Source organism: Georgenia sp. Z1344, assembly GCF_049856295.1.
Lineage (GTDB): Bacteria > Actinomycetota > Actinomycetes > Actinomycetales > Actinomycetaceae > JB111.
This window is the reverse complement of the sequence record NZ_JBNDMZ010000013.1, coordinates 57,672-113,092: the sequence shown is the minus strand read 5'-3', so window position 1 is coordinate 113,092 and position 55,421 is coordinate 57,672. Positions and strand designations below refer to the sequence as shown.

The window sequence follows — 55,421 nt, the reverse complement described above, 5'->3', positions numbered from 1 at the left end:
CCGAGGGAGAGTTCGTCGAGGAGGTCGCGCTCGCCGAGCGGGTGGGCACCTCCCGCACGCCGGTGCGCGAGGCCCTCCAGCGGCTCCAGGCCGAGCGGTACGTCGACCTCGTCCCCCGCCGTGGCGCACAGGTGCGGACGGTCAACTCGCGCGAGATGGGCGAGATCTACCAGGCGCGGTTCGTCGTCGAGTCCCACGTGGTGGCCCGCATCTGCGAGCTGAGACTCGGGGCGCCGCCCGACCTTTCGGCCATCGCGGACGAGATGGACGCGGCGGCGGAGGAGCTGAGGTGGAACGACTCCGCCAGGCTCGACCAGCGCTTCCACGAGCGGCTCGTGCAGTGGAACGGCAACGACGTCCTCACGCAGATGTACGAGTCGCTGCGCTCACGACAGATCCGCCTGGCGCTGCGCACGATCACCACCGCGCCGCAGCGCTACGAGACGATCGCCCGCGAGCACCGGGAGATCGTCACCGCCCTCGAGGAGCACGATGCCGAGCGCGCCGCCCGCACCGTGGCCACGCACCTGCGCGAGGTGCCCGAGCTCGTCCAGGCCTTCGGCAGCTGATCCTGCAGCCCGCACGTCACGGCGGCTCAGTCAGGGCTGCGACCATCGCAGCAGGGCGTCCGAGATCTCGTCGATCGTCGCGGACCTGTCGGCGACGGCGACCACCAGGTCGTAGGCCTCGTCGTCGGGGGCCTCGATCCAGATTCCGTTCACGTCGAGGAAGACGATCATCGCCAGCCACCCGAGACGCTTGTTGCCGTCGAGAAGGGCGTGGTTGTTGACCAGCGAGTCGTGCAGCGCGGCGGCCTTGAGGACGACGGTCGGGTAGACATCCGTGCCCCACAGCACGGTCGTCGGCCGGTGGGCGGCCGACCCCAGCAGCCCCAGGTCCCTGACCGGCCCGACGCCGAGGTCGTCGACCAGCGCGAGCAGATCCTCGGTGGTCAGGTAGACGGTCAACGCCCCAGCCGCTCGAGCACCTCTGCGTAGCGGCTCCGCGCGCGCGCCGACGCCTCGGACACCGCCTTCACGTGCCCGCGGCGCTCCGCCACCTCGTGGATCGCACGGATGGTCGCCTCCTGCTTGCTCACCCCGTCGGCCTCGGCCAGGGCGGCAAGCGCCCGCTCGTCGTTCTCGTTCAGACGCAACGTCATCGCCATGACCGAACGATACCAGCGTGGTATCACGCAGATGCGGCCGGCCGTGCGCCCCGGGCGGGCAGACCTGATACGGACCTAGCTCCGCGCACGAACCGCCACGCGCACCAACGACGAGAGGCCCCGGACCGTTGCGGGTCCGGGGCCTCTCGGCCTCACAGGGATGAGTGGAGATGGCGGGAATCGAACCCGCGTCCGACGGCGTGAGAACAGGACTTCTCCGGGTGCAGTCCGCTGGTAGATTTTCTCGGCCCCAGCAGTCACGCGAACAAGCTGCTGACGGGCCCAGTCAACTGAGTGTTCCCGCAGCCCCGCTGACGAGGGCTACGAGCAGTGGCTCTCTAGATGACGCCAGGATCCGGGACGAGAGCAGGCCCGGGCTGACGGACTTCGAGGCTCGCTCAGGCGGCGAGGGCGAAGTCGGTGCGCTTGGAATCGGCACCTATTGGTTTGCAGAGGGCGTTAAAGAGATAACTCTGCATCCTCTACCCGCTTCTCCTGGAAGCACGACCATCGTCGAAACCGATCATCCCCTGTTGAGTTGTTCCGCCCCGCGGTCCGGACGAGCCGGGTTGCCGCGGTGCGACTGTCCATCATACGTGCCCAACGTAGCGGCGGGCGAGGACATTCCCGGCGACCCACGCCACCGTGCGGCCGCTGAGCCGCACTCTCGACCGGTCGGGGGCCGGACCACGCGCCCCTGACCCGCACCCTCGACCAGATGTGGTGGGTGTCAGCCGTGGTTGCGCAGGCTCATCATCCGCCGCGCCTCCATGTCGTCCTGCCGCTCGCGCAGGGTCTGACGCTTGTCGTACTCCTGCTTGCCGCGGGCGAGCGCGATGGAGACCTTCGCCCGGCCGCCGATGAAGTACAGCTCGAGCGGGATGACGGTGTGCCCCTTCTCGCGCGAGGCCACGGCCCACTTGGCGATCTGCTCCTTGTGCAGGAGCAGCTTGCGCTTCCGCCGCGGGGCGTGGTTGGTCCACGTGCCCTGCGCGTACTCGGGGATGTGGACGTCCCGCAGCCAGGCCTCGCCGCGATCGAACTCGACCCAGCCGTCCACGAGGGACGCGCGGCCGGCGCGCATCGCCTTGACCTCGGTCCCCCACAGGGAGATGCCGGCCTCGAGGATCTCGTCGAGGTGGTAGTCGTGGCGCGCCTTCTTGTTGCGGGCGACGATCTTCTTGGCGTCCGCCTCCGCCTTGGCCTTCTCCGCGGCGGTCGGCTTGGCCGCCCTGCTCATCCTGCTCATGACCGACCTCCGTCCGTCCGATGGTTCCGGGACCGCGCCGGGTGCGCGGTCGTTCGCCCGCGCCCCGTGCAGGGGCGACCTCTGGGCCGAGGATCGAGTCTACCGAGCCGTGTCCAGCCCATTCCACCGGACGCCCGACGACGCCGGACGCACCGGCCCCTCCCCCTCACGAGCCCCGCGGGAGCCGAGGGTCAGAGGACGTTCATCGGGTCGGTCATCTGGCCGTCGAGCCACAGCTCGAGGTGCACGTGGCAGCCGGTGACCATGCCGGTCTGGCCGGTGGAGCCGATGGACTGGCCCTGCGACACCGTCTGGCCGGGCGAGACGGCGAACGACGAGAGGTGGTTGTAGATCGACACCGTGGAGCGGCCGTCGATGATCCCGTGGTTGATGATCACCTGGTTGCCGCTCGTGCCGGTGGTGCCCGACGGGTTGGTCGCGGACACCGTCCCTGAGGCGATCGCCCCCTGGGTGTTGCCGCAGGCGCTGCGGAAGTCGACGCCCGGGTGGATCGACCAGGCCCCGGTGATCGGGTAGATCCGCGGCCCGTACGGCGAGGTGATGATGAGCGGCCGCGGGACGGGCGGGACGAAGGTCGCGCTCGGCGCCGGCGCGGGGTCGGGCGCGGGCGCCGGGTCGGGTTCCGGTGCGGGCGCCGGTGCCGGTGCGGGCGGGGGTGGCGCGGCCGGGGCGGCCTCCCGCTCGGCCTGCTCGCGTCGGAGCCGCTCGGCGCGCTCCTGGGCGGCCCGCTCCTGCTCGGCCTGCTCGCGTGCCTCCCGCTCGCGCTGCTCCCGCTCGAGGCGCTCGCGCTCGAGGCGGCGGTTCTCCTCGTCGATCGCGGCGATCTGCTCCTGCGTGGAGAGGCTGGACAGGCCGATCGCGTTGATGTCGGAGTTGAGCTCCTCCTCGCGGTCCTCGAGGTCCGCGACGAGCTCCTCCTGCAGCGCCTCGAGGTCCTCGACCTCGGCGAGCGCCTCCTCCTGCCGGACGCGCAGCTCGTCCGCGGTCTCCACGGCCTCGACGGCCTCGTCGTTGAGGTCGTCGACCCGCTGGGTGAGGGTGTCCTGGCGCAGCCTCTGGTTGCGGTTGGTCGCGTTCTCCTCGGCCACCCGGTCGAGCAGCCCGGTCTGCGTGCGCACGGCGGTGCTCACCACCGAGTAGGAGCCGATGAAGTCGTCGGCCGAGGAGGACTCGGTGATGAGGGCGAGGGTCGAGGGCGCGGTGTCGCCGCGGTAGGTCGACCGGGCGAGCTCCCCGAGCGCGTCCTGGGTCTCCTCGGAGGCCTCCTCGCCCTCGGCGATCTCGTCCTCGAGGGCCGCGAGGTCGGACTCGGCCACCCCGAGGCGCCCCTCGACCTGCTCCTGGTGCCGCTCGGCGGCCGCCAGGTCGTCCTCGGCGACCTGCAGCGCCTCCTGGGCCACCGGGATCTGCTCGCGCGTGAGCTGGAGGTCGACCAGCGAGCTCGCGAGGTCGGCGGAGACGCCCTCGAGGTCGTGCTCGAGCTCCTCGCGCCGCTCGGCGTTGTCCGCGAGCCGCTCGACGAGCTCCTCCCGGGTGGGTTCGTCGTCGTCGTCGGCCACGGCTCCCGGCCCGACCAGGGTCGCGGCGAGCGCGAGGGTCGCCGCGAGTGCGGCCCGCTCGCGCAGACGGACGAGCCACGTGCGCGCGGGCGCGGGGTGGGAGGAGGACGTCGACATCAGTGACCTAGACCTTCGTGTAACGGGCGAGCGAGACGACCGAGGACACGCCTGCCACCAGGACGGCGGCGAGGACGAGAAGTGGGGCCACCCGCCACACGTCCGCGGTCGTCACGAAGGCGACCCAGGGTGCGGAGGGCGCGAGCCACCCTTCGACTCCGTACCGTACCGCCGCGAGCAGCCCCGCGACGGACAGGACGGACCCGAGCAGCGCGGCGATCGCGCCCTCGAGCATGAAGGGGGCCTGGATGACCCAGTTCGAGGCGCCGACGAGGCGCATGATGCCCGTCTCCCGCCTGCGCGAGAGCGCGGAGAGCCGGATCGTCGTCGTGATGAGGAGGACGGCGGCGACGGCCATGACGCCGGCGAGCCCGAGCGCGACGGCGGTGGAGCGGTTGAGGATGACGAACAGGGGCTCGAGCTGCTCGCGCTGGTCGACGACCACGTCGACGCCGGCGCGGCCCTCGAGCTCGTCGGCGACGATCCGGAACTGCTCGGGGTCCTCGAGCCGGATCCGGTAGGAGACCTGCATCTGGTCCGCCGTGACCTGCCGGGACCAGGCGGAGTCCTCGAGCCGCTCCCGGAAGTTCTCGTAGGCCTCCTCCTTGGTCTCGAGGAAGACCTCCGCGACGTAAGGCTCGAGGTCGGAGGACTGAAGGAGGTTCCCGACGGCGTCGATCTCCTGCTCGGTCGCCTCCCCCGCCGCGCACGCCGGGTTCTCCGACGCCGTGGGGCACATGAAGACGGCGACCTCGACGCGGTCGTACCAGTCGTCCTTGAGCCGGTCGACCTGGGTCTGCAGGAGCAGGCCGGCGCCGACGAAGACGAGGGACACGAACGTCACGAGCACGACGGCGACGGTCATGGCGACGTTGCGGCGGATCCCCTGGGAGACCTGGCCGAGGATGAACCGGAGCCTCACCGCGCGACCTCCGCGGCCTCGTCGCGGCCGCCTGCCGCCCGGCGCGCGGCCGCGACCACGGCGAGGTAGGAGCCGCCGGCCTCGTCGCGCACCACGCGGCCGTCGACGAGCTCGACCACGCGGCGGCGTGCGCGGTCGACGAGGTCGTCGTCGTGCGTCGCCATGACCACCGTGGTCCCGGTGGAGTTGATGCGGGTGAGGAGCTCCATGATCCCCTCGGACGTGTCCGGGTCGAGGTTGCCCGTGGGCTCGTCCGCGAGGAGGACCTGGGGGCGGTTGACCATGGCGCGGGCGATCGTCACGCGCTGCTGCTCGCCGCCGGAGAGCTCGTGCGGGAGCCGCTTCTCCTTGCCGGTGAGCCCGACGAGCTCGAGGGTCTGCGGCACCACGGTGAGGATCTGGTGCCGCGGGCGGCCCGTGACCTGCATGGTGATGGCCACGTTGTCGAACACCGACTTGCCCGGCAGGAGCCGGTAGTCCTGGAAGACCATCCCGATCTGCCGGCGGTGGCGCGGCATGCGGAAGCGCGAGAGGCGCGCGAGGTCGTGGCCGAGCCCGAACACGGTGCCGGAGGTGGCGCGCTCCTCGCGCAGCACGAGCCGAAGGAAGGTCGACTTGCCGGATCCGGAGGCGCCGACGAGGAAGACGAACTCGCCCCGCTCGATCTCGAGGGTCACCTCGTCCAGCGCGGGCCTGGCGCCCCGCTTGTAGACCTTGGAGACGTTGTCGAATCGGATCACAGCAGCGGCGGCCAGTCTCGGGGGCGGGGAAGGTGGAACCTGGCCGGTTGGATGCTACGTCCCGGCACGCCGCCGGTCCCGGACGCCACGCCGCCCCGACACCGGACCGTTGCCGTCCTCGTCAGGTCGCCGTGACCGGGGGTGGGTCAGTCCTCGGAGTCGCCCGAGCGGCGCCAGCGGATCCCGGCGTCGATGAAATCGTCGATCTCGCCGTCGAACACGCCGGACGGGTTGCCGGACTCGTGCTCGGTGCGCAGGTCCTTGACCATCTGGTACGGCTGGAGGACGTAGGAGCGCATCTGGTCGCCCCAGCTCGCCTTGACGTCCCCGGACAGGGCCTTCTTCTCGGCGGCCTCCTCCTCCTGGCGCTGGAGCAGCAGCCGGGACTGGAGCACGCGCAGGGCGGCCGCACGGTTCTGGATCTGGGACTTCTCGTTCTGCATCGACACGACGATGCCGGTGGGGATGTGCGTCATCCGCACGGCCGAGTCGGTCGTGTTGACGGACTGCCCGCCCGGTCCGGAGGACCGGAAGACGTCCACCTTGATCTCGGACTCGGGGATCTCCACGTGGTCGGTCTGCTCGATGAGCGGGATGACCTCGACAGCGGCGAAGGAGGTCTGACGACGCCCCTGGTTGTCGAACGGGGAGATCCGCACGAGCCGGTGGGTGCCGGCCTCGACGGAGAGCGTGCCGAAGGCGTACGGCGCGTTGACCTCGAAGGTCGCCGACTTCAGCCCCGCCTCCTCGGCGTAGGAGGTGTCCATCACCGACGTCGGGTAGCCGTGGCGCTCGGCCCAGCGCAGGTACATGCGCATGAGCATCTCGGCGAAGTCCGCGGCGTCGACGCCGCCGGCGCCGGCGCGGATCGTGACGACGGCGGCGCGCTGGTCGTACTCGCCCGAGAGCAGCGTGCGGACCTCGAGGTCGGCGAGGACCTTGCGGACGGCAGCGAGCTCGGACTGCACCTCGGCGTCGAGGTCGTCGTCCTCCTCCTCGGAGAGCTCGACGAGCGCCTCGAGGTCGTCGATCTTCTCCCCCACGCGCTCGAGCCGCTCGAGGTCGTGCTGCGCGTGCGAGAGCTTCGTCGTCACCACCTGGGCCGCCTCGGGGTCGTCCCACAGGTCCGGCGCGGCCGACTCCTCTGTGAGCTCGGCGATCCGCGCACGCAGGGCGTCCGGGTCGGTCACGGCCGAGATGGTCGCGTAGGTGCTGCGCAGGTCCGCGATCTCGGAGGAGAAGTCTGTAGCCACGAGGGCCGACTCTACTAGCCGCCCGCCCCGGGGTCCGAGGAGGGGCCGCTGCCCGCGTCCGCGGCGGGATCCTCGTCGAGGAGCGAGCCGTCGAACCACTCGGTGTCGCTGGTCGTCGTCACGGCGCAGAGGATCGTGCGGTCGCCGTCCGCGAAGGTCTCGGCCGTCGGCGGAAGCGCCACCACGTCGACCTCACCGACGTCAGCGAGCCCCGGAGGCGCCTCGGAGTCGACGATCCGGGAGCACGTCTCGGCCGACTGCCGCAGGATCGCGGTCTCGCCCGGCCAGGTGTCGCCCGCGAGGGTCGTCTCGCCGACGACCTGCACCTGGAAGGGCTCGTCGCACGGGACCACCACGGTCATCCCGGACCGGTCGGCGAGCGCCGCGGCCGTCAGACAGTCGCCGACCTCGAGGTCGCCGGAACTCCCGAGCCGCTCGGGCCTGCTCTCGGGGCGCAGCTCCATGCCGCCGCCGCGCCGGATGCCCGGCGGGGCGTACGGATCTCCCGGCGCCCGGGTGGGCTCGTCCTCGGTCCCGCCGTCGGCATCCGCATCGCTGTCCACACCGCTGTCGGCGTCGCTGTCCGCGCCGCCGAGCTCCGTCTCCTCCTCGGCATCCTCCTCCGACTCCTCCTCGGCCGGGGCGGGAGCCGCGCCGTCCGGCTCGGAGTCGGCGGCGCCGGGGGCCTCGGGGGCCGCCGGGGCCTCGGTGGCCTCGGGGGCCGCCGGCGCCTGCCCGAGGTTGCTCGAGAGGTCGTCGCCGCTGCCGAGGGAGGCGAAGGTCGTCCACCCCACGGCGGCCACGACGACGAAGGCGGCGGCGGCCGCGAGCAGGCGCGTCGTCCGGCGCCGCCGGCCCGGTGAGCCCGGACGGGCGCGGCCCGATGGCGGCGCCCCCGGAGGCGGGGCGTCCCGCCAGGCGTGCGCGCCGCCGGTGGCGGTCCGCGCTGGGGCGTCGTCGGACATGCGGGGCAGACCCACGGCCGCGCCCGCCCCGCCGCGCGCGTCGTCCGCGCGGGCCGCGCTCTCGCCGGGACCGTCGATCTCGACGGAGGTGGGCACCGCGCTGGGGCTGGCCTGGTCGGGACGCGCGCGCGAGGTGCGGGGCTGGAGCCCGTGGAAGACGGTGCGCGGGAGCGCGCGGCGCGCGGTCGGTCCGGTGTGGGTCGACTGCGGGTCCTCGTCCGGCGCCGCGGGGCGGTCGGCGAGGCTGCGCAGCTCGTCCGCTGCGGACGGGGTGCGGGCGCCGCGCGGGGCCGGGCGCGCGGTCCCGGGCAGGGGCGCCGGGCGGGCGCCGGAGCCTCGACGCGAGGCGACGCCCGGCGGCGCCGACGGCGGGGAGTCCGCCGTGGGCGCGAAACGGGACCTGGTGGACGCGTCGCCCGGTGCGTCGTCGGTGGCTGCGGCGGCTCCCGCTCGCGGGTCGGCGTCGACGTGCGGACGCCCCGCCGCAGGGTCGACCGTGCCGCCCTGCGGCCCGTCCGCGGCGCCCCCGCCGGCGGCAGGGACGGTACGAAGGGCCGGCCAGCCGGCGCCCGGCGGCAGGGGCACCTGGGCGCGCTCGACGGGCAGGTCGTCGTCGGGCGGGTTCTCGTCCGTCGGGCTGTCGTTCGCCGCGGTGCCGACCGACGCGGCGCCGTTCGTCGCCGATCCGCCCCGGATCGGCTCGTCCGGCGCCGACGCGTGGGGGCTCGCCTCGTCCGGCGTCTGCGCGTCGCCCGGACGGCCCTCGCCGCGCGGGGCGGGATCGGGGTGCGCGTCGGCCCGGCCGGTCCGCGCGGGCGCGGTCCGACCGTCGCGGAGGCGCGCGGAGCCGGGAGTCACGGAGCGACGATAGATAACGCGGCGAACGATCGGCAGCGCGGGTGATGGGTTGCGCTCCCCATGCCTGCCGCCACCGCCGGCACGACGGGTGGCGCACTGCCGCCCGCGCGCGGCGCGCTCACGAGGTGAGGACGGCCGAACCGTCCTGGAAGTTGCCCTGGAGCGAGTCGGTCTCGTCGACGGTCCGGGCCACGCACAGCACCTCGCGGTCGCCGTTGTCCCAGGTCCTCTGGGACGGGGCGAGGGTCGACAGCTCGACGCGGGCGAGGTCGAGTGAGGGCTCCGGCAGGGCGTCCCACGCGACCCGGCACCCCTCCTGCGCCTCGGCGTGGATGCCGTCCACGCCCGGGAACTCCTCCCGGTCCGGGACGTCGAACACGTGGTAGAACTCCATGAAATGGGGCTCCGCGCACGGCGTGAGGACGAGGTCGTTCGAGAGTGCGGTGTAGTCGGAGTAGAGGGCGCAGTTGCCGACGTCGATGTCGAACACGGTCGTCGCCCCCGACTCCTCGACCCCGGGCGGTGCGGTCGGCGCCGGCGGCTCGGTCGTCTGCGGGGGTTCCGTCGTCGTCCCCCCGCCGGGGCCGGGTGCCGGGCCGGGCGAGGTGGTCTCGGTCGGGGTCCCCGCCGTGGACGTGAAGCTGCGGTGGACGAACAGCCCGACCACGACGAGCACGACGACGAGCACCGCCGCGATCGCGAGCACGACGTAGACGGCGCGGTTCCCGTCGTCGGGTCCGCCCCCGCCCCAGGGACCGCCGCCCGACCCCTGCGGCGACTGGTAGGCGCCGGCCGGCACGGCGGAGTAGGGCGCCGGGGCGGCACCGTACGGCTCGTTCGGCGTGGTCCCGTACGGCACGCCCTGCGTGGGGTCGCCGCCGGACCACCCACCCTGGGCGTAGCCGCCGCCCTGCGGGACCTGTCCGGTCCCCCAGCCGCCCGGCGCACCGCTGCCGGGACTCTGCGCGCTCCACTGGTTCACGCGCTCACCGTAGCCAGTCGGCCGCGCCACCCGTCCGACCGACCAGGGGTACCCCTGTCCGGGTGGTGGCGCCGCCCACTGACGCGAGCGCCGCGATCGGCGATGATGGGCCGATGACCCCCCAGCGCCGCACCTGGCAGCAGACCGCCGTGGAGGAGGCCATCGGGGCCGACTCCACGTTCGTCAGCGCCCAGGAGCTGCACCGCAGGATGCAGGGCTCCGAGCGTCAGGTCGGGCTCGCCACCGTGTACCGGGTCCTCAAGCGCCTCGTCTCGCTCGGGCAGGTCGACGCGCTGCAGACCACGGACGGCGAGACCCTGTACCGGGCGTGCGAGGTGGGGCACCACCACCACCTCGTGTGCGAGTCGTGCGGGGCGACGGTCGACGTCGAGCCGCCGGACGAGTCCTGGATGGACGAGGTCGCCCGGCAGCACGGCTTCGAGAAGGTGCGCCACGTGGTGGACATCTACGGCCGGTGCGCGGCCTGCCGGGAGCGCGCCGGCGACTGACGCCGCGGCCCGCGAGCGGGAGCTGAGCCCGTGGGCGGCGGTCGGCGCGTCGCACGCGCACCGCTCCCCTGCTCAGCCCTCGCAGACGAGCCCCTGCTCGAGCGCGGCGAGGTTCGACCGCATGACGTCGACGTAGTCGGCCTCCGGATCGGTCCGGCCCTCGATCGGGTCGAGGACGTCGGTGGCGACGTCGACCTCGCCGGCGAGCGCCTCGACGACGTCGGGGCCGGCGATCACCTCGAAGTACACGGTCTGCACCCCCTCGGCCCGGACGGTTGCGCCGACCTCGCGGATGCGGGCGGGTGACGGTTCGACCTCCGGGTCGACCCCGGTGATCCCGACCTGCTCGAGCCCGTACCGGTCGGCGAGGTAGCCGAACGCCTCGTGGGAGGTCACCAGGGTGGCGCCGGCACAGTCGGCCAGGCCCTCGGTGTAGGCGTCGTCGAGCTCGGTCAGCTCGGTGACGAGGCCGGCCGACCGTTCCTCGAAGTCCTCGGCGTGGGCGGGATCGAGCTCGGCGAGCGTGGCGGCGACCTCCTCGACGAGCGGGACCATGAGTGTGGGGTCGAGCCAGAAGTGGGGGTCGCGGGCGAGGTCGTCGTCGGCGACCCCGGCGGCGTCCGCGGCGTCGAGCACGGCGCCCGGCGACGTCGCCCCGATGGCGTCGTCCGTGGCGGCCTGGAGGCCCGGGACGTAGGCGACGAGGTCGACCTGCTCGAGCTCGGCCACCTGCGCGGGCGAGAGCTCGAGGCTGTGCGGGTCGGCGCCGGGCGGCGTGAGGGACTCGACCGAGACCTGTTCCCCGCCCACGGTCTCGAGCACGAACTGCAGCGGGTAGAAGGCGGCCATCACCTCGATCGTGTCGCTGTCCTCGTCGGGGTCCGCGGAGCCGGTGCCGGAGCAGGCGGCGAGGAGAGTCGCGGCGGCGAGCGCCGCGGCGGCGGTCTGGCTTGTTGGGTGGTGGTGAGGGTAAACGGGGTTCCTTCCAGGACGGCGCGGGGCCGGGTCGGTGAGACCCGGCCCCGCGGCGTGACGGATCAGTGGTCGTGGTCGTCGTGGTCGTGCTCGTGGTCGTGCCCGTCGCCGGACTCCGCCTCGTCGTCGTTGTCGTGCCCGTCCTCGCTGCCGCCGTACTCCGACGAGCCGGCCTCGACATTGCCGGAGATCCCGTTGACCTCGTTCGGCTCGACCTCGAGCTCGGCGGTGTTCCACACCTCGCCGGTGAGGATGTCGACGGCGTGGATCGAGCTCGTCGCGGGCTCGGTCACGTACGCGGTGCCGTCGTGCACCCAGAGCGCGGGCCGGGGCTCCTGCCACTCGACCGGCTCCTCCCAGGGCCCGACCACGGGGTGGGACGCGGTGATCGCCCCGGTCTCGGGGTCGATGACGTGCAGGTTGCCGTCGGTGCCGAGCACGAGCGCCTCGCCGTCGTCGCCGCGGGCCAGCGAGCGGAAGCTGTAGCTCGACGGCAGGTCGACGAGGGTGAGCTCGTTCGTCGTCGTGTCGATGAGGGAGACGCGCTCGGGACGCTCGAGCTCGGCGTCCGGGTCGGTCTTGTAGTCACCGAGCACGATCGCGGAGGCGTCGCTCCCGGCCTGGTTGCCGATGCGTCCGTAGTCGTCGGGGCTGTCGACGTGGGTGATCTCGCCGCCGGAGTAGACGAGCGCGCCGTCCTCGCAGCCGATGACGACGACCTCGTCCGCCGCCGTCGCCTCGCCGTGAACGCCGGGGCACTCGTCGGAGGCGGCGATCTCCTCGCCCGACCCGTCGAGGACGCGGATGCCGGTGCGGGCGTCCTCGGTGCCCTCGGAGATCACGAGGGAGCCGTCGGTCAGCTCGATCGCCACGCCGTGGTGGGCAGTGGGGGTCGTGTGGTCGCGCGTCTCGGCGTCGGGGTCGTCGACCGCGGAGGAGTCGAGGACGACGACCTGGCCGGTGGCGTCGTCGAAGAGGGCGGTGCGGCCCTCGTGCGGGACGACGTGACCGGGCATGTCGGCCTCGACCAGCGTCTCGGTCAGCGCCGGCGGCGCCGTGTAGTAGTGCGAGTGGTCGCCGTGCGGCTCGGCCCAGGCACCGGCGTCGAGCAGCTGGAAGCCGCCGGTGGTCGAGACGTAGAGGTGGCGGCCGTCGCCCGCGGGGTTGAGGCGGTTGAAGCCGGGCAGCTCGATGTCCTCGACCACCTCGAGGGTGGTGGCATCGAGAACCTGGATCCCGCCGTCGTAGGTCAGGGCGATCCGGGGCGTCGCCGCAGCGGCCTCGGTGGCGGCCCCGGCCTCCTCCTCGCCGTGGTCGTGGCCGTCGTCGGCGGGGGTCTCGTCGTCGGAGGAGGTCTCCCCGTCCGTGGCTGCCGTGTCCCCGGAGGTGGATTCCTCTCCGGCCTGGTCGGTGGCGGGCGCGTCGTCCTCCCCCGACTCGGCGGCGCCGGAGCAGCCCGCGAGAAGGGCGAGCGGGAGGACGGCGAGCGCGGTGAACGCGCGGCGGCGTCGAGGGGCGGTGGTGGTGTTCATGGGTGGTGGGGCGCCGCGGTGGCGGGCCCGGCTCCTTCCGGACGGTGACGCTGACCGGGCGACACTAACACTACTGAGAATCATTATCGTTCTCTGTTCAGGGTGCGCTTCGGGGCCCCCACCCGCGGAGCACCCTCGGTACCGGACCGACCGCCCCGCGCGATCTCCGTGAGATCCACCGCGCGACTACCCTCGAACGACCGCCCCGCTCCCCCGACGAAGGACCCATGCGCACCGATCGATCGCTCGTCCTCGGATCGTCCGACGAGTCCGTCCCCGGCACCGCCGACCAGCTGCGTGCCCTCGTGGCCACGCGCCGCGGCGAGCAGCTCGCCCAGGGGCTCGACCCGGAGGACCTCGCCGAGCAGCTGCGCGAGGCGCTCGACGGTTTCGCGGCGCTGCGGATGCACTACCAGGCGGGGATCGAGGAGGTCCGCACCAAGGTCGACATCCTGCGCCAGGAGTTCGAGCAGATCCACGACTACAGCCCGATCGAGCACGTGCGGACGCGCCTGAAATCGACCGAGAGCCTGCTGACCAAGGCGCTGCGGACCTGCGACGAGCTCTCGCTGCCCGCGATCCGCCGGCAGATCCTCGACATCGCCGGGATCCGGATCACGTGCAGCTTCGTGTCCGACGTCTACTGGATCGCGCAGATGCTCGAGCGGCAGCCCGACCTCACGGTGCTCCAGGTCAAGGACTACATCGCGGAGCCGAAGGCGAACGGCTACCGGTCGCTCCACCTCATCGTCCAGGTGCCGGTGTTCCTGTCGACACACACCGAGCACGTGCCCGTCGAGCTGCAGATCCGCACGATCGCCATGGACTTCTGGGCGAGCGTCGAGCACAAGCTGAAGTACAAGTACGACGCCGAGATCCCGGAGCACCTCCTCGGCGAGCTCGACGACGCGGCGCGCCTCGCCACCGAGCTCGACGAGCGGATGGGGCGCCTGCGCGAGGAGATCCGGCCGATGCCGGACGGGGCGGAGAACGAGGAGCACGACGACGGGCAGGCAGCCGGACCGGTCGACGTCGACGGCGCTGTTGACGTCGACGGCGACGAGCACGGTGTCTCGAGCGAGGACGGTGACGCGAGCAAGCCGGATGACGCGACCGCGTCGGGCAGCGCCGCGTCGCTCCGGTTCATCTGACGAGAGACGTGGCTGCCGTGACCGATCGGACCGCCGGGGCACTCCGTGCCACGCACGCCACCCGCCGCTCGATGGTGGCCGCGGTCGCGGCGCTGGCCCTCGGCGTCAGCCTCGGCGCGTGCGGGCCGAGGGAGGGCGGGGATCCGACGGGTGAGAACGGCACCGAGGAGTCGAGCACCGGGGATCCTGGAACGACCTCACCCCCCGACGGCCGCGAGGCCGCGCGCGCCGAGGAGCCGATCGTCGAGGCGATGGTGCGCGAGGTCGCAGCGGAGCTGGAGCCGGTGGACGCGGGCTCGGTCGCGGCCGCCGGCTGGGTGAACGGGGCGACCACGGCGTGCTCGGGGCGCTCCGGCGGTCCGGTGTCGTGGACCGGGCGGGGACAGATGGACGCGGCGGACCCGGAGGAGCAGGTTCTCGGGCTCGCCGACCGTCTCGGCGACGACTGGGAGCCGGTCGATACGAGCGCGACGACGGCGCGCACCTTCCAGGACGCCGACGGCTACCTGCTCACCCTGGCCTGGAGCGTCGACCCCGACACCGTCACGGTGTCGGTCGAGTCGCCCTGCCACTGATCGCGACGCCGCTGGTCGGACCGTCGCCGATCGCCGCCTCGCCCAGCTCGGGCACGTGGGGCGGGTCCGGGCTGTCCGGGTCGACCTCGGCGAGGATCCAGTCGAGCACCCGTGCCGTGAATCCCCAGATGTAGGTGCCCTCGAACCGGAACGCCCGGCCCGCATGCCGGCCGCGGTACGAGACGGTGGTGCGGTTCTCCGGGTCGAGGAGGTGGCGGCGCGAGACCCAGTGGGCGGAGTGGATCTCGTCGTCGTGCGCGAAGCTCGGCACGTGCCCGTCGGGCCCGAGGCGAGCGAGAACGGGGGTGACGACGTTGCCGCTGGCCCACAGGTAGAGCGGCGGAAGCGTCCCGATCACCAGGGACCGGTCGACGAGCACCCCGGTCTCCTCGCCGCACTCGCGGATCGCCGCGTCCACCGGGGTCTCCCCCGGGTCGATCCCGCCGCCGGGGAACGCGAACTCGCCCGCGTGGTGGCGCAGGCGGGTGGAGCGGCGCACGAGGAGGTAGGCGAGGTCGTCGCCGACAGGCCTGGTGAGCACGACGACGGCGCTGGCCCGGGCGGTGCGGTGGTGCTCCTCCGTGGCGCGCGGCAGACCGATCCATCCCCAGGCGCGGTCGTCGGGCGTGCGCGGGAGCGGACCGACATCGCGCAGCGCCTCGCTCGTCACGACTCTCCTTCCGATCGGTCCCGTCATCGTCACCCGGGACAGGCCCGCCGTCACCCGATTTCGACGCGGCCCCTCGGGTCCGGCTACCCGTTCTCGACGTCGATCGCGCGGGCGCGCCCGGTGACGGTGACCTCGACCGGGCCGACGACGCCGGAGACGAGCGCCGGCGCGAAGGGCGGGTCGATGACGGCGACGAGCGTGACGACGGCGGTCTCCCCGTCGACCGTGCCCGTTGGCTCGCCGAGCACGACGCTGCGCAGTCCGCCGGACGAGGTGGGATCGACCCTTTCGAGGTACTCGGCGGCTTCGGCGCGGACGAGCTCGTCGGTGAGCATCGACTCCCGGTCCTCGCCGTAGAAGGCGGCCTCCGCGACGGCGTCGGCGGCCGCTGCGGCTGCGGCGTCCGCGACCCCGAGGGCCCGCTTGCGGTCGAGGTGGATCGCCGAGACGGAGGCGATGACGAGGATGAGCGCCACGAGCACGACGACGAAGCCGATGCCCATCACCATGATCCGGCCGGACTCTGGGTCCTCGGTCGCTTCCGGAGACGGTCGTCCGGTGAGGTTGCCGGCGCGGGACGCGCTCACCCGGTCCCCCGGTGGTCCTCGACGAGGACGAGATGCCGGGCCTCGACCGACATCGAGGTCGGGACCCCGGCGATCGAGGTCGGCAGCAGGGGCAGAGCCACGACTGTCGTGACCTCGACGTCGATGCGGGCGCCCGGCGTGTGGCACGGGTCGGCCTCGCACGTGATGACCAAGGAGCCCGCGCCGTCGACGTCGAACCCCTGGTCGGCGAAGGCGAGCTCGACCGCGAACGCCGCCGGTCCCGCCGCCGAGGCCTCGTCGTCCGCCTGGGCGACGATCCGGCCGGCCTCCCGCGCGGCCCCCTCTGCTGCGTACGAGGCGGCCTGGATCCGGCTGATCGCCACCACGAGGTAGATGAGCGGGAGCAGGAGCAGCAGGGCGACCCCGAGGTACTCGACGATCGCGCTGCCGGCCTCCGGGTCGCGATCGGTCGACGCCGCACGGCGACTCACGGCGCGACCTCGAGAGCGGCGTGGCCGACGACCTCGAGCCCGTCGCCCGGGCCGAACAGACCGACGACAGGCATCGGCGCCCGCACCGTCACCTGGACGAGCGAGACCCCGTCCGCCGTGACGACCTGCGCCGTGACGTCGTCGGCGTAGGAGTCGGCGAGGCCCGCACGGATGAGCTCCGCGGCGCGGGCGGCGCCGTCTGCGGGGTCGGAGCCGAGGAGAGCGCCGTGCCGCGCCCCCTCCGAGGCGGAGTCGATGAGCGTGTTGCGGACGTGCAGCAGGAGCGCGAGCTGAAGGACCGCCGCGACCAGCAGGAGGAGGAGTGCCGAGACGAGGACGAAGTCGACGATCGCCGAGCCGGACTCGGCGTCGCGTCGGGCGGGTCGAGCTAGCTGCCGCCACCGAGGACGCGGTCGATCGCGGTCTGGAACAGCTCGCCGAGCTGGGTCTCCGCGATCGCCCAGATGATGATCACGAGACCGGCGGTCATCAGGGTCACCATCACCCACCCGGGGACGTCGCCCCGCTCCGGGTCGTCGTCCCGGAGTCGGTCGCCCAACCAGGTGAGCAGGAACAGGATCGGATGCATGGCGGTCGCCTCTCGGGGTGGTGGACGGGGTCGGGTCGACGGGATCGGTGGCGGTCACAGGCCCATCCGGAGTGCAGCGAGCCCGGGGAACAGGGCGAACATGACCGTGGTGGGGAGGATGAAGAAGACGACGGGCACCATCATGGCGACCTCCTTCTTGCCGGCAAGCTCCATGAGCTCGCGCCGGGTGGTCTCCCGCGCGTCCTGGGCCTGCGCGCGCAGCACCTCGGCCAGCGGCGTGCCGCGCTCGACCGCTCCGGCCACGGCGTCGGCGAACCTGCTGAGCGCGGGCGAGCCGGTGCGGCCGGCGAGATTCTCCAGGGCGACGACCATGGGCGCACCGGCACGGGTCTCGGCGAGCGTGCGCCGCAGCTCATCGGCCACCGCGCCGTGCGCGACCTTCTGCACGCGCTCGAGCGCAGGGACGAGCCCCTCGCCCGCACCGACCGAGAGAGCGATGAGCTCCGCGATGTCCGGGAGCTCGGCGGCCAGGCGCTCGCGACGCCTGGTGACCTGGGCGGTGAGATGGGTGTCGCGCATGACGGCGCCGCCCACACCGAAGATCACCACGCCGAGCAGCAGGAGGAGGGCCGGGGCGTCACGCACCGCGCCGACCGTGAGCGCCACGACGAGACCGGCCGCAAGCCCGATCGCCCCCCAGACCATCTGCTCGGTGCGGAACTGGGCCACCGTCGTCGTCGACCCCGCCTCCGCGAGGCGTCGTCGCACGGTCGTGGTCGTCGACCCCAGCTTCTCGAGCATCGGCACGACGTCGTCGATCACGGGGGCCACCAGACGCTCGACGACGGCGAACGGCGAGCGCGCCGGCGTCTCGGCGAGCAGCCGCGAGGACGTCGGGCGCTCGACGAGGTAGGGCGCGAGCCGATCGGCGAGCCGCGGCCGACGGGCACCCAGCCGGGCCACGACGACCCACACGCCCACGGCGAGCAGGAGGCCGGCGAGTCCGCCGTAGGTGGCCGGGCTCATCGGAGCACCCGGGCCTCGGCGGGGAGCCGGCCGAGGCGGAGCATGAGCCAGTAGGCGAGCGCCGATGTCCCGGCGCCGATACCGAGGACGACGGCGCCGGTGGTCGTCCCGTAGGCCGCGGCCGCCTCGGGTCGGCCGGCGAGGACGGCGAGCACGGCCCACGGGGCGGCGACGGCGAGCCGGGCGCCGTTGACGGTCCAGCTCTGCCGAGCCTCGAGCTCGCCGCGCGTGCGCTGGTCCTCACGCAGCATGTGGGCGAGCGCGCGCAGGAGACGGGTGAGGTCGGAGCCGCCGACCTCCCGGGTGAGCTTGAGCGCCTCGACGATCCGGTCGGCGACCGGGTCTGCAAGGCGGGCCTTGAGCCGGTCGAGGGAGACGACGAGGTTCCCGGTGGCGCGGTGGTCGGCGACGAACCGGCGGAACTCGGGCCGGACCGACTCGGGCCCGCGCTCGGCGAGCGTGCCGACCGCCTCGGGCAGCGACCGTCCGGCACGGACGGCGGACACGAGCCCGTCGATGACGTCGGGCCAGACCTCGCGCAGCCGGGTCGTCCGGGTGCGTGCGCGCGAGGTGACGACGAGCCACGGCACGACCGCCGCGATGAGACCGAACGCGACCGCGACCGGGGCCGCTGCGGTGAGGGCGAGGACGACGACGAGGACCGCGAGCCCGAGCACCGTCGAGACCGCGAGGAACGAGGCCGGGCTCACCGACGGCGAGCCCGATCGCGTGAGTGCGTCCTGGATGTGGTCGGTCCACCGCGCGTCCCGCGACGTCCGCTCGGCCGGCTCGAAGAACGAGAACCAGACGAGGCACAGCCCCGCTCCCAGGAGGAGTCCTGCGACCACTCCCATGTCAGCCGCCCGCCCGCTGGTGCTTGGCGTCGCGCGGGGGTGCGTCGGCGCGCAACACGGCGCGCAACGCCCTGGCCCGATCGTCGGCCATCCCTGCCCCCTGGGTGTGGTCCTGGTGTCCGGAGACACATTCGTGAGCGTAGTTCGGCCCATCTCGCCGCGGGCCGTTTTCCACAACCCTGTTCGCGGACTGGACGAGAGAACCTGGCGAGCGCGCCGGACGCTGTGCTCAGGCGGCGGCCAGAAGGGCGGTGACGTCGAGCCCGGCCCGCTTGAACCTGGGGTCCTGCCCCATGTGGCCCTCGGCCCGGACGAGCCGTCCGTCCCGGCGCTCGAAGAGCCTCGACGTCTCGACGACCCCGCCCTCGACCCGGCCGGTGACGTGGACGATCTCGCGGACCGTGCGCCGCCCGTCGTGGTCGAGATCGAGGTGGACGACGAGGTCGACCGACGTCGCGACGGTCGGCACCGTGAAGTCCGACGTGACGTTCTCACCTGCGAGCAGCGGAAGCGTGCACAGCTTCGACACGGCCTCCCGGGCAGAGTTCGCATGCAGGGTGGCCGCACCGGGCAGGCCGGCGTTGAGCGCCACGAGCAGGTCGAACGCCTCGGCCTCCCGGACCTCGCCGACGATGATCCGGTCCGGTCGCATGCGCAGCGACTCCTTGACGAGCCGGCGCAGCGGGATCTCGCCCGTCCCCTCGAGGTTGGGTTGGCGGGTCTGCATGGCCACGACGTCGCGGCGCGCGAGGTTGAGCTCGAAGACCTCCTCGACCGTCACCACGCGCTGGGTCGCCGGGATCGAACCGCACAGCGCGGCGAGCATCGTCGTCTTGCCGGCCTGGGTCGCTCCGGACACAAGGACGTTGAGGCCCGCGCGCACCGAGGCGTCGAGCACGCGGGCGGCGTGCGGGGTGAGTGATCCGCGCTCGACGAGGTCGTCGAGCGACCGGGCCCGCACGAGGTACTTGCGGATGTTGACCGCCCAGTGCTCCCGGGTGATCTCCGGGATGACGACGTGCAGCCGCTCCCCACCCGGCAGGGCAGCATCGACGAATGGCGAGGAGAGGTCGATCCGCCGTCCGCTCGACCGGAGCATCCGCTCGACGAGGTCGCGCACCTGCTGTGTGTCGAGCAGGACCGTCGTCAGCTCGGCACGGCCGTGGCGGGCGGCGAACACCTTCCCCGGCTCGTTGATCCACAGCTCCTCGACCTCCGGGTCGTCGAGCAGCGACTGGAGCGGGCCGAAGCCGACCACCGCGTCCATCACGTGCTTGATCGCCGCGTCGATGTCGGCCAGGGGTGGGACGAGGCCGCGCGTGGACCGCTCCTCGTACTCGGCCGCCGCGGCGACGACGAGCGCCCGGGTCGCCTCCGACTCGCGGGCGGGGTCGATGCCTCGCCTGCGGACGAGCTCGCGCACCTCGGACTCGAGCATCGACAACGGATCGATCATCCTGTTCTCCCCTATGAGGATGTGCTGACACGGCCCGCAGTGCCCGGGTTGCGTGACGCCGAAAGGATCGTGCATGTCACCCCAGTCTCGCCCAGATGACCGAGCTCGCGAGCGCGCGCCCACAGGCCAACGCAGGCACGGTATTACGAGTTATACTCACTTCCATGAAGACTGCCATCTCGATTCCCGACCGCGATTTCGAGCGCTTCGAGCGCGTGGCTGCGCGACACGGAATGAACAGGTCGCAGTTCTTTCGACGGGCCGCACAGCGTCTGGTCGAGGAGCTCGAGGGCGAAGCCGAACTCACAGCCCTGGCGGACTCCGTGATCGAGCGGGCCGGGCAGCCTGGCGCCGACAGCCCGTTCCTGCACGAGTCGGAGCGCACGATGCTCCGGAGCACCGACTGGTGATCTCGCACGGCGACATCGTCTGGGTCGACTTCGGGTCACCTCGCGGGTCTGAACCTGCCAAGCGGCGCCCTGCCGTCGTCATGCAGGAGGACTGGCTTCTCGCCACACAGATCTCGACCGTCCTCGTCACGCCGCTGACGTCGAACACCTCCCTCGAGGCATTCCCCGGGAATGTGCTGCTCCCTGCGGTCGCCGCCGGGCTCGACAAGGACTCCGTCGCCGTCGTGTCGCAGGTCGGACCCGTCAGTCGCGAGTTCGTCGAACCACACCCGGTCGGACGAACACCGTCCTACCTCCTCACGAGAATCGCCGACGGCATCCGCCTCGTCATGGGTATCTGAACGCACGTCCAGTACGCACACGGGTCGGCACCGTGAAGTCCAGGTGCAGCTGCATGGGGACGTCGTGGTCGGGCCACGTGGTGGGCTCGAGCCTCTCGACCTCCTGGAACGCGAGCCGCGGCGCTCCGGAGTCGTCCGTGAGCACCAACCAGTCGAGGAACCCGGTGCCGCCAGGCTCGTCGCCCGGTCGGTACGAATAGCCGAACAGCTCGCGGTAGAACTCGGCGAGACCGCGGACGTCGGTCGTGTCGATGACGGTGTGGAGCAGCCTGGGGTACTCGGTCATATCGGCCTCCCAGCGCCATTCTTCGCCGACCCGTCCACGCGCACAAGAGCCGACCGATGTGCCTCTCCGGCCCCATGGCCACGCGAGGCGAGCAGAAGTCCGCTCATTCGCGAGGCGGAAGTCCGCTCACTCGTCGAAAAGTCCCCTCATTCGTCGACGGTGGGGGGCGTCCGAGCGGGGTCACGGAATGGCCTTGACCGATCGGGATAGGATTGGACCGATCGGTCAAGATTGCTGGAGGACCCATGGACACCACCGACACCGTCGACGCCCTGCAGGTTCGTCGCCCGGCACTCCCCGTCGACCGGCGTGCCATGGCGCTGTGGGCGCTGCGGGCACTCGTCGTCTGGGGCGCAGCGTTCGCCGCGCTCCTCGTCCCCGCCGCGATCTGGGAGTCCGCCCGCCCGTGGCTGCTCGCGCCCACGGTGGCTGTCGGCGTCGTCCTCGTGGTTCGACTCGCCGTCGAGCCCTGGTGGCGCTTCCGGGTGCACCGCTGGGAGCTGACCGAGCACGCCGTCTATGCCACGACGGGCTGGCTCGTGCAGGAGTGGCGGGTCTCCCCCACCTCCCGCATCCAGACCGTCGACGCCGTCCGCGGCCCCCTCGAGCAGCTCCTCGGGCTCTCCACCCTGCGGGTGACCACGGCGTCCTCGTACGGCGCGGTCAAGGTCCAGGGGCTCGACCGCGCCGTCGCCGAGGAGGCCTCGACCCGCCTGGCCAAGGCCGCCGAGCTCACCGAGGGGGACGCGACATGAGCGGAGACGTCGCCGACGACACCGTGGAGACCGACGCCGTCGGCACGGAGACCGCAGCCGCGACCGAACCATGGCTGCGCCTGAGCTACCGGGTGATCTGGGTGGACCTCGCCCGCAGCCTGGTGGCCACGCTCCCCGTACCGATCGCCCTCGCGTTCGGCATCCGACCCGAGCTGGGTTCCCTGTGGCCGTTCGTGCTCATCGCGGTGCTCGGCGTCCTCGGCGCGGTCGCCGACCTCGTCCGGTGGGCGTTCACCCGCTACCGGATCACGCCGACCCACGTCGAGCGCCCCACGGGGGTGCTCGTGCGCTCCCACCGCACGATCCGGCGGGAGCGCATCCGCAGCGTCGACACCGAGGCTAGGCTCCACCACCGGTTCGGCGGGCTCCGGGTCGTTGCCATCGGCGCCGGGCAGCAGACGGCCGCGGGCGAGTCGGCGCTGCGCCTCGACGCGCTCGCACGTGCCGACGCCGAGCAGCTGCGCGAGGAGCTCCTGCGCACCCCGGGGAGGCCGGCACCACAGGCGGTCGACTCCCCGGCAACCACCGAGCAACTGACATCCACGGAGGAGCCGGCGACCGCCGACGAGTCCGCACTCGCCGACGACCCGTCACCCGACGACGACCAGGCGACGGTGTTCGCGACCTTCCGTGCCTGGTGGGCGGTCTACCACCTGTTCAGCATCTGGTCCTTCGCCATGGCGGCTGGACTCATCTGGGGAGGGTACTGGTTCGCGCTGACGTTTGGTGTCGACCTCCTGCAGATCTCCGGCCGCGTCGTGGACTGGGACTCGCTCGACACCCTCGGGAGGGTCGCCGTCGTCCTCGCCGGCGGCGCGGTGGTCGGCGCCGTCGGGATGGGCGTCAACTTCCTCGTCTCCTGGTGGTACTTCGAGCTCGCCCGCGTCTCCGCGGACGGCACGACCTTCCTCCGCACGCGCCGCGGCCTGCTCAGCACGCGCGAGGTCAACCGGGACGAGGCGCGCATGAGGGGGCTGTCGATCAGCGAGCCGCTGCTCGGGCGGCTCATCGGCATGGCGGACACCGAGATCGTGACGACCGGCCTCAGCGTGTGGGACCCCTCCGAGCCGACGGCGATCCTCCCGCGCGGACCGGTCCGGGTGGCCCGCCGGGTCGCGGGCCTGGTGCTCGGCGACCCGTCACCGTTCGACGCGCCCCTACGCCGCCACCCCCGCACCGCACTGGTCCGACGCGCCGTGTGGGCGACCGGGCTCGCCGCCGTCACCGCGGCCGTCCTGGCGGCGCCCCTGCTCACCGGATCGGTCCCGGAGTGGGCCGGGTGGACGCCGCTGGTGGTCTGGCTGCTCGGGCTGCTCGGCGCGGTGATCGCCCACCGCGCGCTCGGGCACGCGATCGCGGGCGAGCACCTCGTCGTGCGCTCCGGGCTGGCAGCTCGGACCACCACCGCGCTGCGCCGGGACGCCGTGAGCACGATCGCCGTCCGGAGCTCGCTCCTGCAGCGCCGGCTCGGGCTGCGCTCCGTCTCTGCGATGACGGCCGGCGGGTGGGGCGCGTACGAGGCGTTCGACGTCGACGCACGCGAGTCGGTCGGGCTCGCCGCCGCGTTCGCACCCGGCCTGATCGACGAGATCACCGTCCCCGAGCGGGCACGATGACACCGTGACCGCCTCTCCCACCTCCTTCACGGCCGCGGCCCGGCGCCGGCAGATCGTCGCCGCGGCCATCACCACCGTCAACGAGGTCGGCTACCCGCGCACCTCGCTCGCCGAGGTCGCGCGCCGCGCCGGCGTCGCGAAGAGCGCGGTCGTCTACTACTTCGGCACGCGGGACGCCCTGCTGCTGCACGTCCTCGAGCACGTGTGGGGCGATCTCGGGGTGGCGCTCGCCGCCGCGGCCGGCCGGGACGAGGAGCCGACGGCGCGGTTGCGCGCCTACGTCGAGGCGTACCTCACCCACCTCGACTCACACCGGGCCGAGATCGCGGCGGGGGCCGAGATCGCCATCTCGCACCGGGACGCGGACGGCACGCCCGTCTACCTCACGGTCGACACCGACGACACCGCGCTGCTGCGGGACATCCTCGACCAGGGAATGGCCGCCGGCGTGGTGCGGCGGATGCCGCTCGACGTGGCCGTCGACCTCGTGGAGCACGTCATCGACATCCCCACCACGGTGTTGCAGCGCGACCTGGGTGCCGATCTCGGCGCCCTGCTGCCGGAGGTCGCCACGACGATCCTGCGCGGCCTCGAACCCGATCGAGAATAATCTTTACGCCGGCAACTTACCGGTGGTAACTTTCCGGCATGCACGCGAGCTACCACCACGGCGACCTGCGCCGCGCCGTCCTCGACGAGGCGCTGCGCGTCGTCTCCGCCACCGGGCCCGAGAGCCTCTCCCTGCGCGCGATCGCCGCCGCGATCGGCGTCTCGCACACCGCCCCGCGCCACCACTTCGGCTCGCGGGACGGCCTGCTCACCGCGATCGCCACCGAGGGCTTCGACGGCCTGGCCGACGCGCTCGTCGCCACCCGCGAGTCCGGCGGCGCCTTCCTCGACGTCGGCGTCGCCTACGTCGAGTACGGCACGACCCACCCGGCGCACTTCGCCGTGATGTTCACGCCGGACCTCCTGCTCGACGACCCGGAGCTGACCCGCGCGAGCGAGCGCGCCTTCGACGAGCTGCGCGGCGGGGTCGAGGCGATGAGCGCGAACGGCCGCATCGAGGACGCGCACGCCGCCGTCGTCGCGGGGTGGTCGCTCGTCCACGGACTCACCACGCTCGCCCTCACCGGCAACCTCGAACGCGCGGACCTCACCTCCGGCCGGCTCCCCGACCCGGACGTCACCGACCTCGCCCGGCGCGCCGCGGGCATGCTCTTCGGGTCGCCGACGTGACCACCGCCCCGCCCCGCGAGCGCCGCGCGCACCAGCGCACCGGCCTGCGCACGGTCCGCGCGGCCGGGCTCGGCGTCCTCGCGTTCACCGGGACCGCCGCGCTCCTCCTGCTCGCGTCCTCGCTCGCGGCACCGGGATGGAGCCGGGCGCCCGTGCTCGACCCACCGGACACGGTGCCGGTCGCGGATCTCGGCCTGACGACACCGCCGACCGGCGGCTTCACGGTCACCTCCGACGTCGTCGCCCCCACGGGGGCCGACGCCTGGCTCGCCCTGCCCGACGACGGCGCGGACGTCGCCCTCGTCCTCCAGCCGGGCGCCGGGGCCGCCGACCGGGACCGGATGCGGGAGGTCGCCGAGCACCTGGCCGCCCTCGGCATCGCCGCCCTCACCTACGACAAGCGGGACACCGGCCCCTCCCCCCTGACCCGCGACTACCCGGCCCTGACCGCGGACCTGGCCGCCGCCGTCGATCATCTCCGCGAGCGGACGGGCGCCGGGCACGTGGGCATCCTGTCCGTCTCGGAGGGCGGGTGGCTGGCGCCGGCCGCCGCGCGGCTGACCGACGTCGATCTGCTGATCCTCGCCGTCGCCCCCACCGTCACCCCGCTCGAGCAGGTCTCCTGGATCGCCGACGCGCGCATCGACGGCGCGCCCGACTGGGTCCGGCGCATCCCGGCGACGGCCCTCGCCTCCGGTCGCGACCGGTTCGACTACACGGACACCGTCCCGGTGCCCGACCTCGCCGCGCTCGACGTCCCGGTGCTCGGCCTGTGGGGTGCCGAGGACGGGATCGTGCCCGTCACCGAGGCGGTCCGACGCTCGCGCGCGGCTCTCGACGGACACCTTGTTGCGGTCTCTCTGCCCGGCGTCGGGCACGAGCTGCCGCCGGAGGCGCTCGACCTCGCGGCCGCCTGGCTCGCGGCAGGAGCGCCCACGCCCGACGACGGCGGCGCGGACGCGCCGGAGGCCCTCCTCCACGGCGCCGCCCCGTCCCGGCTGCTCGGCGTCGCGGAGCTCCCCGACGCCCGCTGGTTCATGCACCCGCTCCTCCACCTCGCCGTCTCGGCGCTCGTCACGACGCTCGTCGTGCGGCGCGCGCTCGGCCACCACGCACTCCCGCTCCCCCTCCGAAGGGCCCGATCATGACCGACCTCAACGCCGGGATCGTCCTGCTGACCGTGGTCGCCATCGCGTTCGGCGGGAGCTTCCTGCTCCGCGTCGTCGGTGGCGACGTGCCGGCCAACGAGCTCCAGCGCACCTACTTCCGGGCCGGCCACGCGCACGCCGGCGTGCTCGTCATCCTCGGCCTCGTCGTCGGGCTCTACCTGCGGGGCGCCGAGGTCCCCGCGTGGGCGGAGGCGATGTCCGGCGGGGTGCTGCTCGGCGCGATCCTCATGCCGCTCGGGTTCTTCCTGTCCGTCATCGGCCGGGACCCGCAGCGCCCGAACGCAATGCGCTGGTGCATCGCCGCCGGTGGGATCTCAGTGGTGGTCGGCGTGATCGGGGCGGGCGTCGGGCTCATCCTCGCGGGCTGAGCAACCCCGCAGGAATGCGTGCCCCCAGGTCGTCGTTGTTGCTCCCGGTGCCCAGAGCACCGCAACCGCACCCGATGAAAGGTGACACATGCCTGTCCTGCCCCGGACCGACCTCGACATCTTCCCGCTCACGCTCGGCACCAACACGTTCGGCTGGACCTCGGACCGCGAGGCCTCCTTCGCCGTGCTCGACGCGTTCGTCGCCGCCGGCGGCAACCTCCTCGACACCGCGGACCTGTACTCCGTGTGGGTCGACGGCACGGGCGGCGTGTCCGAGCAGGTCATCGGTGACTGGATGGCCGCGCGCGGCAACCGCGCCGACGTCGTGGTCGCCACGAAGGTCGGCGGCCTGCCGACCCGCCCGGGCTTGAGCCGCGAGAACGTCATGGCTGCCCTGGACGACTCGCTGCGCCGCCTGCAGACCGACTACGTCGACCTCTACTACTTCCACTACGACGACGAGAAGGTCGCGATCGCCGACCAGGTCCGCACCGCGCACGAGCTCGTGGAGTCCGGCAAGGTCCGGCACATCGCGCTGTCGAACCACTCCCCCGAGCGCATGCGCGAGTTCTTCGAGACGGCGACGCGCGAGGGGCTGACCGTGCCGGTCGCCATCCAGCCGCAGTACAGCCTCCTCCACCGCGCCGACGTCGAGAACGGCTACGGCGCGATCGCGCAGGAGTTCGACGTCGCCGTCCTGTCGTACTTCTCGCTCGCCTCGGGCCTGCTGACGGGCAAGTACCGCACGGCCGAGGACCTCGAGGGCGCCGCCCGCAAGGACTTCGCCTCCGGGTACCTGGGCGATTCGACCTTCGGCGTCGTGGACGCGCTCGTGGAGATCGCCGAGACGCACGGCGCCGAGCCCGCGACCGTGGCGCTCGCCTGGCTGCTCGCCAAGGGCGTCACCGCCCCGATCGCCTCGGCCAGCAAGGTCGAGCAGCTGCCGGCCCTCATGGCAGCGCCGTCGCTCACCCTGACCGAGGACGAGATCGCCCGGCTCGACGCCGCGTCGCAGCCCTTCGCCCAGGCGGCCTGACCCACCCCATGGGTCTGGCCCACGCGTCGGCCTCACCCACCGCCGGGCAGTGCCTCCGCACGACGACCGGCCGCACGGCCCCGGACGAGCCCCCGCTCGTCCGGGCCGTCGCCGTCTCCGACGGCCGCCGGTCGGAGCGATCTGCGGTCCCGGACCCGCACCCCGTACGGTGGAAGCCGTGGCCTCGGACCGGAAGCGACGACGCGCGGCCCGCCGCATCAAGGCCGGCGACGGCAGCGAGCTCAAGCGCTTCCGCTGGTGGCAGCTGTTCTTCCGCTCGCTGTTCCACGCGCGCATCCCGGACGCCGCCGGCGAGGCACCCATCTGGTCCGTCGACGTGCGCCACGGCGGTGACTCCAACGGCGAGGTCTGGGCCGTGCTCTACCGAGCGGGGAAGCAGCACGCGCGGTCGAAGCCCCCGGCGCTGTTCCCGGTGCCCGGCGGGACCATCGAGGTCGCGACGAGCGGGTACGGGCTCCGGCGCTGCCACTTCGTCGCCCACGACGGGACGGAGTACCAGCTCTCCCCGGACCCGCGCTCGGCCGAGGGGCGCCGCGCGCGGCTCGAGCACAACCACCCGGGAGCGAGCCGCCTCATCGGGGCCGTCTCGTGGACGATCCTCGCGGTCGCGCTCGTGCTCGGGGTGCCCCAGCTGGTCCAGGAGATCTCGCAGATCCCGCCGGTGGCCGAGCGGTTGGGCACCTTCACGTCCCCGTTCCAGCTGCCCGCCTGGTTCAACTTCTCGCTCGTGGTGGCCTCACTCCTGGCCAGCACCGAGCGTGCGCTCCGACTGCGCCACCACTGGCTTCTCGACGGCGGGCTCTTCGACGGCGAGAGCTAGCGGCTCACGCTCCCCGCAGGTGCACGTCGAGGTCGTGACGATCGGCCGGGAGCGGTTCGATGTCGGTGGTGGGTGCGAGGGTCGGACCCGGCGGCGCGGCGTCCCCCAGCTTCCGCGCCACCACACCCCACCGACACCCGCTACGGGAACCGGACCGCCCCCTGCCCTGGAGCCCCCATGACACGTCCGCACCCCAGCTGCGGACCCGGGGCGGGCGTGTCCCGACCTGGACCGCGGTCCTCACGGGTGCCGGTGGCCTTGCTCTCGGAGTGGGTGCCACCCTCGCGGTCGTCGCCCTGAGCGGTACAAGTTCCGCGGAGGCCGGGTCGACGGACGCGCCGGCGGGGCCGTCGGCCGCCGAGATCGCCATGAGCGCGGCCGCCACCGAATGCGCGGCGGCCGAGACCGAGGGCCTCGCAGCCGTCGACGACGGCCGGACGATCACGTTCGACAACCGTGGCGGCGAGGACGTCTTCGGCGCCGACTACGCATCGATCAGGTGCGTGCTCGACGCGCTCGACATTCCCGCGAGCATCGATACCCACATCGGGCAGACGACCTCGCTCGACGGCCGCCAGACCGCGGAATGGAACGGCCTGCAGATCCAGTGGTCCTACCACCCGGACCGCGGGCTCGACGGCCTCGTGACGATCGTCGACGGCTGAGCCACTCGGCCGGGGAGGGCCGACACCCACCGCACCGTCCGTCCCCCTCGTCCACGCATCCGACACATCCGGGGCCCGGACCTCACGCGCGCTCGAGCACGATGCGCGCGCTCGCCTCGGGCGACAGGTCGAGGCGGCGGAGCGTCTGCGCGTTGAGCGCCACGACGATCGTCGAGAGCGACATGAGGATCGCCCCGACCGACATCGGCAGCACGAACCCGATCGGCGCGAGGATGCCGGCCGCCAGCGGCACCGCGAGGAGGTTGTAGCCCGCGGCCCACCACAGGTTCTGCCGCATCTTGCGGTAGCTCGCCCGGGACAGCTCGATGACGGAGAGCACCGAGCGCGGGTCGGAGCTCGCGAGGACCACCCCGGCCGAGCCGATCGCCACGTCCGTCCCGGCACCGATGGCGATGCCGACGTCGGCCCGCGCGAGCGCGGGGGCGTCGTTGACGCCGTCGCCGACCATCGCCACCGTGCGGCCCTCGCCCTGCAGCGAGGCGACCTTCGCCTCCTTGTCCTCCGGCCGCACACCGGCGAAGACCCGGTCGATCCCCAGCTCGGCGGCGACCGCCTCGGCGACGGGCCGTGCGTCCCCGGTGACCATGGCGACCTCGACGCCCAGCGAGTGCAGGGCGTCGACGGCCTCGCGGGACTCGGGTCGGACGTCGTCCGCGAGGCGCAGCGCGCCGACGACCTCGTCGCCGATCAGGACGTGGAGCACCGTCGAGCCGTCGGCGCCCCAGTGCTCCGCCACCGGCATCGGCTCGGCGCCGCGCTCGGTGAGCAGGTGCGGTCCGCCCACGGACACGCGTGCGCCGTCGACGTCGGCGCTGACGCCGACCGCCGGCGAGGCGGTGAACCCGGTGGCCGCCGGGACGTCGAGGCTCCGCTCGGCGGCGGCTCCGACGATGGCGCGTGCCAGCGGGTGCTCGCTGTCCGCCTCGGCGGCCGCGGCCAGGCGCAGGACGTCCTCCTCGGAGCGGCCGGCGGCGGGATCGACCGCGGTGACGGCGGGCTCGCCGCGCGTGAGCGTGCCCGTCTTGTCGAACAGGACGACGTCGACCGTGCGCATCAGCTCGAGCGCGAGCCGGTCGGTGACGAGCACACCGCCACGCGCAGCGCGCTCGGTGGCGATCGAGACGACGAGCGGGATGGCGAGGCCGAGCGCGTGGGGGCAGGCGATGACGAGGACGGTGATGACCCGGACGACGGCGGCGTCCGGCCTGCCGAGCGCGAACCACGTGATCGCGGTGAGCGCCGCGGCCCCGAGGGCGAACCAGAACAGCCATCCCGCGGCGCGGTCGGCCAGGCGCTGGGCCCGCGAGGTCGAGTTCTGCGCCTGCTCGACGAGCGAACGGATACCGGCGAGCGTCGTCTCGTCGCCGGTCGCCGTGACCTCGACGCGCAGCCCGGAGTCGGTGGCGACGGTGCCCGCGACCACCTGGTCGCCGGTCTCTCGCAGGACGGCGGCCGACTCGCCCGTGACGAGCGACTCGTCCATGCTGGCGGCGCCGTCGACGATGCGACCGTCGGCGGGCACGGTGGCCCCGGGGCGCACGACGACGACGTCCCCGACGACGAGGTCGGCCGGCGACACGCGCACGACGTCGTCACCCTCGACCCGCTCGGCCTCGTCGGGCAGGAGGGCGGCGAGGGAGTCGAGGGCGGAGGAGGTGCTCGCGAGCGAGGCCATCTCCACCCAGTGGCCGAGCAGCATGATGACGACGAGGAGGGCGAGCTCCCACCAGAACGTCAGCTCGCCCCGCAGCAGTCCGAGGTGCGCACCCCACGAGGCGAGGAGGGCGACCGTGATCGCCATGGCGATGAGCAGCATCATGCCGGGCGTGCGCGACCTCAGCTCGTCGACACCGCCGGTGAGGAAGGGGCGGCCTCCCCACACGTACATGACCGTGCCGAGCACGGGGGCGACCCAGGTCAGCCAGGTCGCGTCCGGGAGCGAGTAGCCGACGAGGTCCGCGAACATCGGGTCCAGGACGGTCGTCGGGATCGCGAGCACGAGCATGATCCAGAACAGGCGCCGGAACTGGGCCACGTGGTCACCGTGACCCGCGTGCCCGCCGTGCCCGACGTGCTCGCCGTGACCCCCGTGGCCTTCATGGTCACCGTGACCCGCGTGCGCGTCATGCCCGGCGTGCGCGTGCCCGTGGCCTCCACCGCTGCTGTGCTCCTGCTCGACCGACATGCAGCCACCATATACCCCCCGAGGGTATAAAGCACGAGCGGGTGGGCGCACTCTACGGTCCCGACCCCGGCCCGCCGGGAGGCCCGGGCTAGCGGTTCGCCGGATGCAGGATGGGGCGGTAGACGAGCACCGTGGTGCGGCCGTCGAGCGTCGTGCTCTCGAGCAGCTCGAGGTCGAGGTCCGGTGCGCCGGCGAGGATCGGGCTCGTCCCCGTCACGCCCGAGACGACCGGGAAGAGCGTCACCTGCAGACGGTCGACGAGGCCCGCCGCAAGCAGGGACCGGTTGAGCGTCAGGCTGCCGTGCGAGCGGAGCGGGACGTCGGACGACTCCTTGAGGCGGGAGACGACCTCGACGCCGTCCCCGGCGACGATCGTCGCGTCCGGCCAGTTGACGGGGCCCGCCAGGGTGGCGGAGACGACCGTCGCCGGGGTGTCCCGCATGCGGGTCACCCAAGGGTCGAGGGCCTCGGACCCCGGTGGAGGGTCCGTGAGCATGTCGACGAACTCCGTGAAGGTCGTGGCACCGAACACCATGCGCTGGTCGCGGTCGAACGACGCTCGACGATGCTCGAGGAGCTCGGGGCCCTGCTTGCCCCAGTAGCCGCCCCAGTCGCCTCCGGGCCCGTAGGAGCCGTAGCCGTCGAGGGTGGTGAAGAGGTCGATCGTGTAGGTCGCGCTCATGGCTTCCTCGCCCTTCGTTCCCGCGGACGCGCCGCGCCGACGCGCCGGACCGGTCGACCCGCGACCCTGGCCGCCGCCACGTTCACCCGCCCGACCGGGGCACCGGCGAGCGAGGATCACGAGCCGCACTCAACATAGCGCCCGCGTCGTTCCGCCGGACAGGAGCGGTCAGATCGAGTCGACCACCAGCTTGCCGACGTGGCGGCGCGACGCGAGCTCGTCCTGCGCCTCGCGGATGTCCGCCAGCGGGTACGTCGCGGCGATCACGGGCCGCACGCTCCCGGCCCGCGCGATCGCCACGAGGGCGCGGAAGTGCGCCGGGGTGTGCATGCTCGAGCCGACGATGCTGCGGTTGTGCAGGTAGAGGCGGCGGACGTCGACCGCGAGCTCGTGGCCGGCGAGGGCGCCGGCGACGATCCACCGCCCGCCGTCGCGCAGCCTCTCGATCCCGTCGGCCACGCCCGTCCCGGCGACGACGTCGAGGACGGCGTCCGCACCACCGGGCGCGACCGCGTCGGCGCCCGGGCAGGTCCCGGCGCGCCGGTCCACCACGGCCCGCGCGCCCGCCTGCCGCAGGACGTCCTCGTTGCCGCTGCTCACGGCCACGACGTCCGCCCCGCGCGCCGCGGCGAGCTGGACGAGGGCGAGCCCCACGCCGCCGGACGCGCCGGTGACCACCACGGTCTCGCCGTCCGTCACACCGCCGCGCTCGAGCATGCCGAGGGCCGTCCCGTAGGCGGTGGGCAGGGCGGCGAGCTCCGGGTCCGTCAGCGGCGAGTCGTCGACCGGATGCGCGCGCACGGCCGGGACCGCGACGTACTCGGCGAACCCGCCGTCGCACTCGCTCCCGAGCAGGCCCACCGGATGCGCGTCGTCGCCGCCCCCGTCGTAGATCGCCGGGTCCACGAGGACGCGCCGGCCCTCCAGCGCGGGGTCGACGCCGGGACCACGCCCGACCACGGTCCCGACCACGTCCGCCCCCTGGATGCGCGGGAAGCCGATCGGCCCGCGCCAGCCCGATCGGGCGTCCGGGTCGCCCGGCCTCCCGTACGCGCCCTCCCGCGTCCACAGGTCGGTGTTGTTGAGCGCCGCCGCGCCGACGCGCACGAGCACCTCGCCGGCCCCGGCTACGGGCACCGGCACCCGCGCCGGCTCGACCGCCTCCGGACCACCGTGCCGACGCAGCACCGCCGCGGCCATCGTCTCCTCCGACATGGTCTCCTCCTCCCAGACTTCACCGATCGGTGAACTAGACTTCGACACTATGGTTCACAGATCAGTGAGGTCAACCCCCCTCGACATCGACACCCTCACCCCCGCGGCGCGGCGGATCCTCGACGCCGCGTCGCAGCTGTTCTACGACCGCGGGATCACGGCCGTCGGCGTGGATCTCGTGGCCGAGCGGTCCGGCGTCACCAAGCGCACGCTCTACGACCGGTTCGGCTCGAAGGAGGTCCTCGTGGCCACGTACCTCCGTGACCGCGACCGCCGGTGGCGCGCGCTGGTCGAGGAGACGGTCGCGGACGCCGAGTCTCCGGTCGAGCGTGTGGTCGCACCCTTCGCCGCGCTCGTCGCGTGGTCCACCACCAGCCCGCGCGGCTGCGCGTTCATCAACGCGCTCGCCGAGCTCCCGGACCCGGACCACCCCGCGCACGCCGTGGCGGCCGACGAGAAGCGGTGGCTACTCGACCTGCTCGAACGCCTCGCGACGGAGGCCGGGCTGGCCGACCCGCGCGACCTCGCGCTCACGCTCGCCAGCCTGCACGAGGGCGCGCTCGCGCTGCTCGGCGCCCTTCCCGAGGTCGATCCCGTGGGCGGGGCCCTGCGGAGTGCATCCGCCCTGGTGAGTGCTTCGGCACGCCCGGACATCGGCTGAGCGGCGGCGCGCCAGCCCCACCGCCCCCGGGGGCAGCGCCTAACGTGGGCGCGTGACTCGCTCGCCCATCGCTCTGGCTGCGCTCGCGACCCTGGCTGTGCCGGGGCTCGACGTGGTGGCCACCCGACCCCCGGTCCGCGCCACCACCGACTTCCAGACCACGGGTGTCCTCGACGCCCGCGGTCGCCACTGGGTGGTCCGGATGCCGCGCACCGCGGCCGCGGGAGCGTCCCTCGAGGGCGAGGTCGCCCTGCTCGAGCGGCTCGGCGAGCGGGTCGACGCCGGGGAGCTGCCGTTCGACGTCGAGCGGCCCGCCGGCTTCACGGTCCTCCCGGAGGGCGGCCGCGCCATGGTCTCCCGCGAGCTGCCCGGCCGCGCGATCGACCCCCGCGACGTCGAGGAGAGCCCGGCGCTCGCCGAGCACCTCGGCCGCGCCCTCGCCGCGCTGCACTCCCTCGACACCGACCTCGTCGGCAGCGCCGGCCTGCCCGTCTACGACATGGCGGCCTACCGCGCGCGCCGACTCACCGAGGTGGACGAGGCCTCCCGGACCCGTCACCTGCCCGCCGAGCTCGTCCACCGCTGGGAGTCGGCCCTCGAGTCGGACGACCTGTGGCCCGCCGCCACGACGGTCGTCCACGGCGACCTCGACGCCGAGCTCGTGCGCGCGTCCGAGGACCGCGTGGTCGCGATGTCCCAGTTCGGGGACGCCCACGTGGGCGACCCGGCCGAGGACCTCGCCTGGCTCGTCACGTCCGTCGAGCCCGACAGCGTCGACGAGGTCCTCGCGTCCTACGCCCGGCACACGGCGGCGCCGGAGGACCCGTTCCTCCTCGACCGCGCCCAGCTCGCGTCGGAGCTGCTGCTCACCCGCTGGCTGATGTTCGGGCTGCGTACGAAGGACGACGCGGTGGTCGGCGACGCCCGGGAGATGCTCGACGAGCTCGCGCGCGACGTCGCCGACGCCCCGTCCATCGGCGCCGAGATGCGCGAGCACCTCGGCCGCTCGGCCTCCTCGGGCCCGGTCTCCTCCGGCTCGTCCCTGGCGGGCGCCGCCGCGGCCGGGGGGCCCGGGAACGGGGGCGGGTCCGACGCGCACGGGGACGCTCCCGCGCAGCACGGCCACGGCGGCGGGACCGACGACGACCCGTGGGGGCACGGCCGGGTCGACGTCGACGCGGCGGCCGACGTCGGGGAGTCGTTCTGGCCCGAGCCCGGTGAGGACGGAGCGGCCCACGGAGCGGGCCCCGACGACGACGCGCACCGGGGAGGCGACGCGCCCGCTCCCCGCGACGACGGCTCGGGGGCCCGGCTCGACACCGAGGCGTGGCCCGCGTTCGACGTCCACCCGGGCGAGCCCACGGAGACGCCCGGCGTGCCGGAGCCGACGGCCGCGACGGCCGACCTCACCGAGGAGTATGAGCAGTGGCGGCGCGAGGGCCGCGAGATCTGACTCCTACGCGCCGATCCGCACCCCGTTCTCGATCGCTGACCTGATCCGTGCCTCGACCTCGGCCTCGCCGTCGGTCCGCGCGGGGATCGTCTCGGCGTGGAGCACGTAGTACAGGTGCGCGCGCACGTCCTCGATCGGGACGTTCTTCGCGCGCGACCAGGCGAGCCGGTTGACGTCGAGCTGCAGGAGCTTCGCCGCCCGATCCTTCACCCCGGGCACGCGCCCGGTCTTCCAGTCGACGATCTCGACCGTGCCGTCGTCGTTCGCGTAGACGGCGTCGATCCGGCACCGGAGCACGACCGGCCCGACCCGGACCTCGACGGGCTCCTCCACCGCGGTCGGCCGGCGGCTCCCCCACGCGGAGGACTCGAAGGCCTCCTGGAGCCGGCGGAGCTCGCGCTCGTCGTCCGGCGCCGCCGAGGTCGCCACCGGGTCCTCGCCGTCCGCCCCGGCGCCGCCGCCCGCCCGGGCACCGTCCGCCGATCCGGTCGACCCGGCGAGACCCCCGAGCAGCGAGTCCGCGTCCCCGACGTCCGGGTCGAGGCCGAGTGCGCCGCGCTCGGCGTCGTCGAGGTCCGGGACGAGCCCGGTGAGGACCTCCGACTCGAACCGGTGCTCGACCCACTCGTGGAAGCGGGTACCGAGGTCGGCCTCGCGGCGCGGCGCCCGGGGGATCGGCCGGAGGATCTGGCGCGCGAACCACTCCGGGTCGCTCGCGAGCGAGACCAGGCCGGTCGCGGCGAGGTGCTCGCCGAGCGGCACCTCGCCCCGGCGCGCGCGCAGCTCGTCGCGCTCGGCGAGCAGCAGCGCGGCCGCCCGGTCCCAGCGCGAGGCGTCCGCGCCGTCGTCGAGGTCGGTCGGCCCCGCGGCGGCCGCCTCCACAGCGTGGGCGGCGGCCCGGCTGCGGCGCGCCGCGGCTCCCTGCTGCTCGGGCGGGAGCGGCCAGGTGCCCGCGCGGACACGGCCGATCTGCGCGTTCTCGGTGGGGGCGTCCTCGGGCCGGTCGAGGACGTGGTCCTCGAGCGCCACCACCGCGCCGGTGTCGACCGCCTCGTCGAGGAACGGCGAGCGGAACCGCTCCGTCGTCGTCTCCTTGGTGAAGCTCGCCCAGGTGAGCAGCAGCTCGCTGCGCGCGCGGGTGACGGCGACGTAGGCGAGGCGGCGCTCCTCGGTCAGGGCGTGCTGCCCGGCCGCCCGCTTGAACTCCTCGATCGCGTCGTCCATCCCGTGCTGGTCGACGGCGCCCGTGAGCTCGAGCTGCGGCAGCCGGTCGGCGTCGCCGCGGACGCTCGCCGGGAGCTTGCCCTTGTCCGTGAGCCACGCGGACGCTGTCGGGACCCATGCCTCGGGCCCGTCCCTCGTCGACCCGTCGACCTTGGGGAACGACTTCAGCGAGAGGCTCGGGATCGCCACGACGTCCCACTCGAGTCCCTTCGACCGGTGCATCGTCAGCAGCTCGACGACGCCGCGCTGCGCGTCCTCGGCCTCCGTGCCGTCCGGCGCGTCCCCGAGGCCGTTCTCCTGCTCCTCCGCGCGGTCGAGGTAGCCGAGGAAGCCGGCCACCGATGCGCCGTCGACACCTGCGGCGTACGTCCGGGCGATGCGGACGAGCTCGTCGAGGCCCGCCCGGGCGGTCGCCGGGTCCTCGGTGGACGCCGCGACGACCTCGAGGTCGAGCCCGAGCGCCTCGACCGCCACGCCGACGGCGTCGTGGACGGGAAGTCGCACGGCGGACCGGATGCGCGCCAGCGCCCGCGACAGCTCGGTCAGCCGGCCCCGCGCCGCCTCGGTGAGCTCGTGCCCGGCCGAGGCGAACGCGTCGCGCGGCAGGTGGTCGATCGCCTCGGCGAGCGACTGCTCCTGGCGCGGGTCGATGGCGGACTCGTCGCGGTCGGCGCCTGCGTCGCTCGCGTCCGCACCGGAACCCGGCCCGACCCCGGCGGCCCCACCGGGACCGTCGACCGGCACCGCGCCCGCCGCGGCACCGTCGGAACCCGAGCCGTCGGCACCGGCCTCCGCGCCCTGCCGCAGCCCGAGCCGGGCGATGTGCCCGGCCCACGCCCACAGGGTCCGCAGGTCGGCCAGCCCCAGCCCGAGCCCGGTGACGAGCCGGACGAGCTGGTCGCCGCGCGTGGGGTCGACCGCGACGGCGAGTGCCGCCCGCACGTCGAGGATCTCGGGGCGCGTGACCAGGCCGCCGACGCCGACGATCCGGCACGGCACGCCCTCGAGCCGCAGCGCGTCCTCGAGCAGGGCGAGCTGGGCGTTCGTCCGGGTGAGGACCGCCGCCGTCGGGCCCGTGCCCGGCTCTGCGGCCTCGGCGGCGAGGAACGGCTCGTACCAGCGCTGCCGGAGCGCGTGCGCGAGCCCCTCCGCCTCGTCGACGTCGGTCGGGAACCAGGCGCCGAGGACGGTGCCTACGCCCGCACCGGGCCGCGCGCCGAGCGTGGGCAGGTCCCGGCCGGCGCCGGACCGCAGGGGCGCGGCCACGGCGTTGGCGACGTCGAGGATCGCGTGGTCGTTGCGCCAGGACACCGCGAGGCTCCGCACGGTGGCGGGCTCGGCGCCGCCGAACCGCTCGGGGAACTCGTCGAGGGCCGCCGCCGAGGCGCCGCGCCAGCCGTAGATCGACTGGTGCGGGTCGCCCACCGCCGTCACGGGCCACCCGCCGCCGAACGCCGCAGCGAGGAGGTCCGTCTGGGCCACGGAGGTGTCCTGGTACTCGTCGAGCAGGACGAGCCGGTACCGCGCGCGCAGCTCGTCGCGCACCTCGGGGATCTCCGTGACGATCCGGCGGGCGGCGTCGGCGATGTCGGCGAACGTGGCCACGCCGGTCGCCCGCCGCTCCGCCCGCAGCGCCTCGACCATCTCGAGGAGCTCGACCCGGGCGAGGTGGCTCGTGGCGACGTCCTTCACCTCCTTGCTCGGGCCCTTCTTGCGGCCGGACACGGGGGCCTCGAGCAGGGTCGACGCGGTGGCCTCGAGCTCCTCCCGGAGCAGCCGGGGGGTGAGGTCCGAGGCGAGCAGCGAGGTCATCTCCGCGTCGAGGGAGAGCACCGCCTTGACGAGGGTGGACAGCGCGGCGTCGGCGCCGTGCACGAGCGGGCCCGTCCACCCCGCGACGACCCGGTGCGCGAGCTCGTAGGTCTCGGCCGCGGTGATGAGCCGCGCGGTGGGGTCCAGGCCGAGGCGCAGGGCGTGGTCCTTGTAGATCGCGCCGGCGAACGAGTCGTACGTGCTGACCTCGGGGCGCTCGGCCTCGAGGTCGTCGCGCGGCTCGGTCCGCCGCTGCCCGAGCGCCCGCCGCAGCGTGCCGAGCCGCTCGCGCAGGCGGACGTCGAGCTCACCGGCCGCCTTGCGGGTGAACGTGAGGCCGAGGACCTGGTCGGGACGCACGAGCCCGGCGTGGACGAGGTGGACGACGCGCAGCGACATCGTCTCGGTCTTCCCCGAGCCCGCGCCCGCCACCACAAGCTGTGGCTCCATCGGGTGCGCCATGACGGCCGCCTGCTCGGCGGTGGGCAGGTACCGGCTGCCGAGGAGCCGGGCGGTGTCCTCCGGCGTCACGGCGGTCTCCGACGTCGGGCTCGTCCCGGAGGCCGCACCCTCGCTCGACGCCGCACCCGCGCCCGACGCGTCGCCGGCCCCGTGCCCGTGCGCTCCGTGGGTGCTCATGTGCTCTCCTCCGTGGTCCCGTCCCCGCCGACGCGCCGGCCCGAGGTCTGCAACGGGCACGACGTCCTGACCTCGCAGAACCCGCAGTACTTGTTGGTCCGCACGTGGACGGCGGACCCCGACATCTCGGTGACCGCCTGCCCGATCAGCTCGTGCGCCCACGTGCCCTCCGGCGCGCCGAGGGCCTCCTGCTCCCGCTTGGCGACCGTAACGTTGCTCGTCCCCAGGTAGACGAGCCGGGCACCGGCGGGCTCGGGGCCCTCGCCCCTGCGGTGCTGCTCGAGCAGGGCCACCTGGTAGGCGCCGAGCTGCGCGTGCTGGTCCGCCTCGGCCTGGGAGATGTGGTTGCCGGTCTTGAGGTCGGCGACGACGACCCGGCCGTCCGACTGGGTCTCGAGCCGGTCGATCTGCCCTTTGATGCGGGCGTCGCCCACCACCACGTCGACGTCGACCTCGGTCCTGACCTCGGCGTCGGTCGCCGTGTACTGCGCGAGCTTCTCGATGAGCCGCTCGGCCTTGGCTCGCTCCTGGTCGGCCGCGAGCCCCTCTCCCAGCTCGAGCTCGTCCATGCGGGCGTCGAGGGCGGCGCGGAGCTCGTCGTGCGTCCCGTGCGGGTGCTGCTCGGCGATCTCGTGGACGAGCGTGCCGAGCGCCTGGCTGCCGGAGTCGGCGCCGCGCCCGCCGAACCGGGTGAGCGCCCACCTGAGTCCGCAGGTGGTGACGGACTCGATCGCGGACGGGCTGACGGTGACGGGCTCGTCCCCGGAACGCAGCGGCGCGTCGGTGGTCGGCTCGTGGGCCAGCGCCCAGCCCCGCGGGTCCGCGCCGGCCACGCCCTCGGCCCGCAGCCGGGCGAGGACCCGGGCGGCGTCGGCGTCGCCGGGGTCGGCGGTGAGTCGGTGGCGCAGCCGCGCGACGAGCTCGCGCAGGTCCCGGGCGACGAGCTGCTCACGGTCCGCCGGGCGGGGGCCGGAACCCGGGACGGCGCCCGACGACGAACGTCCCGCCTGGCCCGCCGTCGTCCGTCCCGGTGCAGCGGACGTGGACCCGCCGCTCCCGCCCGCTTCTCCGGGACGGCCGGCCGCGGCGTCCTCGACGGCGTCGGCTCCGCCGTGGTCATGCCCCTCCTCGCCGGGCCCGGCCGCGTCCTTCGCGAGCAGCTCGTGGAAGAGCGAGGGGCCCGAGTCGGGGCCGTCGACCGCGGTGACGAGGAGCCGGGTGGTGGCCCGCGAGGCCGCGAGGACGAGCTGGCGCAGCTCGTCGTCACGGACCTCCTTGCGCGCCTCGGTCCAGCGGTCGGCGCCGTCGCCGCGGCCGGTGACGACGTCGACGAGTGCCTGGCTGCCGAGGATCGTGTCGCGCCGGCGCAGGTCCGGCCAGACGTCCTCCTGCAGTCCGGCGACCACGACGAGGTCCCACTCCTGCCCCGCCGCCTGCGCGGGCGTGAGCACCTCGACGAGGTCGCGGCGACCGGACTGCGCCGCGAGCGTGTCCTCGGCGACCTTCCGGCTCTCGATCCGGTCGACGAACCCGAGCGCGCCGGCGCCCGCGCCGCGCAACTCGTACCGTTCGGCCGCGTAGAACAGGGCAAGGACGGCGTCGAGGTCGGCGTGCGCCTGCGCGGCGCCGGCACCGCCCTCGATGGCCCGGGACTGCCACGGCTCGGCCAGCCCGGACGCGTCCCAGGCGGCCCACAGCATCGGCGTCGGTCCCGCGCCGCCGGCCAGCGCCTCGCGGGTCCGGACGATCACGCGGGCGACCCGCTCGAGCGGGTCGGTCAAGGGCGCGGGCATCGATCCGGGCAGCGCCGCGACGCCGCCGGTCTCGACCGCCCGGGTGGCCTCGAGGAGCACGGTGTCGGAGTCGATCGCGCCGCCCCGGGCCTCGCTGGCCGCCCGCAGGGTGCGCATGAGCCGGCGCAGCGTGACCGGGTCGGCCCCGCCGACGGGCGAGAGCATGAGGTCGCGCAGGGCGGCGCCCGTCGGGCCCTCCGCGGCGGCGCGTACGGCGGCGAGCAGCGGGCGGACGGCCGGCTCGTCGCGCAGCGCACCAAGGCGGCCCGGCGAGACCGGGACTCGGCGGGCCCCGAGCAGGGACCGGATCGCGCTCGCCTGCCCGCTCGTCCGCACGATGACGGCGCACCGCGCGTAGGGCACGGCGTCGACGAGGTGCGCGTGCCGCACGGCGTCCGCGATCGCGTCGGCCTCGATCGCCGCGGAGCCCAGCGTGAGCACCTCGACCGGCGGGCCAAAGGCCGGCGCATCGTCTGCCGCCACACCTCCGGCCGCGGCGACCGGACGGCGACCGCGCGCGGCACCGGCCGCATCACGGTCCGCACCGGCGACGTGCGATCGGCGTCGGGCCACGCCCGGTCCCCCGGCGGGGAGCCGTTCAGCGAGCCGGGCTACGGCCGACCGGAGCGCGGGCGTGCCGCGGTGCACCTCGGGCAGGAGCCGGACCTCGGCCCCGAAGCCGCCGTCGGCGTACCCCGCCGTCGCCTCGCGCACGAGCGAGGGGCTGCCGCCGCGGAAGGTCTGCACGGCCACGTCCGGGTCGCCGAGCAGGACGAGCCGGGCGCCGTCCCGCACGAGGACGCGCAGGAGCCGGGCGGTCGAGCGCGTGGCGTCCTGGTAGTCGTCGACCACCACGAGGTCCCACCTCGGCGTCTGCGGCACGTCGGTCGCCGAGGCGCGCACGCCTATCGGCGGAAGGTGCCACGAGGCGAGGACGAGCGCCGCCTCGTCCACCAGGCGCGCGGAGTCGTACCGCCGGAAGCGACGCTCCGCCCCGCGGCCGCCAAGGGTCGGGGCGTCGTCCGGGTCGTCCTGGTGCCCGAGGGTCTCGCGATACTCCTCGAGGACCGCGGCCACGGCGGACCAGGCGGGGCGGTCGTGCCGCGCGGCGAGCAGGCGCAGGTCCTCCGGCTCGAGGGCGAGCTCGCCGGCCCGGGCGAGGATGTCGCGCAGCTCGTGGCGGAACGCGTCCAGGGCGAGGGCCTCCTGGGGGACGGAGTCCGACCAGCCCGGCCCGCGCACCTCGCCCGAGGCGTGGCCCTCGAGGAGCTCGGCGAGGATGCCGTCCTCGTCCGGCCCGGACAGGAGTGCGGGCTCGGCGCCGCCCCAGTAGGCGGCGTGCTGCCTGAGGAGGGCGAACGCGAAGGAGGTCGGCGTGACGACCTGCACCGCGTCGTCGTGCGCACCGGCGCGGCGGGCGACCTCGTCCCGCAGCCGGCCGGCGACCCGGCGCGACGGGCTGAGGAGCGCGACCCGCCGTCCGGCGCGGGCGGCCTCGACGACCGTCCGCACCGCCAGCGTGGTGCGCCCCGAGCCGGGGGCGCCGAGCACGAGGAGGTGCGGGCCGGCACCGGATGCGACCTCGTCCGCCACCGCGCGGGCCGCCGGTGCGAGCGGGACCTCGGCGGCCTCCGGGGCGGTGTCGAGGCGCAGCCGAGGACGGACCGGGGAGGGCATGCGGACATGCAACCACGCAGGTCCGACATCCGGGCGCGCCCGAGGGGCGGTCCGCGCACGGACGGTCAGGGAGCTCGAGGAGCCGTCCACGTCCGGGCCCACGCGGAGCCCAGGACGCCGTCCGCGATCAGGCCCGCGGGCGCACACCCGGTCCGGCCTCCCGGCCGGATCCGCGCGGGCGTCTACTCCTCGGCGGCCCAGGCGTTCGGCACGCAGCCCTGGAGACTGATCGACTGCTGGACCATGACGGGCGCGGGCTCCCCGGGGGCCGGGCAGTCGACGTGCTGGTGCCCGATGAGGTGGCCCACCTCGTGGTTGACGAGGTACTCCCGGTACTGCCGCAGCGTGCCCCCGGCCTCGAGGAACGGCTCGATCGACTCCCCGAACCGGTCGGCGTTGAGCACGGCGCGGCCGTTGCGGCCGCACGAGTAGATGCCGCCCACGTCGAGCGGCTCGCACAGCTCGATGCTCAGGGGGCCGTCCGCGAGCGTGACGCCGAAGTCCGCGTCCGCGTCGTCGACCCGCTCGAACGCGACCGAGCCGTCGTGGCCCCAGCCGCGGTCGTCGTTGAGCGTGGTCATCACGTAGTCCGCGAACGCCTCGCGGTCGATCGGGAGGCCGCGCTCGACCTCGACCCGCACCCGGTAGGTGTGCTCCGCCTCGCGGGGGGCCGGCTCGGCGCCCTCGACGACGCGCAGCGAGCCGGAGCCCTCCGCGCCCGCGAGGTCGCCCCGGATGCCGGCGGCGTAGGCGTCCTCGTCCACGCCCTCGGGGAGGTCGTCGGCGGCGGACCGCGCGGTCTCGGGGAGCCGGACGAGCTCGAAGAGGGTGGGATCGTCGTCGTCGTCGGGCAGGAGGGGGGAGAGCACGGGCGTGCCCGACGCGTCGGAGTCGTTCGCGACGGTGGTGTCCTGGGCTGTCGTGTCCCGGGCGCCCGCGCCTCGCGCGGGGGCGTGCGCGGTGACGGCGGCGGGGTCGGAGGCGTGTGCCCCGACGGCCGGCGCTGCGCCCGTCAGGGGCGAGGAGAGGACCGGAGCCGTCAGCAGCGCGGCGCACCCGAGGGCGCCGAGGAGCGTCGAACGTCGTCTGGAGGTGGACATCGTCGTCCATCCTGGCAGCCCGCCGCCACCGTTGTCAGTGAGCGTGCTTACGATGTCGGGGCACCGTCACGGTGCCACGCACGCACGCTCGAGGCCCGCCGCAGCGGGCCGGACGGAGGGACATCCATGCAGGTCACGATTGGTATGCGGGCGAGCATGCGCGACGTCGTCGTGGAGATCGACTCCGAGGAGGACGCGTTCGTCGCGTCGGTCCGCGAGGCGCTCGCCACGGACGCGCCGCTCGACGTCACAGACTCCAAGGGCAAGCGCTACCTCGTCCCCGCCGCCGCGATCGGCCACATCGAGATCGGCGCGGTCGAGGACCGCCGCGTGGGGTTCGGCCTCAGCTGAGTCCGGTGCCACTCCCCCGCGCCCGCCCCTCGGCGGCGCGGGGAGTATGGTCGGTCCCGTCCCGGCATGACCGGTCGCTGTCCTTGTGAATCCTCGGGCGCCTCTCTGCGCCCTGCCTCGTGTGCGATCGGCTGCCCGCGCCAACCGGCGCCCACCGATCGACCGAAGAAGGATCATGACCACCGCTGCCACCTCCGGCGTCGTCGACGTCTCCGGCGCCCACGCGCCCGTCGAGATCGACGCCGCCACCCCCGACATCACCGACGCCGGCACCGTGCCCGCCGCGGTCGAGCAGACCTTCGCCGACATCGGCGTGGCCGAGCCGATCGCCGGCGCCCTGCGCGACGTCGGGATCACGCACCCGTTCCCCATCCAGGCGCTCACGCTGCCGGTCGCGCTCAAGCGCGCGGACATCATCGGGCAGGCCAAGACCGGTACCGGCAAGACGCTCGGCTTCGGCATCCCGCTGCTCCAGCACACGGTCGCCCCCGGCGAGGACGGGTACGACGAGCTGCTCGACCCCGGCGCCCCGCAGGGCCTCGTCGTGGTCCCCACGCGCGAGCTCGCCAAGCAGGTCGCCGAGGACCTCGTCGCCGCCTCGCGCCGCCGGTCCGTGCGGATCGTCCAGGTCTACGGCGGCCGCGCCTACGAGCCGCAGATCGCCGCGCTCGAGGCCGGCGTCGAGGTCGTCGTCGGCACGCCGGGCCGCCTCATCGACCTGCTCAAGCAGAAGGTGCTGCGCCTGAGCTCGGTGTCCACGGTCGTCCTCGACGAGGCCGACGAGATGCTCGACCTCGGCTTCCTGCCCGACGTCGAGACCCTGCTCTCGCGGACCCCCGCGAACCGCCACACCATGCTGTTCTCGGCCACGATGCCGGGCGCCGTCGTCTCGCTGGCTCGGCGGTACATGACGCGGCCCACCCACATCCGTGCGCAGGACCCCGACGACACGGGTGCGACCGTCAAGGCCATCCGTCAGGTCGTCTACCGCGCGCACGCGATGAACAAGGTCGAGATGCTCGCGCGCATCCTCCAGGCCCGCGAGCGCGGCCTGACGATCGTCTTCACGCGCACCAAGCGCACCGCCGCCAAGGTGGCCGACGACCTCGCCGACCGCGGGTTCGCCTCCGCGTCCATCCACGGCGACCTCGGCCAGGGCGCCCGCGAGCAGGCGCTGCGCGCGTTCCGCACCGGCAAGGTCGACGTCCTCGTGGCCACCGACGTGGCGGCCCGCGGCATCGACGTCGACGACGTCACGCACGTCATCAACTACCAGTGCCCCGAGGACGAGAAGATCTACCTCCACCGCATCGGCCGCACCGGCCGCGCGGGCAACTCCGGCACCGCGGTGACGTTCGTCGACTGGGACGACATCCCCCGCTGGTCGGTCGTCAACAACGCGCTGGGCCTCGGCCTGGCCGAGCCGCCCGAGACGTACCACACCTCCGAGCACCTCTACGCGGACCTCGACATCCCCGAGGGCACCGGCGGCACCCTGCCCCGCTCCGCCCGCACCCGCGCGGGGCTCGACGCCGAGCAGGTCGAGGACCTCGGCGAGACCGGCAAGTCCGCCGGCTCGCGCCAGAGCGCCCGGTCCGGCGGCGGCCGTGGCCGCTCCGGTGGCGACCGCTCCGGCGGCCGGAACGGTGGCGGTCGCTCCGGCGGCGAGGGCCGGTCGCGCTCCGAGCGCTCCGGCGGCACCCGGTCCGAGGGCTCCGGCGAGGGCGGCTCGGGTCGTCCGCGGCGGCGCCGTCGTCGTCGCACCGGCGGTTCGGGCGGCGACGGGTCGGGCTCCGCAGCCCCCGCCTCGTCCAGCGACTGACGAAGGATCCCCACTCGGCGGTTCGCCGCCCCGACCACGCCCGCCCGGGACCACCGGGCGGGCGTCGTCGTCGTCGTGCCCGGTCCTACCGACCCAGGTACATGTCGACGAACGCGAACGTCGCCGTGGCCATGAGCTGGACAGCGATGGCGGCGAGCAGCATGCCGGACAGGCGGGTAACGAGCGTGGTCCCGGACGCCCCCAGCACGCGGTGGACGATGCTGGAGAACCGCAGGGACAGCCAGATGACGAGGTGGACGGCGACGATGCCGATCGCCACGCCGACCAGGGTGGGTGCCGTGTCCGCCTGCTGCACCGCGAGCATCGCCGCGACGATCGACCCGGGCCCGGCCATGAGCGGCGTGCCCATGGGGACGAGCGCGACGGCGGCACCGGACCCGGACGGCCCGGGTTCCTCGGCGGCGCCGGTGAGCAGCTGCATCGCGACGAGGAGCAGGAGCAGGCCGCCCGCGAGCTGGAGCGCCGGCACCGTGATGCCCAGGAACTCGAGGATGTAGGGCCCACCGACGGCGAACGCCCCGATCACCCCGAACGAGACCGAGGTGGCGAGGAACGCGGCACGCTGACGTTCCTTGACCGTCATCGTCGAGGTGAGGGAGAGGAAGATGGGCAGGTTGCCCACCGGGTCCATGATGACGAACAGCGTGACGAACGTGGACAGCAGGATCGTCCAGTCGACCACGCCGCTCATCCGGCGTTCCCCGGGACCACGAGCGGGAGCGTGCCGGCGGCGACGATGCGCGCAAGCTGGTCGGGCGCCGTGAGGTGGTCCCCGAGGCGGTTGGACTTGCCGGTGCCGTGGTAGTCGGAGCTGCCCGTGACGACGAGGTCGAGGCGCTCGGCGAGGGCGCGCAGGGCGGTGCGCGTGTCGTCGTCGTGGTCGAGGTGGTCGACCTCGAGGCCGAGCAGGCCGGCCTCGATCGCCCCGCGCATGCCTGCCTCCGGGAGCGCGCGACCGCGGACGGCCCCCGGGTGCGCCATCACCGGCACTCCCCCGGCGCCGCGGACGAGCTCGATCGCCTCACGGACGTCGGGGGCGTAGTGCGGGACGTAGTACCTCGTCCGGTTGGCGCAGGGGCCGCCGGGGGCGAAGGCGGCGTCGCGGTCGGGGACGTGCCCGGCGGCGACGAGGGCGTCGGCGATGTGCGGACGGCCGACGGTGGCGCCGTCCGTGACCTGCGCGAGGACGTCCTCCCAGGTGATGGGGAAGTCGACGGCGATGCGCTCGACCATCTCCCGGGCCCGCTCCACGCGCGAGCTGCGGGCCCGTTCGGTGCGCTCGAGGAGCGCGGGGTTCACCGGGTCGTGGAGGTAGGACAGCAGGTGGACCGAGCGCCCCTCGAACTGGGTGGAGATCTCCATGCCGCGTAGGAGCGCGACACCGTGGACCTGCGCGGCGGCGACGGCCTCCGACCAGCCGGCGGTCGTGTCGTGGTCGGTGAGGCCGAGGACGTCGATCCCCGCCCGCGCCGCCGCGGCCACCAGCTCGCCCGGGGTCTCGGTCCCGTCCGACACCGACGAGTGGGTGTGGGGGTCGATGCGCGTCGTCGTCACGGACGGAGTGTACGAGGCGCGCCGCGGCCGGTCCGACGCCGTCGCTCCTCACCGGGGGACGGCGGGGCCGGGGCCCGTCACCGGCGGCCGGCCCCGTTCCCGGCCACCTGACGGCGGTGGGACGATGAGCGCATGACGACCGCTGCCGATGAGCACCCGACGACCACGCCCACCGACGACCAGCCGGTCGAGGACCGGGGGTCGAACCGGTCGCAGCGGCCGAGCTCGGCGGCGTTCCGCGCCTTCATCGCGGACGGGTGGGAGGAGCGGGAGTCGCCGCTCCCGGAGCGGCTGGCCTCGGCGGCGACGGCGGCCACGGCCCGCGCGGCGCTCTCGCTCGACCTGCCCGGCGAGCGCCTCGTGCTGCCCGGCGGCGACCTGCGGGTGCGGAGCAACGACACCGACTACATCTTCCGGGCGCACTCGGCGTTCGCCCACCTCACGGGTTGGGGATCGGCGACCGAGCCGGACTCCGTGCTCGTGCTGCACCCGGCCGAGGCGGGCGAGGACGGCTCGACCGCCGGCCACGAGGCCGTCCTCTACTTCCGCCCACGCGCCGGCAAGGACACCGAGGAGTTCTACGCGGACGCCCGGTACGGCGAGCTGTGGGTCGGCGAGCGCCCCTCCCTCGAGGAGGTCGCGGCGGCCACCGGCCTGCGCACGGCCCACATCGACACCCTGCGCGACGACCTGGCGAAGGACGCCGGGGTCGGCCAGGTCCAGGTCCGGCTCGTGCGCGGGGCCGACCAGGCCGTCACCGAGCTCGTCGACCAGGTGCGCGCGCAGGCGGGGCTCACGGGGACCGAGACGGTCGACGCCGAGCTGACCGAGCGACTCTCGGAGCTCCGGCTCGTCAAGGTCTCCTGGGAGGTCGGCGAGCTGCGGGCGGCCGTCGCGGCCACCGCGCGGGGCTTCGAGGACGTCGTCCGGTCCTTTCCGCGCGCGTCCGGGCACGCGCGGGGCGAGCGCATCGTCGAGGGCGCGTTCGCCGCGCGGGCGCGGCTCGACGGCAACGGCATCGGGTACGACACGATCGCCGCCGCCGGCAACCACGCGAACACCCTGCACTGGATCCACAACGACGGTGAGGTGCGCGCGGGCGACCTCGTCCTGATCGACGCCGGGGTGGAGGTCGACTCGCTCTACACGGCCGACGTCACGCGCACCCTCCCGGTCGACGGCACGTTCACCGAGCCCCAGCGCCGCGTCTACCGGGCGGTGCTCGACGCCGCCGACGCCGCGTTCGCGGTGGCCGGGCGGGTGAACGAGGACGGGTCGCGGGTCCGGTTCCGGGACGTCCACGCCGCGGCGATGGAGGTCGTCGCCGCCCGGCTGGCCGAGTGGGGGATGCTGCCCGTCGACGCCGCGTCCTCGCTCGAGCCGGAGGGGCAGTACCACCGGCGCTGGATGGTCCACGGGACGTCGCACCACCTCGGGCTCGACGTCCACGACTGCGCGCAGGCCCGCCGCGAGATGTACCTCGACGCGGAGCTCGTTCCCGGGATGGTCTTCACCATCGAGCCGGGCCTCTACCTGCGCGCCGACGACCTCAAGGTGCCCGAGGACATGCGCGGGATCGGCGTGCGGATCGAGGACGACGTCCTCGTCACCGAGACCGGCGTGGAGAACCTGTCGGCGGCCCTGCCGCGCACCCCCGAGGCGATCGAGGAGTGGATGGCCGCCCTGCGCGGCTGACGGACCGCCTAGTCCCCGGAGGTCCCGGACTCCCCCGACGACGACGTTCCCGGCGCCGCACCGTCTCGCACCGGCGCCAGGTGCTCGCGCGCGAACCGCAGCGACTCCATGTTCATCGTGCGGCGCTGGAGCGTGGACACGGACCGGGTGTTGATCTCGACGACCACCGAGCCGGAGAACCCCGTGTCCCGGAGGTGGTGGAGGACCTCGGCGCACGGCTGGTTGCCGCGGCCGGGCACGAGGTGCTCGTCCTTGATCGTGCCCGTGCCGTCGGTGAGGTGGAGGTGGGCGAGCTTGTCCCCCAGGGACCGCACCATCGACATCGTGGCGTCGGCGTCCATCCCGGACGTGGCCGCGTGCGAGAGGTCGATCGTCACCGAGCCGTAGTCGTGCTCGGTCGGGTCCCAGCCCGGCGAGTAGGCCTTGAGGTGGGCGCCGCCGGCCTGGGCCTGCCAGGTGAACATGTTCTCCACCGCGAGCCGCACGCCGTCGCCGGCCGCCTCCCGCTCGGCGATGGCCTCGACGAACCGCCTGGCGTACTTCCTCTGCCACCGGAACGGCGGATGGAGCACGACGACGCCGGCCCCGACCTCTCCCGCGAGGTCCACCGAGCGGTCGACCTTGTCCCACGGCTCCCGGCCCCACACGCCCTGGGTGAGCAGCAGCGTGGGCGCGTGGATCGCGTGGACCGGGATGCCGTACTTCTTCGACAGCGCGTTGATGAGCCGCGGCTCGCGGGACTCCGGCGCCGTGAGCACCATGATCTCGACGCCGTCGTAGCCGAGCTCGGCCGCGAGGGCGAACGTGTCCTCGACCGACCCGGGCATCACCGAGGCCGTCGAGAGGCCGACCGGGATGCTCACTGCTGGTCGTGCCCGCCCGCGTCGGGGGCCGTCCGGTTCTCGGCGGCCCCCCGGTGCTCGTCCGCCGCGCGCAGCTGGGCCTCGGCGTGGGCCCGCTGGTCGGGGGTGAGGTCCTCGAGGCGGGCGCCGTAGCGGGGCGCCCCGTCCGCCGTCGGCTCGAACCCGGCGGGGGCGGGACGAGGCGCGCTGTCCGCGCCGGCCTCGGCACCCGCGGGCTGTTCGGCCCCGTACGCGGGGGTGCCGGCGTCATGGCCCCCGTGCACCGACGCTCCCGCGTCGTGGGTGCCGGCGGGGTGCGAGCCGGTCGCACCCTCGCCGCGCGCGCCGGGGGTCCAGGCGTCCTGACCGCCGTCGGGCTGCCCGCTCGTCCCGGGGGTGCCCGCGTGTCCGGGCATGCCGCCGTGTCCGGGCGCGCCCGCCTGACCCTGCGTGCCCGCCGGCCCGCCCGCGTGCTGCGGTGCCCCGTGCGCGGACACGCCGTACGCACCCTGCCCCGCGCCGTACGCCCCCGCACCCTGTTGGGCGGCCGGCGCGTTGCCGAGCAGCCCCTCCTTCTGGAGGGCGGCACGCATCTCGTCGGCCACGGTCGGCCCGGCGATGATGACGTACCGCTTGGCGACCACGGTGCTCGAGGAGGTGAAGTCGCGGGTCTTGGGGCGCACGGCGTAGCTGACGATCCCGAGAAGCACGCCGAAGGCCGCGCCCACGAGCACGGGGATGACGAAGTCGACGAGCCCGAAGTTCCCGATGACCAGCCACATGACCAGCGCCATCATCAGGCCGAACCAGGCGCCGGTCAGCGCGCCGGAGCCCGCCACCTTCCCGTAGTCGAGCCGCCCCGTGATGCGCTCGACGAGCCGCAGGTCCTCGCCGACGATCGACACGAGCCGCACGTCGTGGTCCGTGTCCGAGAGGTGGTCGACGGCACGCTGCGCATCCTCGTAGCTGGAGTACGCGGCGAGCTGGACCCCCGTGGGGATCGACAGCGCCCTCGCGCCGAGCGGCTGGTTCTGGATCGACATGGGTCCAGTATCCCGCCCGGCGCGGCCGGGCCGCCACCGCGCTCCACTCCCGGCGAAACAACGCTCCGCTCCCGGCGTGACCGCGCCCCGCTCCCCGCGTCATCACGGCCCGTCCCCGGCGCCGCCCGCACGGCCGCGGTTACGCTTCGACGCGTGTCAGCCACCACGCCCCGCCCGACCAACGTCGCGCGCGTCTACGTGGCCCGCCTCGCCGGCACCACCGTGTTCGACCCGATCGGTGACCAGGTGGGACGGGTCCGTGACGTCGTCCTGCTCACCCGCGTCCGCGCCGCGCCCCGCGCCGTCGGGCTCGTGGTCGAGGTGCCCGGCCGGCGCCGCATCTTCGTCCCCCTCACCCGGGTGACGGCGATCGAGCCCGGGGCCGTCATCACCACCGGGCTGCTCAACCTGCGCCGGTTCCAGGCCCGGATGGCCGAGCGCCAGGTGGTCGGCGAGCTGCTCGACCGCCGCGTCACGCTGACGGACGGGTCGGGCGACGCGTCGGTCCTCGACATCGCGATCGAGCAGCAGCGCAACCGCGACTGGCTCGCCACCAAGCTGTTCGTGCGGCGGATCAGGCCGCGCGCGACCTTCCAGCGCGGGGAGACCCTCGTCGTCGGGATCGACGAGGTGACCGGCCTGACGGGCGCCGCGCTCGCCCAGGGCACCGAGTCTCTGCTCGCGCAGCTCACCGACCTCAAGCCGGCCGACGTCGCGGACGTCCTCCACGACCTGCCCGACCAGCGGCGCCTCGACGTGGCGCGGCACCTGCCCGACGAGCGGCTGGCCGACGTCCTCGAGGAGCTCGGCGAGGACGACCGGGTGCACATCGTCTCCGGGCTCGACCTCGAGCGGGCGGCCGACGTCCTCGACGTCATGCAGCCCGACGACGCCGCCGACCTCATGTCCGAGCTGCCCGAGACCACGGCCGCGACCCTGCTCGAGCGGATGGAGCCCGAGGAGGCCGAGGACGTGCGCCGGCTCCTGGCCTACGACGAGCACACCGCCGGTGGTCTGATGACGACCGAGCCCGTCATCCTCCCGCCGGAGGCGACCGTGGCGACCCTGCTCGCCCACGCGCGGCGCAGCGACGTCCCGGCCGCCCTCGGCGCCCTGACGTTCATCGCCCGCCCCCCGCTCGAGACCCCGACGGGCCGGCTGCTCGGCGTGGTCCACCTCCAGCGCGCGCTGCGCGAGCCGCCGACCACTCCGGTGGGCACGATCCTCGACAAGGACATCGACCCGGTGCTGCCGACCGACGGCCTGGGCAAGGTCACCCGCCTGCTGGCGACCTACAACCTCACCGCCCTGCCGGTGGGGGACGAGGACGGCCGCCTGCTCGGCGCCGTCTCCGTGGACGACGTCCTCGACCACCTCCTGCCGGAGGACTGGCGCGAGGCCGACGAGGACGTGACCGACGAGGCCATGGACGAGAGCGTGGAGGAGCGGCGCACCGATGACTGACCGGCTCGACACCCCCACCAGCCGGCGCCCCTGGTTCACGCGGCGCCCGTCCGACCCGGACAAGGTCGGCCGCGTCTCCGAGTCGGTGGCCGTCTTCTTCGGCACGCCCCGATTCCTCGTCTACCTCACCGTGTTCGTCACGGTCTGGCTCGTGTGGAACTCGTTCGCGCCCGTGGCCTGGCGGTTCGACTCCCAGGAGTTCGGGTTCACCCTGCTCACGCTCATGCTCTCGCTGCAGGCCTCCTACTCCTCGCCGCTCATCCTGCTCGCGCAGAGCCGGCAGGTGGACCGCGACCGGGTCTCGGCCGAGCAGGATCGCCAGCGCGCGGAGCGCACGCTCGCGGACACGGAGTACCTCACCCGCGAGATCGCCTCGCTGCGGATGGCGGTCGGCGAGGTCGCCACCCGCGACTTCGTCCGCTCCGAGCTGCGCGACCTCCTCGCCGAGGAGGTGGCCGACCGCGACCGGCGGATCGTCGAGCTCGAGCGGGAGGTCACCGAGCTGCGTGGCCGGGCCGGGGGCGATATGTCCGACGACGAACCCCCGGTGGGCGACTCCGCACCCGCGGGTGACCAGAGCCACCAGGATCGGGGCCCGGGGCTGCCTACCATGGAGGCATGACCGCCCCCACCGTCGAGACCGTCCGCGCCGAGCTGACCACGGTGATCGACCCCGAGATCCGCCGCCCCATCACCGAGCTGGGGATGGTGCGCAGCATCGAGATCGAGGAGTCGGGCGAGGTCGAGGTCGGCATCGACCTCACCACCGCGGGCTGCCCGCTCAAGGACACGATCACCCGGGACGTGACGAACGCCGTGGCCGCGCTCGAGGGTGTGAGCGGCGTCCGGGTCGCGATGGGCGTGATGACCGACGAGCAGCGCAAGGAGCTGAAGACGCAGCTCCGCGGCGGCACGCCGGAGCCGGAGATCCCCTTCAGCAAGCCCGGCAGCCTCACCCGCATCTACGCGGTCACGTCCGGCAAGGGCGGCGTCGGCAAGTCGACGGTCACCGCGAACCTCGCCACCGCGATGGCGGCGACCGGCCTCAAGGTCGGGGTGCTCGACGCCGACATCTACGGCTTCTCCATCCCGCGCATGCTCGGGGTCGAGCTGCCGCCGACCAAGGTCGACGACATGATCCTCCCGCCGGTCGCGCACGACGTGAAGGTCATCTCGATCGGCATGTTCGTCCAGGACCGCAGCCCGGTCGTGTGGCGCGGACCGATGCTGCACCGCGCGCTCCAGCAGTTCCTCGCCGACGTCTTCTGGGGCGACCTCGACGTCCTGCTCCTCGACCTCCCGCCCGGGACCGGCGACATCGCGATCTCCGTGGCCCAGCTGCTGCCCGGCTCGGAGATCCTCGTCGTCACCACGCCGCAGGTCGCGGCCTCCGAGGTGGCCGAGCGCGCCGGCACGATCGCGACCCAGACCCGCCAGAAGGTGGTCGGCGTGGTCGAGAACATGAGCTGGTTCGACGGCCCGGACGGCTCGCGCACCGAGCTGTTCGGCTCGGGCGGCGGCGGGGAGACCGCGACGCGGCTGAGCGAGACCCTCGGCTACGACGTGCCGCTGCTCGCGCAGCTGCCCCTCGAGGTGGCGATCCGCGAGTCCGGCGACTCCGGCGTCCCGGCCACGCTGTCCGGCGACGCGGCATCCTCCCCCGCCACCGGCGCCCTGCTCGACCTCGCGGCGACGCTGGGCACCCGGGCGCGCGGCCTCGCCGGCCGCTCGTTGGGCGTCACGCCGGTCTGACCCGCTCGGGCCGGCGACGGGGTCAGGTCGCGTCGGGGTCGTGGGGCGCCGGCCGCGCCTGGTCGAAGGGGTCGGGGCGGCGTCGCTCATCGGCGCCGGCCGCGGACACTGCCCCGGTCCCGCGCGACTGTCCCGGGCCCGCGCCCGAGCTCGCGGTCGCCGTGACGCCCGCCGCCGAACCCGTGGCGGCGGCGCTCGAGCCGGCACCCGTAGCGGTGCCGGCCCGGCCCGCGGTGCGCGCAGGCTCCTTCATCGCGTCGGCGACGATCCGGCGCGGGTCGTACTGGCGCGGGTCGAGCGACTTGAGATCCTCGAGGTCGTCGCCGAGCTCGGCACGGACCTTGTCCCCGGTGTCGCGGGCGACCGCGGCGACCTTGCGCACGATGCGGGCGAGCTGACGGGAGAGCTCGGGGAGCTTCTCGGGGCCGACGACGAGGAAGCCCACGAGCAGCAGGACGACGAGCTCGCTCCCGCTGATCCCCATGACGCACCATCCTAGGCGGGCCGGGTCCCGGGTCCCGGCCCCGCCCCAGGGGTCAGAGGGGTTCCTCGACCTCTGCGAGGGTGACGTCGACCTCCTGCTCCTCGCCGTCGCGCTCGATGGTGAGCGTGACGACGTCACCGCCCTGGTGGGAGCGGACGAACACGATCACCTCCGACGGCTCGGTCACGGGCGTGCCGTCGAACGCGGTGATGATGTCCCCGGGCTCGATGCCCGCGTCGTCACCCGGTCCGTCGGGGACCACGCCGTCCTCGTCCTCGACGACCCGCACGCCCTCACCGAAGTAGCTCGGGTCGAGGCTGATGCCGATCTGGGCGAACGAGGCCGTGCCGTCCTCGATGAGCTGGCCGACGGTGGTCTCGACCTGGTTGGCGGGGATCGCGAAGCCGAGACCGATGCTGCCCGCGCCGCCCTCGCCGCTGGAGTAGATGACCGAGTTGATGCCGACGACCTCGCCGTCGTAGTTGAGCAGCGGCCCGCCCGAGTTGCCGGGGTTGATCGCGGCGTCGGTCTGCAGGGCGTTGATGTAGCTCTCGTCGCCGGGATCGCCCGCGGTGACGGGCCGGTTCCGCGCGGAGATGATCCCGGCGGTCACCGTGCCGGTGAGACCGAGCGGGGCGCCGACGGCGATGACCAGGTCGCCGACGACGACCTCGTCCGAGTCGGCGAGCACGAGCGGCGTGAGGCCCTCGCGCGGGACCTGGAGGACCGCGAGGTCGTATCCCGGCGAGCGGCCCACGAGCTCGGCCTCCTCCTGCGTCCCGTCGTGGAACGTCACGGTGAGCTGGCCACCGTCCAGCGCGGGCTCGACCACGTGGTTGTTCGTCACGATGAGGCCGTCCTCGGAGTAGATCATCCCCGTGCCGGAGCCGCCGACCTGGCCGTTGCGGGCCTCGATGTAGACGGTCGAGGCGAGCGCGATGTCCGAGATCTGGGCGACCGACGCGTCGGGCCGGTCGACCCCGACCGCCCCGCTCGCGGACTCGGGCGGATCC

At 74.0% G+C, this 55,421-nt stretch carries 55 protein-coding genes and 1 other RNA gene (2 of these 56 cut by a window edge); 23 read left to right on the top strand and 33 right to left on the bottom strand.

Features of this window, described 5'->3' with window-relative positions; translation table 11 throughout:
- Window positions 1-569, top strand: the 3' portion of a protein-coding gene (locus ACPYO6_RS14650; RefSeq protein WP_425715509.1) for a GntR family transcriptional regulator. It extends 106 nt beyond the left edge of the window; the window shows 569 of its 675 coding nt (coding positions 107-675); its start codon lies off the left edge, out of view; it ends in the stop codon at window positions 567-569.
- A 30-nt stretch (window positions 570-599) separates the two neighbouring features.
- Here the strand turns inward: ACPYO6_RS14650 and ACPYO6_RS14645 are convergent, their stop codons facing one another.
- From ACPYO6_RS14645 to ACPYO6_RS14600, 10 genes are all read right to left on the bottom strand, one after another.
- Entirely contained in the window at window positions 600-968 is a 369-nt protein-coding gene (locus ACPYO6_RS14645) for a type II toxin-antitoxin system death-on-curing family toxin (RefSeq protein ID WP_425715508.1), read from the bottom strand.
- Window positions 965-1,168: a CopG family transcriptional regulator gene (locus ACPYO6_RS14640; RefSeq protein ID WP_425715507.1), complete on the bottom strand. Its 204-nt coding sequence runs from the start codon at window positions 1,166-1,168 to the stop codon at window positions 965-967. The genes ACPYO6_RS14645 and ACPYO6_RS14640 overlap by 4 nt, the downstream gene beginning before the upstream one ends.
- Window positions 1,169-1,330: 162 nt before the next feature.
- Window positions 1,331-1,699, bottom strand: a transfer-messenger RNA (tmRNA) gene (ssrA, locus tag ACPYO6_RS14635).
- Window positions 1,700-1,898: 199 nt separating this feature from the next.
- Complete coding sequence (gene smpB / locus ACPYO6_RS14630) at window positions 1,899-2,417, bottom strand: SsrA-binding protein SmpB (protein WP_425715506.1); 519 nt, start codon at window positions 2,415-2,417, stop codon at window positions 1,899-1,901.
- Between the two features lie 191 nt (window positions 2,418-2,608).
- The gene (locus ACPYO6_RS14625) at window positions 2,609-4,114 is read right to left on the bottom strand and encodes a peptidoglycan DD-metalloendopeptidase family protein (protein WP_425715505.1); all 1,506 of its coding nucleotides are present in this window, start codon (window positions 4,112-4,114) and stop codon (window positions 2,609-2,611) included.
- A 7-nt stretch (window positions 4,115-4,121) separates the two neighbouring features.
- Window positions 4,122-5,036 carry a permease-like cell division protein FtsX gene (gene ftsX / locus ACPYO6_RS14620; RefSeq protein ID WP_425715504.1) on the bottom strand — a complete coding sequence of 305 codons (915 nt, stop codon included), beginning with the start codon at window positions 5,034-5,036 and terminating at the stop codon, window positions 4,122-4,124.
- Window positions 5,033-5,776, bottom strand: coding sequence for a cell division ATP-binding protein FtsE (gene ftsE, locus ACPYO6_RS14615; RefSeq protein WP_425715503.1), 744 nt, complete (start codon window positions 5,774-5,776; stop codon window positions 5,033-5,035). The genes ftsX and ftsE overlap by 4 nt, the downstream gene beginning before the upstream one ends.
- Before the next feature lie 146 nt (window positions 5,777-5,922).
- Entirely contained in the window at window positions 5,923-7,029 is a 1,107-nt protein-coding gene (gene prfB, locus ACPYO6_RS14610; protein WP_425715501.1) for a peptide chain release factor 2, read from the bottom strand.
- A 14-nt stretch (window positions 7,030-7,043) separates the two neighbouring features.
- Entirely contained in the window at window positions 7,044-8,852 is a 1,809-nt protein-coding gene (locus tag ACPYO6_RS14605) for a septum formation family protein (RefSeq protein WP_425715500.1), read from the bottom strand.
- 118 nt (window positions 8,853-8,970) lie between these two features.
- Window positions 8,971-9,834 (bottom strand): septum formation family protein, encoded by an 864-nt coding sequence (locus ACPYO6_RS14600; RefSeq protein ID WP_425715499.1) that lies wholly within the window; start codon window positions 9,832-9,834, stop codon window positions 8,971-8,973.
- A 113-nt stretch (window positions 9,835-9,947) separates the two neighbouring features.
- Between ACPYO6_RS14600 and ACPYO6_RS14595 the strand changes: the two genes are divergently transcribed.
- The gene (locus tag ACPYO6_RS14595) at window positions 9,948-10,343 is read left to right on the top strand and encodes a Fur family transcriptional regulator (protein WP_425715498.1); all 396 of its coding nucleotides are present in this window, start codon (window positions 9,948-9,950) and stop codon (window positions 10,341-10,343) included.
- 72 nt (window positions 10,344-10,415) lie between these two features.
- Here ACPYO6_RS14595 and ACPYO6_RS14590 read toward each other — a convergent pair whose 3' ends face one another.
- The gene (locus ACPYO6_RS14590) at window positions 10,416-11,192 is read right to left on the bottom strand and encodes a metal ABC transporter substrate-binding protein (RefSeq protein WP_425715497.1); all 777 of its coding nucleotides are present in this window, start codon (window positions 11,190-11,192) and stop codon (window positions 10,416-10,418) included.
- Between the two features lie 188 nt (window positions 11,193-11,380).
- Window positions 11,381-12,850: a zinc metallochaperone AztD gene (aztD, locus tag ACPYO6_RS14585; RefSeq protein WP_425715496.1), complete on the bottom strand. Its 1,470-nt coding sequence runs from the start codon at window positions 12,848-12,850 to the stop codon at window positions 11,381-11,383.
- Window positions 12,851-13,077: 227 nt separating this feature from the next.
- Between aztD and ACPYO6_RS14580 the strand changes: the two genes are divergently transcribed.
- A complete protein-coding gene (locus ACPYO6_RS14580; RefSeq protein WP_425715495.1) occupies window positions 13,078-14,001 on the top strand; it encodes a GTP pyrophosphokinase in 924 nt (307 codons plus the stop codon).
- Window positions 14,002-14,018: 17 nt separating this feature from the next.
- On the top strand, window positions 14,019-14,576 hold the full coding sequence (locus tag ACPYO6_RS14575; RefSeq protein ID WP_425715494.1) for a hypothetical protein: 558 nt from the start codon (window positions 14,019-14,021) through the stop codon (window positions 14,574-14,576).
- Here the strand turns inward: ACPYO6_RS14575 and ACPYO6_RS14570 are convergent.
- The 8 genes from ACPYO6_RS14570 to ACPYO6_RS14535 form a co-directional block, all read right to left on the bottom strand.
- The gene (locus ACPYO6_RS14570; protein ID WP_425715493.1) at window positions 14,545-15,246 is read right to left on the bottom strand and encodes an NUDIX hydrolase; all 702 of its coding nucleotides are present in this window, start codon (window positions 15,244-15,246) and stop codon (window positions 14,545-14,547) included. The two genes, ACPYO6_RS14575 and ACPYO6_RS14570, sit on opposite strands and share 32 nt — an antisense overlap.
- Before the next feature lie 83 nt (window positions 15,247-15,329).
- Window positions 15,330-15,833, bottom strand: coding sequence for a pilus assembly protein TadG-related protein (locus ACPYO6_RS14565; protein WP_425715492.1), 504 nt, complete (start codon window positions 15,831-15,833; stop codon window positions 15,330-15,332).
- The gene (locus tag ACPYO6_RS14560; protein ID WP_425715491.1) at window positions 15,830-16,285 is read right to left on the bottom strand and encodes a pilus assembly protein; all 456 of its coding nucleotides are present in this window, start codon (window positions 16,283-16,285) and stop codon (window positions 15,830-15,832) included. Before ACPYO6_RS14560 ends, ACPYO6_RS14565 begins: the two co-directional genes overlap by 4 nt.
- Complete coding sequence (locus tag ACPYO6_RS14555) at window positions 16,282-16,596, bottom strand: pilus assembly protein (RefSeq protein ID WP_425715526.1); 315 nt, start codon at window positions 16,594-16,596, stop codon at window positions 16,282-16,284. The genes ACPYO6_RS14560 and ACPYO6_RS14555 overlap by 4 nt, the downstream gene beginning before the upstream one ends.
- 77 nt (window positions 16,597-16,673) lie before the next feature.
- Window positions 16,674-16,874 carry a hypothetical protein gene (locus ACPYO6_RS14550; protein WP_425715490.1) on the bottom strand — a complete coding sequence of 67 codons (201 nt, stop codon included), beginning with the start codon at window positions 16,872-16,874 and terminating at the stop codon, window positions 16,674-16,676.
- 54 nt (window positions 16,875-16,928) lie between these two features.
- The gene (locus ACPYO6_RS14545) at window positions 16,929-17,861 is read right to left on the bottom strand and encodes a type II secretion system F family protein (protein WP_425715489.1); all 933 of its coding nucleotides are present in this window, start codon (window positions 17,859-17,861) and stop codon (window positions 16,929-16,931) included.
- Entirely contained in the window at window positions 17,858-18,715 is an 858-nt protein-coding gene (locus ACPYO6_RS14540) for a type II secretion system F family protein (protein ID WP_425715488.1), read from the bottom strand. The genes ACPYO6_RS14545 and ACPYO6_RS14540 overlap by 4 nt, the downstream gene beginning before the upstream one ends.
- A 229-nt stretch (window positions 18,716-18,944) precedes the next feature.
- Window positions 18,945-20,171, bottom strand: coding sequence for a CpaF family protein (locus ACPYO6_RS14535; protein ID WP_425715487.1), 1,227 nt, complete (start codon window positions 20,169-20,171; stop codon window positions 18,945-18,947).
- Between the two features lie 164 nt (window positions 20,172-20,335).
- Between ACPYO6_RS14535 and ACPYO6_RS14530 the strand changes: the two genes are divergently transcribed.
- Both ACPYO6_RS14530 and ACPYO6_RS14525 read left to right on the top strand, forming a co-directional pair.
- The gene (locus ACPYO6_RS14530) at window positions 20,336-20,581 is read left to right on the top strand and encodes a ribbon-helix-helix domain-containing protein (RefSeq protein WP_425715486.1); all 246 of its coding nucleotides are present in this window, start codon (window positions 20,336-20,338) and stop codon (window positions 20,579-20,581) included.
- On the top strand, window positions 20,578-20,922 hold the full coding sequence (locus tag ACPYO6_RS14525) for a type II toxin-antitoxin system PemK/MazF family toxin (RefSeq protein WP_425715485.1): 345 nt from the start codon (window positions 20,578-20,580) through the stop codon (window positions 20,920-20,922). The genes ACPYO6_RS14530 and ACPYO6_RS14525 overlap by 4 nt, the downstream gene beginning before the upstream one ends.
- On the opposite strand, the gene ACPYO6_RS14520 is transcribed toward ACPYO6_RS14525, so the two are convergent.
- Complete coding sequence (locus ACPYO6_RS14520) at window positions 20,909-21,208, bottom strand: VOC family protein (protein WP_425715484.1); 300 nt, start codon at window positions 21,206-21,208, stop codon at window positions 20,909-20,911. The two genes, ACPYO6_RS14525 and ACPYO6_RS14520, sit on opposite strands and share 14 nt — an antisense overlap.
- Window positions 21,209-21,453: 245 nt before the next feature.
- On the opposite strand from ACPYO6_RS14520, the gene ACPYO6_RS14515 reads away from it, so the two are divergent.
- From ACPYO6_RS14515 to ACPYO6_RS14475, 9 genes are all read left to right on the top strand, one after another.
- Window positions 21,454-21,963, top strand: a complete 510-nt coding sequence (locus ACPYO6_RS14515; RefSeq protein WP_425715483.1) for a PH domain-containing protein — start codon at window positions 21,454-21,456, stop codon at window positions 21,961-21,963.
- Window positions 21,960-23,600: a PH domain-containing protein gene (locus ACPYO6_RS14510; RefSeq protein ID WP_425715482.1), complete on the top strand. Its 1,641-nt coding sequence runs from the start codon at window positions 21,960-21,962 to the stop codon at window positions 23,598-23,600. Before ACPYO6_RS14515 ends, ACPYO6_RS14510 begins: the two co-directional genes overlap by 4 nt.
- Before the next feature lie 4 nt (window positions 23,601-23,604).
- Window positions 23,605-24,210: a TetR/AcrR family transcriptional regulator gene (locus ACPYO6_RS14505; RefSeq protein ID WP_425715481.1), complete on the top strand. Its 606-nt coding sequence runs from the start codon at window positions 23,605-23,607 to the stop codon at window positions 24,208-24,210.
- Between the two features lie 38 nt (window positions 24,211-24,248).
- Entirely contained in the window at window positions 24,249-24,839 is a 591-nt protein-coding gene (locus ACPYO6_RS14500; protein ID WP_425715480.1) for a TetR/AcrR family transcriptional regulator, read from the top strand.
- A complete protein-coding gene (locus tag ACPYO6_RS14495; RefSeq protein ID WP_425715479.1) occupies window positions 24,836-25,987 on the top strand; it encodes an alpha/beta hydrolase in 1,152 nt (383 codons plus the stop codon). The genes ACPYO6_RS14500 and ACPYO6_RS14495 overlap by 4 nt, the downstream gene beginning before the upstream one ends.
- Entirely contained in the window at window positions 25,984-26,376 is a 393-nt protein-coding gene (locus tag ACPYO6_RS14490) for a hypothetical protein (RefSeq protein WP_425715478.1), read from the top strand. The genes ACPYO6_RS14495 and ACPYO6_RS14490 overlap by 4 nt, the downstream gene beginning before the upstream one ends.
- Before the next feature lie 88 nt (window positions 26,377-26,464).
- Entirely contained in the window at window positions 26,465-27,412 is a 948-nt protein-coding gene (locus tag ACPYO6_RS14485) for an aldo/keto reductase (RefSeq protein WP_425715477.1), read from the top strand.
- A 178-nt stretch (window positions 27,413-27,590) separates the two neighbouring features.
- A complete protein-coding gene (locus ACPYO6_RS14480) occupies window positions 27,591-28,253 on the top strand; it encodes a hypothetical protein (RefSeq protein ID WP_425715476.1) in 663 nt (220 codons plus the stop codon).
- Window positions 28,254-28,522: 269 nt separating this feature from the next.
- Entirely contained in the window at window positions 28,523-28,918 is a 396-nt protein-coding gene (locus ACPYO6_RS14475) for a hypothetical protein (protein WP_425715475.1), read from the top strand.
- A gap of 82 nt (window positions 28,919-29,000) precedes the next feature.
- On the opposite strand, the gene ACPYO6_RS14470 is transcribed toward ACPYO6_RS14475, so the two are convergent.
- The 3 genes from ACPYO6_RS14470 to ACPYO6_RS14460 all read right to left on the bottom strand — a co-directional run bounded on the left by ACPYO6_RS14470 (window position 29,001) and on the right by ACPYO6_RS14460 (window position 33,021).
- Window positions 29,001-31,124, bottom strand: a complete 2,124-nt coding sequence (locus ACPYO6_RS14470; RefSeq protein ID WP_425715474.1) for a heavy metal translocating P-type ATPase — start codon at window positions 31,122-31,124, stop codon at window positions 29,001-29,003.
- Window positions 31,125-31,212: 88 nt separating this feature from the next.
- Window positions 31,213-31,806: a dihydrofolate reductase family protein gene (locus tag ACPYO6_RS14465; protein ID WP_425715473.1), complete on the bottom strand. Its 594-nt coding sequence runs from the start codon at window positions 31,804-31,806 to the stop codon at window positions 31,213-31,215.
- Window positions 31,807-31,974: 168 nt separating this feature from the next.
- Complete coding sequence (locus tag ACPYO6_RS14460; RefSeq protein WP_425715472.1) at window positions 31,975-33,021, bottom strand: zinc-binding dehydrogenase; 1,047 nt, start codon at window positions 33,019-33,021, stop codon at window positions 31,975-31,977.
- Window positions 33,022-33,085: 64 nt separating this feature from the next.
- Here ACPYO6_RS14460 and ACPYO6_RS14455 point away from each other — a divergent pair, with 64 nt between their 5' ends.
- Both ACPYO6_RS14455 and ACPYO6_RS14450 read left to right on the top strand, forming a co-directional pair.
- Window positions 33,086-33,682: a TetR/AcrR family transcriptional regulator gene (locus ACPYO6_RS14455; protein WP_425715471.1), complete on the top strand. Its 597-nt coding sequence runs from the start codon at window positions 33,086-33,088 to the stop codon at window positions 33,680-33,682.
- Window positions 33,683-33,734: 52 nt separating this feature from the next.
- Window positions 33,735-35,135 carry a phosphotransferase gene (locus ACPYO6_RS14450; RefSeq protein ID WP_425715470.1) on the top strand — a complete coding sequence of 467 codons (1,401 nt, stop codon included), beginning with the start codon at window positions 33,735-33,737 and terminating at the stop codon, window positions 35,133-35,135.
- 3 nt (window positions 35,136-35,138) lie between these two features.
- Here the strand turns inward: ACPYO6_RS14450 and ACPYO6_RS14445 are convergent, their stop codons facing one another.
- The 3 genes from ACPYO6_RS14445 to ACPYO6_RS14435 all read right to left on the bottom strand — a co-directional run bounded on the left by ACPYO6_RS14445 (window position 35,139) and on the right by ACPYO6_RS14435 (window position 43,380).
- Entirely contained in the window at window positions 35,139-38,810 is a 3,672-nt protein-coding gene (locus tag ACPYO6_RS14445) for a UvrD-helicase domain-containing protein (protein WP_425715469.1), read from the bottom strand.
- A complete protein-coding gene (locus tag ACPYO6_RS14440; protein ID WP_425715468.1) occupies window positions 38,807-42,280 on the bottom strand; it encodes a PD-(D/E)XK nuclease family protein in 3,474 nt (1,157 codons plus the stop codon). Before ACPYO6_RS14440 ends, ACPYO6_RS14445 begins: the two co-directional genes overlap by 4 nt.
- A gap of 182 nt (window positions 42,281-42,462) precedes the next feature.
- On the bottom strand, window positions 42,463-43,380 hold the full coding sequence (locus tag ACPYO6_RS14435; protein WP_425715467.1) for a DUF3152 domain-containing protein: 918 nt from the start codon (window positions 43,378-43,380) through the stop codon (window positions 42,463-42,465).
- A 126-nt stretch (window positions 43,381-43,506) separates the two neighbouring features.
- Here ACPYO6_RS14435 and ACPYO6_RS14430 point away from each other — a divergent pair, with 126 nt between their 5' ends.
- Complete coding sequence (locus ACPYO6_RS14430) at window positions 43,507-43,731, top strand: DUF3107 domain-containing protein (protein WP_425715466.1); 225 nt, start codon at window positions 43,507-43,509, stop codon at window positions 43,729-43,731.
- Window positions 43,732-43,906: 175 nt separating this feature from the next.
- The gene (locus tag ACPYO6_RS14425; protein ID WP_425715465.1) at window positions 43,907-45,553 is read left to right on the top strand and encodes a DEAD/DEAH box helicase; all 1,647 of its coding nucleotides are present in this window, start codon (window positions 43,907-43,909) and stop codon (window positions 45,551-45,553) included.
- Between the two features lie 85 nt (window positions 45,554-45,638).
- Here ACPYO6_RS14425 and ACPYO6_RS14420 read toward each other — a convergent pair whose 3' ends face one another.
- Together ACPYO6_RS14420 and ACPYO6_RS14415 are read right to left on the bottom strand one after the other, a co-directional pair.
- Window positions 45,639-46,265 (bottom strand): MarC family protein, encoded by a 627-nt coding sequence (locus tag ACPYO6_RS14420; protein ID WP_425715464.1) that lies wholly within the window; start codon window positions 46,263-46,265, stop codon window positions 45,639-45,641.
- Window positions 46,262-47,128: a PHP domain-containing protein gene (locus ACPYO6_RS14415; RefSeq protein ID WP_425715463.1), complete on the bottom strand. Its 867-nt coding sequence runs from the start codon at window positions 47,126-47,128 to the stop codon at window positions 46,262-46,264. Before ACPYO6_RS14415 ends, ACPYO6_RS14420 begins: the two co-directional genes overlap by 4 nt.
- Window positions 47,129-47,260: 132 nt before the next feature.
- Here ACPYO6_RS14415 and ACPYO6_RS14410 point away from each other — a divergent pair, with 132 nt between their 5' ends.
- Window positions 47,261-48,823 (top strand): aminopeptidase P family protein, encoded by a 1,563-nt coding sequence (locus ACPYO6_RS14410; protein ID WP_425715462.1) that lies wholly within the window; start codon window positions 47,261-47,263, stop codon window positions 48,821-48,823.
- Between the two features lie 8 nt (window positions 48,824-48,831).
- On the opposite strand, the gene ACPYO6_RS14405 is transcribed toward ACPYO6_RS14410, so the two are convergent.
- Together ACPYO6_RS14405 and ACPYO6_RS14400 are read right to left on the bottom strand one after the other, a co-directional pair.
- Window positions 48,832-49,686 (bottom strand): sugar phosphate isomerase/epimerase family protein, encoded by an 855-nt coding sequence (locus ACPYO6_RS14405; protein ID WP_425715461.1) that lies wholly within the window; start codon window positions 49,684-49,686, stop codon window positions 48,832-48,834.
- Window positions 49,683-50,708, bottom strand: a complete 1,026-nt coding sequence (locus tag ACPYO6_RS14400) for a general stress protein (protein WP_425715460.1) — start codon at window positions 50,706-50,708, stop codon at window positions 49,683-49,685. The genes ACPYO6_RS14405 and ACPYO6_RS14400 overlap by 4 nt, the downstream gene beginning before the upstream one ends.
- 153 nt (window positions 50,709-50,861) lie before the next feature.
- Between ACPYO6_RS14400 and ACPYO6_RS14395 the strand changes: the two genes are divergently transcribed.
- Genes ACPYO6_RS14395 through ACPYO6_RS14385 form a run of 3 tightly spaced genes read left to right on the top strand, consistent with a single transcriptional unit; the run spans window position 50,862 to window position 53,924 of the window.
- On the top strand, window positions 50,862-52,172 hold the full coding sequence (locus tag ACPYO6_RS14395) for a magnesium transporter MgtE N-terminal domain-containing protein (protein ID WP_425715459.1): 1,311 nt from the start codon (window positions 50,862-50,864) through the stop codon (window positions 52,170-52,172).
- Entirely contained in the window at window positions 52,165-52,794 is a 630-nt protein-coding gene (locus ACPYO6_RS14390; RefSeq protein WP_425715458.1) for a DUF1003 domain-containing protein, read from the top strand. Before ACPYO6_RS14395 ends, ACPYO6_RS14390 begins: the two co-directional genes overlap by 8 nt.
- Window positions 52,791-53,924 (top strand): Mrp/NBP35 family ATP-binding protein, encoded by a 1,134-nt coding sequence (locus ACPYO6_RS14385; RefSeq protein WP_425715457.1) that lies wholly within the window; start codon window positions 52,791-52,793, stop codon window positions 53,922-53,924. The genes ACPYO6_RS14390 and ACPYO6_RS14385 overlap by 4 nt, the downstream gene beginning before the upstream one ends.
- Before the next feature lie 22 nt (window positions 53,925-53,946).
- On the opposite strand, the gene ACPYO6_RS14380 is transcribed toward ACPYO6_RS14385, so the two are convergent.
- Together ACPYO6_RS14380 and ACPYO6_RS14375 are read right to left on the bottom strand one after the other, a co-directional pair.
- Window positions 53,947-54,408, bottom strand: coding sequence for a twin-arginine translocase TatA/TatE family subunit (locus ACPYO6_RS14380; RefSeq protein ID WP_425715456.1), 462 nt, complete (start codon window positions 54,406-54,408; stop codon window positions 53,947-53,949).
- A 52-nt stretch (window positions 54,409-54,460) separates the two neighbouring features.
- Window positions 54,461-55,421 carry the final stretch of a trypsin-like peptidase domain-containing protein gene (locus ACPYO6_RS14375; RefSeq protein WP_425715455.1) on the bottom strand. 1,115 nt of this gene lie beyond the right edge of the window, so only the last 961 of its 2,076 coding nucleotides appear in the window; the start codon falls outside the window, past its right edge; the stop codon is at window positions 54,461-54,463.

Excerpts from the sequence above, each read along its gene's own strand:
- ACPYO6_RS14440 (WP_425715468.1), bottom strand. The coding sequence starts at position 42,280 with ATGCCCTCCCCGGTCCGTCCTCGGCTGCGCCTCGACACCGCCCCGGAG.
- ACPYO6_RS14535 (WP_425715487.1), bottom strand. The coding sequence starts at position 20,171 with ATGATCGATCCGTTGTCGATGCTCGAGTCCGAGGTGCGCGAGCTCGTC.
- smpB (WP_425715506.1), bottom strand. The coding sequence starts at position 2,417 with ATGAGCAGGATGAGCAGGGCGGCCAAGCCGACCGCCGCGGAGAAGGCC.
- ACPYO6_RS14550 (WP_425715490.1), bottom strand. The coding sequence starts at position 16,874 with ATGCATCCGATCCTGTTCCTGCTCACCTGGTTGGGCGACCGACTCCGG.
- ACPYO6_RS14520 (WP_425715484.1), bottom strand. The coding sequence starts at position 21,208 with ATGACCGAGTACCCCAGGCTGCTCCACACCGTCATCGACACGACCGAC.
- ACPYO6_RS14385 (WP_425715457.1), top strand. The coding sequence starts at position 52,791 with ATGACCGCCCCCACCGTCGAGACCGTCCGCGCCGAGCTGACCACGGTG.
- aztD (WP_425715496.1), bottom strand. The coding sequence starts at position 12,850 with ATGAACACCACCACCGCCCCTCGACGCCGCCGCGCGTTCACCGCGCTC.
- ACPYO6_RS14460 (WP_425715472.1), bottom strand. The coding sequence starts at position 33,021 with ATGTCGGAGGAGACGATGGCCGCGGCGGTGCTGCGTCGGCACGGTGGT.
- ACPYO6_RS14465 (WP_425715473.1), bottom strand. The coding sequence starts at position 31,806 with ATGAGCGCGACCTACACGATCGACCTCTTCACCACCCTCGACGGCTAC.
- ACPYO6_RS14485 (WP_425715477.1), top strand. The coding sequence starts at position 26,465 with ATGCCTGTCCTGCCCCGGACCGACCTCGACATCTTCCCGCTCACGCTC.
- ACPYO6_RS14400 (WP_425715460.1), bottom strand. The coding sequence starts at position 50,708 with ATGTCGATCCAGAACCAGCCGCTCGGCGCGAGGGCGCTGTCGATCCCC.
- ACPYO6_RS14580 (WP_425715495.1), top strand. The coding sequence starts at position 13,078 with ATGCGCACCGATCGATCGCTCGTCCTCGGATCGTCCGACGAGTCCGTC.
- ACPYO6_RS14445 (WP_425715469.1), bottom strand. The coding sequence starts at position 38,810 with ATGAGCACCCACGGAGCGCACGGGCACGGGGCCGGCGACGCGTCGGGC.
- ACPYO6_RS14515 (WP_425715483.1), top strand. The coding sequence starts at position 21,454 with ATGGACACCACCGACACCGTCGACGCCCTGCAGGTTCGTCGCCCGGCA.
- ACPYO6_RS14640 (WP_425715507.1), bottom strand. The coding sequence starts at position 1,168 with ATGGCGATGACGTTGCGTCTGAACGAGAACGACGAGCGGGCGCTTGCC.
- ACPYO6_RS14590 (WP_425715497.1), bottom strand. The coding sequence starts at position 11,192 with ATGGCCGCCTTCTACCCGCTGCAGTTCGTGCTCGAGACCGTGGGCGGG.
- ACPYO6_RS14380 (WP_425715456.1), bottom strand. The coding sequence starts at position 54,408 with ATGGGGATCAGCGGGAGCGAGCTCGTCGTCCTGCTGCTCGTGGGCTTC.
- ACPYO6_RS14490 (WP_425715478.1), top strand. The coding sequence starts at position 25,984 with ATGACCGACCTCAACGCCGGGATCGTCCTGCTGACCGTGGTCGCCATC.
- ACPYO6_RS14530 (WP_425715486.1), top strand. The coding sequence starts at position 20,336 with ATGAAGACTGCCATCTCGATTCCCGACCGCGATTTCGAGCGCTTCGAG.
- ACPYO6_RS14545 (WP_425715489.1), bottom strand. The coding sequence starts at position 17,861 with ATGAGCCCGGCCACCTACGGCGGACTCGCCGGCCTCCTGCTCGCCGTG.
- ACPYO6_RS14430 (WP_425715466.1), top strand. The coding sequence starts at position 43,507 with ATGCAGGTCACGATTGGTATGCGGGCGAGCATGCGCGACGTCGTCGTG.
- ACPYO6_RS14420 (WP_425715464.1), bottom strand. The coding sequence starts at position 46,265 with ATGAGCGGCGTGGTCGACTGGACGATCCTGCTGTCCACGTTCGTCACG.
- ACPYO6_RS14390 (WP_425715458.1), top strand. The coding sequence starts at position 52,165 with ATGACTGACCGGCTCGACACCCCCACCAGCCGGCGCCCCTGGTTCACG.
- ACPYO6_RS14625 (WP_425715505.1), bottom strand. The coding sequence starts at position 4,114 with ATGTCGACGTCCTCCTCCCACCCCGCGCCCGCGCGCACGTGGCTCGTC.
- ACPYO6_RS14540 (WP_425715488.1), bottom strand. The coding sequence starts at position 18,715 with ATGGGAGTGGTCGCAGGACTCCTCCTGGGAGCGGGGCTGTGCCTCGTC.
- ACPYO6_RS14410 (WP_425715462.1), top strand. The coding sequence starts at position 47,261 with ATGACGACCGCTGCCGATGAGCACCCGACGACCACGCCCACCGACGAC.
- ACPYO6_RS14470 (WP_425715474.1), bottom strand. The coding sequence starts at position 31,124 with ATGTCGGTCGAGCAGGAGCACAGCAGCGGTGGAGGCCACGGGCACGCG.
- ACPYO6_RS14595 (WP_425715498.1), top strand. The coding sequence starts at position 9,948 with ATGACCCCCCAGCGCCGCACCTGGCAGCAGACCGCCGTGGAGGAGGCC.
- ACPYO6_RS14500 (WP_425715480.1), top strand. The coding sequence starts at position 24,249 with ATGCACGCGAGCTACCACCACGGCGACCTGCGCCGCGCCGTCCTCGAC.
- ACPYO6_RS14510 (WP_425715482.1), top strand. The coding sequence starts at position 21,960 with ATGAGCGGAGACGTCGCCGACGACACCGTGGAGACCGACGCCGTCGGC.
- ACPYO6_RS14435 (WP_425715467.1), bottom strand. The coding sequence starts at position 43,380 with ATGTCCACCTCCAGACGACGTTCGACGCTCCTCGGCGCCCTCGGGTGC.
- ACPYO6_RS14425 (WP_425715465.1), top strand. The coding sequence starts at position 43,907 with ATGACCACCGCTGCCACCTCCGGCGTCGTCGACGTCTCCGGCGCCCAC.